Origin of the sequence: Bifidobacterium sp. N4G05, assembly GCF_002742445.1 — a bacterium.
Classification (GTDB): Bacteria; Actinomycetota; Actinomycetes; order Actinomycetales; family Bifidobacteriaceae; genus Bifidobacterium; species Bifidobacterium hominis.
In genome coordinates this window covers 57,672-115,342 of sequence record NZ_NJNQ01000005.1, presented here as the reverse complement: position 1 = coordinate 115,342, position 57,671 = coordinate 57,672, and the positions used below count along the sequence as shown (strand labels likewise).

Genomic DNA, 57,671 nt, shown 5'->3' with positions numbered 1-57,671 from the left:
CACCGACAAGCTGGAAGCCGACGGCGTCGCTTCCTTCATCAAGTCCTGGGATTCCGTCCTCACCGACGTCCAGGCCGGCATCGACCGTGTCAACGGCTGAGCTTCTTGCTTAGACGTTAGAGCGATTTAAGCTAAAGAAGTTCCCCCTGCCAGAACTCTGGCAGGGGGAACTTCTTTTATTGTTCTACATGTCTTTCATGTTTATTCCACACGAGGCGTAAAACCGGTAGCCTGCCGAATCACTTGAATCGCCTGCGCGTCGCACCCTCCAAGGGGGCAACAACATCACCGCTCATGCTCCCTACCTCCTCTCCGGAAGTGGTGCATGATTCAACTTCAATTCTGGATGCCACCCTAGCATAGGGTTGCACCGTCGCAAACACCCTAGCTTGGGCGGTATTTCAAGGTTCCTAGGCTTGGCTTTATCGTAGCCGAAGTAACCAAGGACGCTCTAGCCGCGTACCGAAATCGCGCAGACTTGCCGCCTTGTGTTGAGCTGCATATGCAGGTTTTCTTCAATCTCCCTTAAGTGCATATTTGGGTGCACTTTTTGTTCAAGGGAGAGCAATCATGCCAAAAACCAACATTCCAGTGGGGAAAGTCATGTCCAAGCCGCGTAGCCAATGGGGTACCGTCATTCCCCGATACGACGATTCCGGTAGCCTCAGCGCATGGCAGGTTCGTTATCCGAACCCCGTGGATCATGGCAAGAAGGTGCAGAAGCAATTCAAGCCACATCAGGAGCACGAGGCTCATGTGTGGTTGGAGAACGAGCATCATCTGGTCGATCTACATACCAAAGGCATCCAAACGTGGGTTCATCCCCGTGACCGCATGAGGCGGGAACGAGCCAACCAGATGATGTTCAAGGAGTATGTCGAGCAATGGGCCGTCGAATACACGCTGCCCAACGGCGAACGGATAGCCGGCGGAACCAGACGCAACCTGTACCTGGACATCGCCCATTTCATGCCCGCGTTCGAAGGACTGCGCCTGACGGAAATCAAGCCCAGACATATCAAAAACTGGTATGACGGCCCGCATCCCGAGGGGCAGTGGTCGTTCCGACGGGCCTGCATGCGGCTCAAGGCCGTGTTCCGCTCGGCCACAACCATGAGCATGGATGGGTCCCCGCCATTGCTTAAGGACAATCCGTTCATCTTTCCGATACCGCCGGAACCGGATTCCGTAAGGGAGGACATACCGCCGGTCACTCCCAAGCAACTGCGCGTGCTGGCCGAGAACATGCCGGATTACACGCGGCTGACGGTGTTTCTCTCCACGCTTGCCGGCGGGCTGCGATGCGGGGAACTCTGCGGCCTGCAAGTCGGTGACATTGACTTGGATAACAAGATTCTGCGTGTGCGCAGGTCGGTCAACCGGGGACATCTGGATCGAGGAGAGGCAAGGTTCGCCAAGACCAAGACCAAGCGCAGCGTCCGGGACCTTCCCATCCCGGACGCCTTGGTCGATATGATTCGCGAGCACCTGCATACGTTCTGCGATTTGGATGACCCCACTTCACCGGTGTTCGTGCCCAGAAGGGTCAAGGTCATGAGCCAGACCACGCTGGAGGCGCAGTTTGCCAGGGCGCGTAAGAAGGCGGGACGCTCCGATCTGATGTTGCATGACCTGCGCGCCAGCCACGCCACCCTCCTGATGCTCAAGGGCGGCACGTTGCGCGAGGTGATGAACCAGCTTGGCCATGCCAGCGAAAAGGTCGCCATCAAGCATTATCAGCGCGTCGTCGCGGAGCACCAACGCCAAATCGTCAACCTACTGGCCGACGAGTTCCTTCAGGAAGCCTATGCGGAGGGAACGCAGACGGACAGTTTGGAAGACATCGTCAACGTCACCGAGCAAAGGGTGCGCGAACTGACCCGGATGATCGCGGACTTCAAGCAAGTCATCGACGAGCTCAACCTGGCCAGCTGAAAGACGGACAGTACCCCGACAAGGCATCCCGCGATGACGGCACGCCTAATCGGGGAACTGTTCTTTGCTAGACTGAACTTTCTTTGCCTTTTTAACATTGGCTGATGATTGCGAGAGTTTGACGATGATTGATCTAGGTGAATGGAAGCCGCTGGCGATGGCGGCATTGCGAGAGGCGTTCGGCGAACGCTTGCTGTGCATGGGATTGCAGGGTAGTTATCTGCGTGGCGAGGTCCGGCCGGACAGCGACATCGACTTGCTGGTGGTGCTCGACCATGTGGATCTGACCGATCTTGACCACTTCCACGAGGCGATGCGCACGGTGCCGGAGGGAGACAAGGCCGTCGGCTTCACCTGCGGGCGCGACGAACTGGCCGCATGGCCCGCCTATGAGCTCGCGCAGTTCGAGCATGGCACCCAGGTCTGGCATGGCAACCTGTGCGCTTTGCTTCCCGCCTATGGTCCGGCCGATGTCCGGCTGGGCGCGAGGGTGAGCGTGGCGAACCTTTATCACATGACCAATCACACGTATCTGACGACGCGGGAGCTGTCTGCGGATGCCCGTCTGGACGCTTTACGCGCCATGCTCAAGGGGTTCTTCTTCTCCTTGCAGATCGTCCACGCAGTCCGTGCCGGCGTGTTCGTCCCGACCAAGTGTGAACTGCTTGCCGCTCTGGACGACCCATCGGAGCGCATGCTGCTCGCGCACAGCATCGACCCTAGCGAAGCCCGAGAAGAGGATTACTCGACATTGCAGCAATGGTGCTCAGCCGTTATGCGATCCCTATGATCGGATGAACCAATTCATCTGTCATTCGGTTTTCGGCTGATTGATGCGGGACTGATACAGCAACGCGGCTGCGGTCTGTCGAAAAGTTCCTAAACACTTGGCCCCGGCGACAATCGCCGGGACTTTTCCATATCTGCGTGCCATGCAACAACCATAGCGACATTGACGTTTGGCTGTGGTCGTCGGGTGACGCCCGCCGATTGCGGAGAGAATGCTTCAGACGGGGCTACGCGACATACTCTCCTCCATCGTCGGGCGGATCGCGGCCCTGGGCCATGCGCTTGCAGCGTATGACATTGCTCTTGGCCGCTCGCATGGCTCGCGGGCATGGGCCGCGTGGAAGCGGACTTGGGGGTTCGGACACCACGGAAAGGACCGATGGATATGACTGGCACCATTGCCCAAGTGCGTCCGGCCGACGAGCGGCTGGCGGAGCGACTGGCCGAGGAATACCGGCAGGCGCGCATCGATATGGGGCCGCGTGAGGCGGCGGCCGAATGGTTCACGCCCCTGCTGAGGAAGTGGCGCAGGCTGCTGGCTGGCAAAGGCGAGGGCTTCACGGCCCGCGAGCAATTGGCGTTGGCCGTGACGCTGGACGCCGACTTTCGTTCTCGCGACACGCTTATCGTGACCGCAATCAGCCCGGAGGTTTCCATGAAGCAACTGCGCGTCATGGTCGAGGAACGATATTCGCTGAAATCGACGGCGCTGCTGGAGCGCGTGTTGGAGGGTTGGTTCCACGCCGGCCAGAAGCCCGACACGTCACGCCTCGACCTCGCGGTGGACATCCTCGCCGGGTTCGTCGAGCGCGTGCCCCAGAGCAGGCGGGCCCAGTTGCTGACGGTGTGCGCCTACCTGTCGTGGTCGGCCGGCCATGTCGGCCGCGTGGCGGAATGGGGGCTCAAGGCCCTGCTGGCGGACGAGGAATGCTCGCTGGCCGCCCTCGTGGTCACGGCCTGCGAGCACGGAATGCTGCCTGATTGGGCGCTCTGAACAACGACATGATTCCGGCGGGCCGCCGGGCGCGGCCCGCCGCTTCCCACTTCAATCACTCAGACAACTCTTTTTCGAAAGGAAACCCATCATGGAAACCGCAAACACCATCGCCGCCATCAATGAAACCACCGGCCTTGCGCCAGCCGCCGGCGGAGTGGTCATGCTCGAAACGGCGCTTATCGACCCGAATCCGGCGAATCCCCGCCGCGACGTGGGCGATGTGGGCGAGCTGGCCGATTCCATCCGCGCCCAAGGCATCCGACAGAACCTGCTGGTCGTGCCCGCGCCGGAGGGACGGTTCACGCTGGTCATCGGCCATCGGCGGCTGGCGGCCGCGAAACTGGCGGGATTGGAACGGGTTCCGGCGGTCGTGGCCGAGCTGGACGAACGGGAACAGCGCGAGCTGATGCTGGTCGAGAACAGCCAGCGAACCGACCTGACCGTCGTCGAGGAAGCCGATGGCTACCAAGGATTGTTGGACTTGGGGTCGAGCGTCGAGGAGGCCGCGCGCAAGACCGGTCGTTCGGTGTCGCTGGTGCGCCGCCGTCTCAAGGTCGCGGCCATCGACGATGATGTGCGCTCACATGTGGGCGCGGCCCAGCTGTCCATCGAGGATTGGGAGACCATCGCCGACTACGAGGCTTGGCCGGACTTGCAGGAACGGCTCGCCACGATCTTCACGCCCAACTCGCGGTCGGACTCGATGCGCGTGGAATTACGCGCCAACTCCAAGGTAAACACCACCGCCAGAACCACCGAGGTCAACGGCTTGACCGCCACGTCATGCACGTTCACGGCCAACTGGTAAAGCGCCGGATTCCACGTCTCCGGCCCCTGCGACAGCATGCCAGTGGCTATCGAACCGGCGCCACCGCCCCCGATCATGTTGAGCATCGCAACGATGAAATCCTCCATGCCGGGATCCCCGATGCCTCAAACCGGCTCAGCCCAACGCCACGGCGCTGAAGATCTGCGCCGCCGCGATAATCATGCCGCCGCCCACGATCTGCCACAGGCCCGACTGCGTCTGCGGCCCGTTATGATCCTTCAAACCACCACCGAATGTCACCGCGCCCCACACCAGCCACAAGCCACCGCCAATCGTCGCGAACTTCACGAACAACTCCAGCACCTGGTTCATCAAATCCACAGCCGCACTCCTCCGCACAGGAACGGCACGGCCCACCGCCATGCCTACGCATACGGCCATCCTCGTGCAGTCCCGTGGAATCAGCGGCGGACAAATTCACACAGCATTCGTTCAGCATACTTACAGAAATAGGTAAATCAAGACGCTATAGTATTCGCCAAAAGATGCCCGGGAAAGGGGAAAGAATGCAAAATAACGACCAGCAGCAGAATGATCTTTGGATTAAGCAATCTCTCGGCGCTGCTTCAAACTGGGAAGAACTAGACGAAGCCGATCGAGTCTCCCTTCGGAAAGCAGCAGCATGGTACGCAATCATCGCCATCGGATTAGCTATTGGTGCGGGGATTCTCTCATTCACCATTCTGCAAGACGGCGCAAAGGCTACACTCGTGACTTCGTCGCTCGCCATCATTGGCGCGGTCTTTCCTGCGATAGAAAAAGTCGTGTCGGGATCGATGGAATACTTTGAATCAACAAACGAGAAACTTCATGTTGCAAAACTTAAATTGATGCGCAGTTATTTCAACCTATATGCATTGATTCTGGTCGGTGCTGCGCTTCTCGATTTCATTGCCGCAGCATTCCTCGGCCTGTGGCAATAACGTTTGGAGATGACGTGAAATGGCAGATGACATTTGCCGAATCTGCGGTAAAGAAGGGCCGCTGAGCTTTGAACACATCCCTCCTCAATCTGTGGGTAATGATCACACGGTGAAGCTCTATTCAGGCGTTGACGCCGTGAAGAGCAGCTTGACCGGGCAGGATGACATGGAAGGCCTGAAGTATCGGCAATTGCAAAGAGGACAAGGATTCAAGACGATTTGCAGCTCATGCAATAGTTATCTTGGTCAAAACTACGTCAAGCCATTCAGTGAGTTCTATCGTGCAACTGGACAGCAAATCCTTGTCTCTGACTTTCAGGAAGGGGATAAATCCATTCATTTCAAGACAGATAGGCTCATGCCTCTTGCATTTGTGAAGCAGGTGATGTCGAACTTCTGTGTATCAGCTGGTGATATGCATGACTGTAAGGACTATCTCTTGGATAGGGAGAGCACTGTTTTCCCCCAGCGATACAGACTCCATATGTTTATAGTCGATAACCTGCGTGAACAAAAGCTGTTCACCGGATGGATGGTTCCCATATTTGCGGATTACACGTGCTGCAAAATGGCATGTATCAGGATACCGCCATTCGCTTTCACTTTGTTTGATCTCAGTTCTAGTAATAAGGTGCCTGAATGGCCAGGCAACATAACCGATTTAGCTAGAGTGCCGTGGGGAGAGAAACCTGGCATCGAGTTTCACTTGCCAGTGCTTAAAGCAGCGAATCATAGTCCGCTGTCATGGGGGAACGTTGGCTAAAGCCGATGGGGAACAGACGAAATAGGCCCGCAGGACTACGCCTGCGGGCCTAGTATGCACTGCCCCGTTTTGCCGGGACAGTTGCATGGTATCACCGTCTAACTGCCAACTGGAATACGAAAGTTGGCTCTAAGCAGCAGATGGGTGGTTGTTATTAGTTCATGGGCGGCTCCTTGGAATTGATAGTGGTGACGAGTTGGGCGAAGTCCGGCTCGGGGCCATCTCCATTGGGACTGCCATCACGGCCAGCGCCATCATCATTCGCGTCGTTCTCGTGCCCGGTGTGGCGGCCGTTGGCGCGGGTGAGGCGGATCGCGGCGGTTGCACCGGTGCCGAGGAGCGCGAGGACGAGGATGACGGCGATGAGGCCGGCGATGTTGGTGCCGGTGGTCGCCAGATTGTCCTTGGGCTGGTAGCCGTTCCAGTCGTCGGTGTTGCTGGTCACGGTGGTGTCCGCGCACAGGGTTCGCCCGTCGATCTCCACCGCGTCCTCGGGCAGTTTCTCCTCGTCTTTGCCGTCGAAGGGGTCGGGGTCGGAGACGACGCATTGGACGAGCGGCACACCGGTGACGATGGCGCGGTCGGTGTGATGCTCGCTCACGCCACTGAGGGTGGCCTTGACCTCCGCGCTGTCTCCGGGCTTGAGGATCAGCGTCTGCCAGTCATCGGGATACTCGAACTCGCCGATCTGGCCGTCGCCGGCGACGAGCTGGTCGGTGAGGCTCAGCTCGCTCGCCTTGAACCAAGGGCCGTCTCCGGTGTCAGGGTCGGTGGGCGATGCGTTGGTGATGGTGAACACGATGCGAGTGTCGCTCCCGTTCATGTTCAGCGCCTCGTCAACGGTGTCACGGTCGCCGTCGGGCCAGCCGGATTGCTCGTCCCATTTCTCGATGGTGAGCCGGGGCGTCATGTCGGGCGTGTGCGTGGTGACGGTGTTCGAGGGCCGTTCGACCCCGTTGATGGTCTCGGTGAACTGGTTGGCCACGGGACCGCCCACGGCGATGCGCTGGCATTGGATGAACGCGGTCCACGCCTGCTCATGCTCGGTGTCGGCCGACACGAGTCCAAGCATCAGCTCCGTGGCACGCACGGTGACCACGCCGCGCTCGTCGGTGGCGAGCTCGAAGAGTTCTCCGCCGAAACGGCTGGCGTCGAAGTCGGAGCCGGCGATGCGTTCGCCCCGCTCGGCCAGGGTCTCGTCGTCCTTGATGAGGTCGCAGGCGGCGTAGACGGCCCATTGGCCGGTGAACTTGTCGTACCGGGTGTCGAGCGGGTCGCTGATGGACCAGTCGGAGATCTGCGGGTAGGCGCGGTCGGGCGGCAGCGTGGAGCTGTCGAGCCGGTAGAGGAACAGGCTGTTGAGATAGATGCTCTTGCCATCCACGTTCTGCCCGTCCACCTTGACCACGACATCCTTGGCCGGGTTGATCGGCTTCAAGGGGTTGGAAACCTGGTTGGTGTCCTTGCGCACGTCGTTGACCAGCTGGGTGGCCGTGTTCGTGACCACGTAATCGTCGGTGACCTTGATGACGGTCATCGGCAGCGTGACCTCATACGAGGTGCCCAGAAGCGACTGGTCGATGGCCGGGTCCTTCAACGGGTCGTGGTCCTTGTCGCCAAGTGCGGCGTAGATCTTGAGATCGGCTGGCTGGGGGTCGCCCTTGATGGTCTCTCCCGTCGCCGGAACCTCGGTGTCAACGGTTTTGGCGAACACGTATGCCACGCCGTCGATGGCCTGGATGTTGAACCGGTCGGTCACATCCCTGCCGTTGGCCTTGTCGGTCACGGTGATGTGGCTCTCGTCGAGTTCGAGGTATTCGTCGTCCCAGTCATCGACCATGCCCAGCCGCCACACCTTGTAGGCATGGTTCGTCTGCTTGGCATCGAGGTCGATCCGATAGTAGATGCGGTCTCCAAGCAACGCGGTCTTGCCGTCGATCGAAATGGACGGGTCGGCCTGGGTGTCCTCCTTGCCCGGCTGGAAGTCGGGCGGATCGTTCCACACCTTGTTGCTTGGTGTGACCGAGTTGTTCAAGGTCAACGCCCACTGGTTGTCAACCACGGTGTCGGCCGGAGCGTCCTCGGCCACGACGCCCTCGAATCTGATGATGATTCTGGGATTCGTGCCCGCCAGCCAGTTCGCCCGCACATAGTCGTCGGCGAACACGAGACGCACGGCATGGTTCGCGTCGTTCCACTCGCTGCGGTACTGGCTCTTGGGGATGAACTTGCCGGTGGTCAGGTCGGTGACCTCCAGGGTCTGCTTGTCCGGCTGGAAGTGCTCGTCATACGTGTCGGTGACCGCCACCTCGACAATGGTGTAGGCAAGACTGTCGGGCAAATGCGGCTGGGTCTCCAGACGGTATTCGAGACGCTGGCCGGGGAAGACGATCTTGCCGTCCACGCTGTCCTGGCCGCCGCCTTGGGAGGATTCCCCGACCACATCTTTGACCACGGGCGGCACGTAACCGCAGACCTTCGGCTCGTTGGTCTCGACCGTGTGGGTGTTGATGGTCTGCGAGCCGGCGTTGGTCAGCTCCGCGCCGTTCTTGCCGGCGGTGCAGAACGTGATCTCGTCGTCCGCTTCGATGCCGAAGTCATCGCGCACCTGGCCCGCCCCGGCCCCGTTGGCGTAGTTCGCGCGGCCGGGCACGAGCATCGTGATCTGCCTGGCCTTCTCCAAGTCCTTCAACCCGGTCAGGTAGGAGGCCTTGGTCGTGGCGGTGACTACGGTGCCATCGAACGTGATGTCCCACTGGTCGGTGATGTCACGGCCACGGTTGGCGATGTCGCTCACGCTGCTGGCACGATCGGTGCCCGCGTCCGCCTCGTACACTCGGACGTTCGCCGCTTCATCGGCGTCGAACAGGTAATCGGCGGCTGTCCAATCATCGACCAAGGTGAGCGTCTGCGGAGCCTGGATCAGGTTCGCCGGCACGGTGCCGTTGACCACGGAGGCCACGCGGTCTCCGTGGAGGAACACCTTGCCGTCGCCGCCGGTCTGGTTGGTGCGGTCGGGGTCGATCACGGCCTGCCACTTGCCATTAGTGTCGAGCATGATCCAGCTTTTGTCGGGATTGGGACGCCAGGTGTCGAACTCGCGTTCTCCCGCGTCGGCCTCGGGCAGCTGGTTCCACTTGCCCCACGCATGGTCGCTGATGTTCTGGTAATCGGATGGCAGGCTGACGGTCACATCGAAGCCGAACACATACTCGTGGTCGAACGGCATCATGCCCTTGTCGGCCGAACGGACCGCGCTGACCGTGTTCGATGCGCGGTCCCAACCGATCTCGAACTCGTTGGAGACATCGCGATTGTTGTCGGTGGCGTCCACGAGCGTGAAGCCGTCCACCGTGTAATCGACGCCGTTGGGTTCGATCACGTCCCTGAAACTCAGCTCGTAACCGCCCCGGCCGGTCCCATACGTGATGGTGGTGCGGTTGGTCATTCGGTCGGCGCTGACGCCTTCCTCGATGCTTTTGACCGGATCGGCCGGCGGCACGGCGCTGACCTTCCAGGTCTCCGCCGGATCCCGGTCCGTGGTGTCCACGGCCGCCTGCATGCTTCCCTGCCTGGGCACTTGGATGTCGATCCAATATGTGCCCTCGGCCCAGGAATCCATGCCGAAATCACCCGGCGAGGCCAGGTTGTCGATCACGGTGTCGCCGCTGTTGGCGAAGCTGATCGGCTTGCTCACGCTGCCCGTCGGCGTGTAGGGGCCGCCATCGTAGTGCACGATCGCGGTGCCGTGCAGGGTCTCCTTGATCGACGAGCCGCCGTTGTTCGCGTGGATGGTGTCGCCGACCGGCGTGGTCGAGCCGACCTGCATGTCGGTCTGCTGGCGGTGCGAGGTGGTGACGGTCAACGGATAATCGACGGGCGGCTGGTTCTTGGCCAGCACGACCACACGGAACGAGGCATCGGGATTGGCGTTGATGGAATCCTGCACCAGGCTATCCACCGAACGCACGCCAAGCCGATCGGTCCACGTGGTGCCGGTCGTGTACGACTGGCCTTGGTACTGGTAGGTGCCGCGCCCTTCGGCGGCCCATTGGGACTCCCAACGCTGACGCGCGTTCGAACTGACATAGGAACCGCTGAACACGCCGTTGCCGAGGCGCGCGTAGCCGACAGCGACCATCCGGCATTCCGCGTCACCCTCCCCGGTGTATGAGGCCTTGCACTCCGAGATCGCGTCGGCAAGGATGGCATTCATATCCACGAACTGATTCGACCCATCCTCCAAATCGGAAGACAGGGTGGTGCCCGAATCACGTATCGCCTGCTTCATGCCCTCCAGAGTGGCGGGCCAGGAATCCTTGTAGATCCAATGCGCGTCGGCGGTCTGCGATGGAACCTGCCCGCCGGAACCGCCACCACCGCCCTCGGCGAACGCGGCTGGCGCCAGATATCCCAAGGCCAACGCCCCTGCGGTCAGGGCAGCCATCAGCATCGTGCGCCTGCTCTTCTTCCCACCTGGCATACGTATCCGTCCTTTCAGTCGGAAGCGCCCCATGATGCGCTCCCTCCCGTTTCACACGGATACGGAAAATGCGGGCGACCATTCACGGCCGCCCGCATCCTTCCTTGTCCCTGGAAGAAGAACGCACCGGCGGGCCTTCCGCCGGGACGCCTTTCCCAGCTTCCCCCTGCCAGCCGTAGCCAGCGGCGGACAACTGCAATCGCATGAAACGGTTTAATGGGACTATCTGCCTTTCTTTTCTGATATGTGTGCCTTTTGATACGCTATTGGCTTAGTTACCGGCTGGAGGTTCGGGCTGAACCAGTAAATGAAGAGGGATGAATGGCGGGAATTGCATTTTTTGATATCGACGGAACGCTCACATACGGCATTAGCTCTGGCGCATTTATTGCGGACCGGTTGGGTACCGGCGACAGGATGCGAGATGCAGAGGATCGATACGCACGCGGTGAGATCGGAAATGACACGGTATGCGATATTGATGCTCGTGGATACACTGGCCATCGGGTAAGTGAAATTCACGGATGGTTGAACGATCTCCCGCTTGTGCAAGGAATCGCACAGTCCGTTGCGGAATGCAAGTCGAGGGGAATCAAGCCAGTCCTCGCATCCTGCGCTTGGACAGTCGTTTCCGAGAGCCTTGCGCAGAGATTTGGATTTGAAGCATGGTGCGGTCCAGAACTTGCTGTCAAGGATGGCGTGTTTATTGGTAAAACAGCGGCATATGCCGATGAACAAACCAAAGTAACATTCATGAGGCAGCAATGTGAATGCTTGGGAGTTGAAGCTTCGAATTGCATCGCTATTGGTGACAGTCGTTCTGACCTACCGCTGTTCAAAGCCGTCGGTGTCTCGCTTGCCTTCAACGCGGACAAGCAGACACGTGCTGCTGCGACTTTTGCTTTCGAAGGAGCGGATCTATCCACTGCGCTAGCCCGTCTCTTTGAACATTTGCCAGTTGAAAGCTGACTTCAGACTGACAGGCTGCACACTGAGGACAAGATTGGGAACGAGCCTCCCAAAAAGCTTTTCGAGGTCGTATCATTCGTGAGCTTCATGCGTGAACACCTGCGCGGTGGTGCGGTTCACGCCGACTACACGTTGCGTCATGTGGCACATTGCGAAAGCCTGCCCACATTCATCGAGGATGGATGGTGGTGCTGGCTCTTATCAAGAGCAAAGCCGAAAACATAATAAGGAATAGACTGCATCTGTATGTCAGATTGTTTGCTTGTATGAATGCGGGACTTGCAGCCGCACATATCACAGTGGGTGGCTTACGCACTGGCTCCATGCGGATGATGTGTGGAACACTGCCTCAATCCGCGAGAGCCACGCGCATGACCAGTTCACCGTCGTGTTCGCTAATGATGGTGAAGCCAAGCGACTCGTAGAGATGGAGGGCGTTGGCGTTGGTGCGCTGGACCGAGAGGCTGGCTGCGGCGTGACCATCGGTTCGCAGTCGGTCCAGTAACGCCGTCATCAGGCGGTGCCCTATGCCTCGGTTCCGCCAGTCGGGAAGCAAGGATATGGAGACTTCCGGCGTTGCCGTGTCGATGGTACCGTAGCCTGCGGAGTTGTTCGGGAAGATTCTGGCCCATGCGGCACCCACGATTTGCGGACCGTTCGGTAGTCCGGCGCGAGCAACCATGCAGGCATCGTCGGGCCGTCCGAATCCCTCGATATATCGCCGCAATTCCGGCAGCTCGACAACGCTCCTGTCCGGTGCCGGGGTTCCCGGCGATACATGAATCGCCTGATACAGGAACTCGACGAGCAACGGATATTCCTCCGGTCGCATCGCCGTGATTGCGATGGCCGAAGGAACATGAGCCATGTTCGCCTCCATGTGAAGTTTTTTGCCATGTGCTCGCGGCATAATCGGTCGTGTCATACTGGTGTCCTCTTGCTCGGTCATTGCCATCGATACAGCTTCATACGAAAAGGAATGCGTCTTGCCGATATCCAAGTCTTACGAAGGAACGTAAACTCATAGATAGCGTCATGACGCGCATCGCCATCGAATCGATGTGACGGCATTCAGAAACCATTCGTCATGGCTGACTGCGACCAATGCGCCCGCATAGGAGGATAGCGTATTAGCAAGTGCCTGTTTGGAGTGCAGGTCGAGGTGGTTGGTCGGCTCATCCATGATGATGAGCTGTGGCTGTTCAATCATGCCGAGGCACAACAGAAGTTTGCGTAGTTCGCCTGGCGAGGGATTGCCGCCGGCGAGCAGTCTGTCGGGGTCGGCGTTAAGTTGGGCGTAGGCGCTGAGCACAATGGCGCGTTGCTCGTCCGTCAAAGCATGCAAGCGGTTCATTGCGTTGGCGATATCCATGTCGCTGGAATTTTGGGGAATATAGAGATATGGCATTCTCTCCGAATGCCGCTGCGCTTCATCACGCTCCAGCGCTTCGATCAATCGTCGTATCAATGCGGTTTTACCGCTGCCATTTGGACCGCTGATGCCGATGCGGTCGCGCGGGCCGATGCTCAGCATATCGGGTTGGTCCGCGATGGCGTGGTCGTTGGGGATGCGCGTCAATTCCCTGCGTGAGCTCGGCATGACGTTCATCCAGATGGTGCCGTCGTAGCGTTTGGCCGCTTCGCTGAGGTGAGCAAGTCTGTCGGTGGCGGCGGCGATACGCCCGTCGAATTGCGCGCTTGTCTGTGCGACAGTGGTGCCGATAGCCGGTTTCAGATTTTTCAGGGCTTTGCGAGCGTCGATGTCCTTGATATCGATGCGCATTCCCTGATTCTTCCGCATATCCAGTTCGCGCGCACGCTGCGCCCGCTCCCGCTTGATGCGCTGCATGCGTTGCAGCTCCTTTCGAGTGGACTGTATGGCGGCCGTATCGGCACGTTGATTGTCGCGCATCTGCTGCGCGGCCTGGGTATATCCACCCTGATAGGTGTTCGCCGCCGTGATGTTACGCCCACGCGCATGTCGGCGCTCCAGCATCACGCAGCGCGAACACGTCGCGTCGATCAGTTCGACATCATGGGAGATCACGATGCCTATGCCATCGAACCGACGCATCGCCTGCGTGATGGCTTGGCGCGTCCTGCCGTCCACATGATTGGTTGGCTCGTCCAACACCAGCACGTCGGGATCGCCGGCCAGCGCACAAGCGATTTGCAGCCGCTTGGCTTCGCCTCCAGAGAGAGTCTCGTATCGGTATGCCCAATCGTCGCCGATGTTCAGCGCGTCGCGGATGGCGATGGTCTCGCCCGTCCAATCCGCCGCGAAATCATCCAGATTCGTAGGCGTTTCATCAGTACGTTGCGGACAGTAGGCGACTGCCATCTTGCACGGGTTCGGCGAGACTGTCCCCGAATCGGGGGAAAGCATGCCGCAGGCGAGTTTGGCCAGTGTGGTCTTGCCAATGCCATTGTCTCCCAGCACTGCGGCCCAGCCGGCCGCGAATGTCGCGGACAGATGTTCGAACAATGGTTCCGGCGCGCCCGGATAGCAGTAGGAAATATCGGTTAGTGTCAATATCTGACTCATGGAAGCCTCTTTCGATAAGGTGCACTAATCAAACTGTGACTATCGAAAAGTGGCGGACTGTGCCATTTATTGCCAAGCTGCATTCAGAAAGCAGTCCTCGTGACGGCACCGAAAGTCGCTATGCTAACGAGAACTTCATCGAATCAGGCATTGCGATTGGTACAATGGCAGATACGCGCGATAATGCGCAGAACACGCGGAATCTCTCCTCATGCAATCCGCCACTGCTCAAATCACCAATACTCTAAGGCCTTCCTGCTTCGGAACCACCTTGGCATGTCAGGTGTTCCATCAAATTTAGTTGGATTTTACCATAGCAACTATCAATTCCTCAATCCTCGCATCTCGGCATGTACGGTGTCCCTTATTCAGTCGTTGCTGGCGAGTCGGTCGAGTTCGTGTTCGATGGCGTGGCGCAGGATCTGTTGCATGGCGTGCCGTGTTCGGCGGCGGCGATTTTGAGGCGGTTCTTCAGCCGGACGGGCAGGCGCAGGGAGAGCATGACCAGCGGTTCGCCGGCGTTGTTCTTCCCGGTGGGTTGTTTGTCTTCGGCCTGTTGGTCGAGGACTTTGTCGAAGGGCACGGGTCGGGGCAGTGGCTGGTAGTTGCCTTTCATGCCAGTTCCTCCTTGGCGATGCGCGTCAGTTCGTCGGCCAGTTCCCGGTATTCGTACAGTTGTTTGGGGTTCATGCCGAGCGAGGTCTTGATCGGTTGTCGTTTGGCGATGAAGGTGTCGAAGCGCGCGGTGTCGGTTTGCTCCAACGTGGCTAGGGTCTGGGCCCAGGCGTTGGTGTTCGCCTCGACGCGCACCGGCAGCAGGGCCGCCCTGGTGGCATGTCGGGCGCGGTCGAGCGTGTCCCATGCCTGCTGGAGATCCATCGGCGAGTCCGAGGTGGGTAGGATGACGAAATCGGCCACGGCCAGCGTCTTGTCGAGCAGCGGGCCTTGCGGAGGGGCGTCGATGATCGACCATTCCTTTGTGGCCGGGGCGCCGCCCAGGTGGGCGAGGGTGGCCATGTTGGCCGGCAGCACGTCGAATGGTAGCGGGTCTCCCGCCTGTTCGGCGGCGGCCGCCCATAGGCTGGCGCTGGACTGCGGGTCCGCGTCGTAGACTGCCACCTCGATGCCGCGCCGGGCCAGCACGGCGGCCAGATAGATGCAGCTGGTGGTTTTGGCCGCCCCGCCCTTTGCGTTCGCCAACGCTACTCGCATGATGCTTCCTCCTTGGATTCGGGACCATTCGCCGGATCATCGGCATGGTTGATTGTTTGATTGCTTGGTTGTCGGATTGTTTGATTGTCTGCTTGCATGATGGTTTGACGGTCATGTGGCCCGTCTCCGGGCTGGGCGCGGCCTGCGGCGCGCCATCGGCGTTGCCCGCATTCCATGCTGGCCTTGTCCCGGGCCGTGTCGAAGACCTCGGGATGGGCTTGGATCCAGTCGGCGAACAGGCCCCAGCGGCGGGCCCAGGGCACCGTGCGGTCGCGGCAGGGCACGCCGTCGGCCTTCGCCAGGCGGGCGATCTGACGGCGGTCGGTGCACGAGCGGCCGCCGTACAAGCCCCATTCCAAGCCGGCGGCACCGGCGTAGGCTAGGCATTCGGCCCTCACCGGGCAGTCATGCTCGCATACCGATGCGCCCGCCTGCCGGAACACGCGGGCCAAGGGATGCGTGTCCTCGAACTCCAGACCCCACATCAGGTCGGCCCACGGCTGCGGGAAATCCGCGCAGCATCCCATGCTCTTCCACGCCTCCGGCGAACGGGGCATGGCTTCCGTCATGCCGGTCATGACTTGGCCTCCTCGTGGGATTCCTCGGCGTGCTCGGCCTGGTCCAGACCGATGGCGTGGGTGGCTTGGTTGCGCCGGTCATAGGCGCACACCGGGCACTCGGCCTGTCCGGCTTCGCCGTCGAGGTGCGCTTGGCATAACGCGACCGACAGGATGCCGCCGCCGTAGACCGGCACCCGCCAGGCCAGCCCCGAGCTGACCGCCACCGGCCGGTCGGGATCATGGACCGGCGTGAGCTCGGCAGCGGTGGTATGACTACCGGAACGCTGTGGCCCTCGTGCCTGCTTGGCGCGCATGTCGAGGCTGACCTGTGCGCCAAGCAGCGTTCGACCATCGTGCCGTCCACCAGCCATGAGATCCAGCGCGGGTTGCCATACGCCCAGTCAAGGATCGTCTCGACCTCCGCCAGAGAGCGTTCCGTCAGCAGTTCGTGGACCTTGCGCCGGTCGCGCATCGACGCTGGCCTGGCGGACTTCGGGTCGATGGCTGCCACACGGTCATGGATCAGCGTTAGCACGCGAACCTCCTGCAGGGCCCGGGAACGTACCCGCTCGTCCGCATCCTCCGCCCCTGGCGTCCACAGCGGATCGCGTACGCCCTTGGGAGGCAGCGCCAGACGCCAATCCGGTGCATCACGCTCGCTTCGCTCCTCCTCGGGTTGTTCCCCGGCGAGGGGAATGTCCCCGTAGGGGACAAGGGGAGCATTGGTTATCACTTGTCTATTGGGTGACACCATGTCACCTCTCTTCGGACAGGATGTCACCTCACCGGCTGGATCGCCTCGGGGTGACATTGTGTCAGGTGACACTGTGTCAGGTGACGCCATGTCACCCCGCGCGCACTCCTTGCTCCGCGATGGTTCGGCTGTACTGGGTTTCGCTGGAACGTCCTTGCCTGCGTCGGTCTCGCCGGGATCGGTGATATCCTCCGGCTCGGTCTGCGCGCCCTTCATCACCACGTCCCACACCTTGGAACGATGCCCCCTGGGGATGGGCTCGTGGCTGCGGGGATTGCGCGCGGCCAGCTCCTGGTCACCCTCGCGCAAGTAGCCCAGCTCCTGCAAGCGTTTCAACGCGCGCAGCACGGAACGGCGCGTGCAATGGCAATGTGCCGCGATGGTGTTGACCGACGGCCACGCGCCGCACCCGTCGTCGTAATACGCCCTTCGCGCCAGATACACCAACACGAACTTCTCCGACAGGCTCAGCCGCTCGTCCTGCAACTGCCACGCCCACTGCTCCGCCGGCCCGCTCATCGCGCATCCTCCTCGCGACCCCTGGCATCATGGAGCCGTTCGCCGATGCGGTCGCCCAACGCGGCCGCGCGGCACAACGCCCACACCGCCAGCAGACACACGACGATTGCGACGACGGCCACCGCCGCCACAGCCCGGCCCATCTCAGGCGCTCCGGCGACGACGGCGCGACGAGCGCGCGGGATGCAGCAGCACCGCCAGCAGGTGCGCGCGGGCGATCCGCACACGCAGCGACGGGATGGTTTTCATGGCTCCCGCCGCACGCGGGGCGGAAGCGATGGTAGGATTGGTCATTGCGATAACTCTCTTTCAATGGAGGGCGAATCCCGGGACTCTTGTCACTTGAATCGCTCGGAATCCCGCCCAAGGTTGTCGATCAGTCCCGCACCAAGCGCCAACACGGTGCGGAGCGCTTTCGTTTCCCATGTTTTTCCTGGCCCAGTTCGACCAGACCGAACCGGGGAGGCGGTCGTATTGCACAACCAAGCGCGCCGCCCATAGCATGGTGCGCACAAACCCCCAAGGGCACGCAAACGAAAGGAACGGACATGACCGGCAACACCACGGCAAGGACACAGGCAATCGAATTGGGAGAACGCCTGCGGGAAGTCGCCGCGTGGAACGTGCGCCTGCACCTGGCCAAGGAAGAACTCGAACAGCAGGCCCTGTGCGAGGCGACCGGCGTGACCAAGGCCACCATATCGGCCAGAATGAACCTCGACGCCGCATGGGATCTCAACGCCATCGCGGCCGCGGCCGTCACCCTGGGCATGCCGCCGGCCGAACTGCTCGACGACACGCTGTACGACATCGTCAACAACGACGACACGAACACGAACGAGGGCAAAGGTGCATCGTTGGTGGCAGCGCTGACCTCGATGCTCCAGGCACGCCACATCGCCGGCAGGTGCAACCCGTTGAAAACAAAAGGCTCCTGCCGAATCACAATGATGGCGACAGGAGCAAATCGGTACCCCCAGAGAGGGTATGATCGTTGCGAATTCACGACGGAACGATTGCTCGACCCTAAGGCCAGAGCCATCGTAACCCCATTTATGGTCAATGTGACTATAAATATTTTGGGGTGGAGCGTCGCGATACTGCGCGCGCTTCACCCCATGAATGTCCTTCAAACAACCAAGGTCATCATGCCTGATGATATGTACTCAAGAAATCAGCGATCTCACCTATGGTTTCCTTCAACATCGTGATACGCGGCAGATATACTACCCTGAAATGATCTGGATTCTGCCAGTTGAACGCACCGCCATGACTGATTAGAATATGCTTGTCATGCAGCAGGTCCAACGCGAACTGCTCGTCAGAGTGAATATTGAACTTTTTGACGTCTAGCTTCGGGAAGATATAGAACGCCGCCTTCGGCTTAACTGCGGTAACGCCGGGAATTTCATTGAGCATCCGATAGACCAGTTCGCGCTGCTCGTACACGCGGCCACCTGGCTTGATGTAGTCTTTGACACTCTGATGCCCACCCAAAGCGGTCTGCACCACCGACTGAGCAGGAACATTCGAACACATACGCATGTTCGCCAGCATGTTTAGGCCCTCGATGTAATCCTTTGCAATACGCTTGTTGCCGGAAAGTATCATCCATCCAATGCGGTATCCGGCAATCATATGCGACTTTGACAGACCGGAGAACGTCACGCAGAACAGGTCCGGAGCCAGCGATGCGATGGAAATATGCTCCAACCCATCCATGACTAGGCGATCATAAATCTCATCGGAGAAAATAATGAGCTGATGTTCCCGGGCAATGTCGACAATCTGCTGCAACAGTTCCTTCGGATAAAGCGCTCCGGTCGGATTATTTGGATTGATGATGACAATTGCTTTGGTCTTATCCGTGATTTTAGAGCGGATATCGTCGATATCGGGATACCATTCGGATCCCTCGTCACAGATATAATGCACGGCGGTGCCGCCGGCCAAATTCACGCAGGCGGTCCACAGAGGATAGTCCGGCGAAGGCACTAGCACTTCGTCGCCGTTGTCCAACAATGCGGACAGCGACAGGTTGATGAGCTCGCTGACGCCATTGCCAGTAAAGATATCATCGATGGAGACATTCGGAATATTCTTGAGCTGTGCATACTGCATGATGGCTTTGCGTGCCGAGAACAGGCCCTTGGACGGTGAATATCCTTCGGTCTCAGGCAGCTGTTGCGCCATGTCATACACAACTTCATCCGGAGTCCGGAATCCGAATGGCGCAGGATTGCCGATATTGAGTTTCAGAATATGCGTTCCCGCTGCTTCCATGCGTGCCGCCTCGTCCGCCACCGGACCACGAACGTCGTAGAGCACATTGTCGAGCTTATGGGATTTCGCAAAGGTGCGCATAGTCTTTCCTTCTTTTGATTGCGCTGATGCAGGATTGCTATCATGTCGGGTTTCATCAGACTCGATTGCAGGCAAGGCGGCGGGGTTCTGCTCCATGGGAACGTCCTTTCCCATCAGCCAATCCTCATTGACCTGCAGAAAAGCCGCAAGAAAATGGGCGATATCGGCACGTGGCACGGTTTTGCCGCTCACGTACTGACTCATATGACTTTTACCAAGTTTGATATTGAACTTCTCAGCCGCATGCACAAAGTCAATTTGTTTGACATTGCGGAACGCCATTGCGGCGTTCAACCGGCTGGAGAATGATTCTGTCATACCAGTCCTCCCAGTTCAATTCTCGTCAAATACTAGTTCAAATCCTAGCACAAGCCGCCTATTGAAATCACGGAAGTTCAATATCGAAATGTAACTATTTCGCATCCCTTTGCAAAAAAAGTTCAATTCATGAAGTTCAACTCATGTAACTCTTGAACATTGCGAGACGTCACAATAGATTATCTTCAATCCACTGTGCCACACCGTCATCGTTGTTGGATGGGCAGATTTCATCTGCGATGTTCAACACATCCGGATTGGCGTTCGCTACCGCCACTCCCCTGCCGGATTTACATAGCATGGCAATGTCGACCAAATCATCGCCGAATGAGACGGTTTTGCTTATTGGCGTCTCAAAATGCTCTGCAAGCAGATCCAATGCATGTTCCTTGTTGGCTTGAGGATTCATTAACATCCACAGCGATCCCTCAGAGATGTGAACATCAAAGTCGCTGGGCACAAGAGAACCGACCTGATTCCACTGCTCATCGTTAGGGAAGATAATGAGCTTATCGGCAATACCTTCAGGAACATCGTCGAAGTCAGTGTATCGCCAAGTCTGTGTTTTCCAGTATTTCGTAACGTCGAAATTGGTGTATCTCACATCATCCATGACAATGCCGACTTCCATGCCGGGCAGTTCAGTCAACAGATTCTTGCAGACTTCGCATGCTCGCTGTGAGGAGAACCCGATTTTCTTAAGATGGCCATCTTCCGGCAGTATCGGCGAAGTAAGCATTTCATAATTTGATGAAGATGGATTGAAATCGATCAATGCTCCATTGAGATAGGCGACGGCATCAACCGGCAGTTTTTCCACGAACGAAAAGCCTGTGCTGACCGGACGTGCCGTTTCCACAGCGAAAGTCACGCCATTATCGTGCATGCGGTTAATCACATCGATGGAACGTTGTGTGAGAAAACGTTCCTCGAATGTTTCACCATCATGCAGCAAGGTACCGTCCAAATCCGCGACAACCATCGTGGTTTCTTGGGTTTTCTCGATTTTCAAAGACGTCAAATCAATCCTTCGCTCGTATGTTGCAGCCAATACTACGATAGAAACACTTCGGCCCATGGCTGGATTACAGTCATGGGCCGAAGCAAAAAGCCAATCAGATGAGGTTGAATTTCGTCATCAGACCGAGGGCGATAATGATGGCGACCCACAGTATTGCGATGATGACAGTCCAACGATTCAGGTTCTTTTCGGCGACGCCAGAGGAACCCGCATTCTGGGTGAGGCCGCCGCCGAACATATCGGACAGACCGCCACCCTTACCCTTGTGCATAAGAATCAACAGGGTGAGCAAGAGGCTGAAAATAACAAGAATAATCTGCAGCACAAGCTTGACGATGGCCATAGCGGACACGAGTGAACCTCCAGTTCGTAAACACTGTCGTTAACAATAGCGCAAGGTATTGAGAAAATCGAATAATGACCGTACCTTGAAAGATCAACTCGATAAAAACATTATTCCGCGAACATCATACCGTCGCATTCATGGTGAGCTGGCAGATTCTGGTGAGCTCATCCACATTCAGCGCGGCGCCGCCGATAAGGAATCCGTCCACATCGGGCTCGCCAATCAATTCTTCGGCATTCTTTGAAGATACGGAGCCTCCATACAGAATGCGCACAGCCTCTCCCACATGTATTCCGAAAGTCGCAGACAGATCATCCCGAATCGCTTTGGCCGCGTCCTGAGCGGATTGTGGAGTGGCCACCATTCCGGTGCCGATGGCCCATACCGGCTCATACGCTACTATCAGACGCGATGCCTCCTCGTCGGAAAGATCGCGCGTGACGTCATGCACCTGCCCCACGGCGAAATCAAGCTCAATGCCTTTGCGACGTTCCTCATAGCTTTCGCCAACGCAAAGAATCGGTTGCATGCCGGCCGCCAAAACAGCGCGTACCTGGTCCACGATGTTCGCGTCATCTTCCGGATGGTATTTACGGCGTTCAGAATGGCCGACAATTACATACGAACAGCCAAGGTGAGCGATCATATCGGCAGACACATCTCCGGTGAACGCGCCCTGCGATGTTACGGAAACAGCCTGTGCGCCGTAGCGAACCTTCAAATTGTCAGATTCGACCAACACCTGCACGCTGCGCAACGATGTGAAGGACGGCATCAATGCGATTTCACAATGGCGGTAGTCAAAATGGATGTCACGAAGTTTCCATGCGAGCTGTTGAACGAAATAGGTGGCTTCAAGATGATCGAAGTTCATCTTCCAATTGCCGGCGACCAGTGGAATTCGTTGCGATGCCATGTGTTTGCCCGTCTCCGTTCTTATTTCATTCAGTGTTAGTACGCCGTAATTTCGGTTTAGTGAAAACAAGAGGTGCTCCCCCACCTTTGTCGATAAGGGAGCACCTCCAGATTATGCGTTAAGCAATTAGTCGAGCACCTTCAGGCCCGGCAGTTCCTTGCCCTCAAGGAACTCGAGGGAAGCGCCGCCACCGGTAGAGATGTGCGAGAAGCCATCCTCCGGGAAGCCGAGGTTGCGCACTGCGGAAGCGGAGTCACCGCCACCGACAATGGTGAACGCGCCAGCTGCGGTTGCGTCGACCAAGCCCTGAGCCACGGCCTTGGTACCGGCTGCGAATGCCGGAACCTCGAACACGCCCATCGGGCCGTTCCACACGACGGTCTTGGAATCCACAATCTTGTCGTGGAAGAGCTTCTGGGAATCCGGACCGATGTCCAGACCCATCTTGTCGGCCGGAATGGCATCGGCTGCCACGACTTCCGGAGCGATGTCCTCATCGGACTTCGGGAAAACCGGGTTCACCACGATGTCGGTCGGCAGTACGAGCTCAACGCCGTTCTGCTCGGCACGATCGATGTAGCCCTTGACTGTTTCGACCTGATCCTCTTCCAGCAGGGAAGTGCCGACCTCGAGGCCCTTAGCCTTGAGGAAGGTGTAGACCATACCACCGCCGATGACCAGACGGTTGGCCTTGTCAAGCAGGTTCTCGATCACGCCGAGCTTGTCGGAAACCTTGGAACCGCCAAGCACGACGGTCAGCGGACGCTCCGGCTCGACGGTGGCGCGGGACAGAGCCTTGACTTCCTTCTCGACCAGCAGGCCGGCGGCTGCCGGCAGATCAGCTGCAACGTCGTAGTTGGAGCCCTGCGCACGGTGAACGACGCCGAAACCGTCGGACACGAACGCTTCACCGAGAGCTGCGATCTTCTTGGCGTAAGCGGAACGCTCCTCCGGATCCTTGCTGGTTTCTTCCGGGTTGTAGCGCACGTTCTGCAGCAGCACGACATCGCCATCGTTCATTGCGGCGACCTTGGCCTGAGCGTCTTCGCCGTAGGTGTCTTCAGCCAGCGGAACCTCAATACCGAGCAGCTCGCCAAGACGAGCGGCGACCGGAGCGAGGGACAGTTCCGGAACGACCTTGCCCTTCGGGCGGCCGAGGTGGGCCATCAGAATGACCTTTGCGCCTTCTTCGCGCAGAGCCTTGATGGTCGGCAGAGCGGCCTTGATGCGACCGTCATCGGTAATCGTGGTGCCGTCCAGCGGAACGTTGAAATCAGCGCGAACGAGAACGCGCTTGCCCTTGAGATCTCCAAGATCCTTGAGTGTCTTCATGTATATCCTTTCCTAGCCGCTTGTAAGCGTGGAATGGCCATATTGCCATTTACGAATAATACAAGCTCAAACGAACAAAAACACCATGCTGTTCGAAAACAGGCATGGTGTTTCGTGCAAAAACTCAATCAGACCGACTGTCGGCGCGCCTTCTCGGTTTTTTCGGCGAGCTGCAGCAGTCGGCGAATGCGACCGGCGATGGCATCCTTGGTAATCGGAGGATCGGCCAAACGTCCCAGCTGTTCCAACGACGCATCCGCATGATCGAGACGGAGCTGGCCCGCAGACTTGAGGTTATCGGGAATATCGTCGCCGAGGATTTCAAATGCCTGATGCACCTTATCACATGCTTCCGCGGCCGCCTTGGCGCTGCGGCGCATGTTGGCGTCATCGAAGTTGGCCAAACGGTTCGCCTTGCCTCGCGCTTCGCCGTCGGAACGCTTTCCAGTCCATTCGCGTGCTGAACGCGGGGCACCCATAAGGATGAGCATGCGTTCGATGGCATCAGGGTCACGCAGGGTCACGCGCTCGGAGCTGCGCAGCTTACGTGGCTTGGCGGTGATGCCCAAGCGTCGTGCAGTGGAAACTAGCGCCAGAGCGGCCTCATGGTTCGGGCATACGATCTCGAGATAGCTGGCCTTGCCCGGGTCGGACAGGCGGCCGTTCGCAAGGAACGCGCCACGCCATGCAGCTTTGATCTGCGCGATCTTGCCGTTGACGATATCGCTCGGCAGGCCAAGCACCATGTTCTTCGTGTAGCGACTGTATAGACCGGTCTGCAGCACAAGTGCCGCACTGCCCTTCGGCACGCGGATCACATAACGCTGCACCGTACCGGTCGGCGTTTGCCTAGAGACAGGAGTGAGCGTGGCTTCGTGGCCATACAGGTTCTTGATGGTGTCTTGCAGCCAAGTGGCCGCATCTTGGGAGTCGAGCTGCACCTGCACAAGAATGTGGTGATCCACCGAGTGCAAACCATTGCCGAACCGAATCATTGCCGTAGCCTGTGCCTTTTTGGCGATTGGCAATTCATTGTCGATTGCGGACAGCTCGCTTTTGACGTCATCCAGAAGAGCCAAGAGCCAACCTCCTACCTTGCTGTTCTTCCCTAAATTTCAGGCGAGTCGCGGAATCACTCCGCACCGCCACGGCTTACTGTGATACCGAATATCTTGGACAATCACAGCTTGATTTCTTTATATATGGACACTATTTTCTCATAATACGATCATTTTTCCGCTGACCGCTTATCAAGCTCACGTGCGGAAACGGAAACCGATAGCCCCCTCGCACGCAGTCGCTTGGCCAAGGCCTCGCTCATCGCAACGGAACGATGCTGTCCTCCGGTGCAACCGATTGCAATCGTCACATAATGCTTGTCTTCCTGCGCATACCCTTCGATCGCAATCGCAATCGCTTTTTCGTATGCGTCAAGGAAATCGGCGGCACCTTCGCTGGAAAGCACGTAATCGCTGACTGCCTTGTCTCGTCCGGTGAGCGAACGCAACTCCGGAACCCAGAATGGGTTCGGCAGGAATCTCACGTCGGCGACAAAATCGGCGTCGATGGGAATACCATATTTGAAACCGAAACTGAAGATGTGTACGGAAACCGTGGTCGGCCCAGATCCAAGCATGGCCTCATATAGTTTCGTGGACAGCTGATGGATGCTCAACGACGACGTGTCAATGACGATGTCCGCACGCTCCTTGAGATTCTCAAGAAGGTCACGCTCCTCGAGAATGCCGTCGATCAGCCGGTTGCCCTGTTGCAACGGATGCGGCCTGCGTACGGATTCGTATCGTTTGATCAACACCTCGTTGCTGGCGTCGAGGAACAGGATGCGTGTTTTCACACCAAGATCATCCAAATGGCTGAGCACTGCGGACAGATCGGCGAAATAATCGCGGGAACGCACATCCACGACTGCCGCAAGCTTATGGATGTTGGATCCGGTGGTCATCATCATGTCGACCAGCGGCACCAACAGTTTGGGAGGCATGTTATCGACCACATACCAGCCCATATCCTCAATACTGTTGGCCGCATGTGATCGCCCCGCACCACTCATGCCGGTGATTAGCAATACTTCAAAACCTTCGGCAGGCGAAGGAGCGCTGGCATGCGTGCCATTCGCTTGTGCGTCGATATCTTCCTGTGTCATCACAGAGCCTCCTCAAGTGCGATGCGCATGGCTTGTTCCAACCGCGCGGTGCGGTCCTGATTAATCATGCCACTCGGCGGATCATTATTCCAGATTCCCGTCATCAGGCAAACCTGCACCATTGCTTGGTACAATAGCATTTCCTCGCCGCCGATGGCGGTTCCTCCCCTTTGACGCCAAGCTTGCACCAGTTTGGTAGGACGTGGATCGTACACGACATCAAGCAATGTTCCACCCATGTTCGCATTTGACGTTTCCAAAGCTTCGGCGATACTGTCCGCAGCCAGACCAGGGATGGTGTTTACCGCCATATCTGCATGGCGTAACGCCTCAACAGCATGATCCATTCCGACAATGGTTATCGGGCGTTCCGACGGCAAATATCGTTCGGCAAGAGGTTTGAGAGCGGTATTCTTTTCGGGATGGCGAGCTACGACGATGACATGTCCGATTGCGGGGGATTCAACGCACGCGGCCAACGCTGACGTCGCCGTGTTGCCGTTGCCGATGATTACGGCCGTTCCCGAACGGTCCGTCTTCGGTTTCGTCCTGCGCGCCTGATACGAGTGTTCGAAAGCGAGCTCGATGCCTCGCACATCCGTGTTATACAGCTTGATGGCGGGAAGATTCGGATTGCCGTTGACGCAGGTCCCGTTCCAATCGAACACCGCGGTGTTGACTACCATAAGTTCCTTCGCCCACATATTGCAGGGCGTACCATACGGTTGGATTGTTTTCTTCAATGGCATGGTCAGACTGAGACCAGCCCAAGTCGGGTCAAGCGATTCGAGAAAACCTTCAAGATCGGGCTCTCCTACTTCATGCTTGTCGTACGCCCAATCATCAAGTCCTAACGCCTGATAAGCGGCATTGTGCAGCACTGGAGACAACGAATGCGCGATCGGCTTGCCCAAAACCGCGCACCGATGATTGACCTCAGTCATATTCCCTCCCTTAATACTCACCGTCATCATGCTAGCAATTCGATTATCTTTTTCCGCTACTCAATCCTAATCCATTCCATCCTTCGGGCTATTCGACGAAACTGCATCTTCCGTCGGTCGCTGCCCGTCATGGGCGTGCAACGCCTGATAAATGGCTTCGGCTTTGGCTTTCCCAACGCCTTTGACCTGCTCGAAATCCTCGACATTCGCCTCTCGCATGGCACGAACCGAACCAAAATGGTTCAGCAGACGCTTCTGATACGCCTCTCCGACGCCGGGAATATCGTCCAATGCGGAACGCAATGCACCTTTCCTTCGTGTCTGGCGATGGTAGGTAATGGCGAAACGATGCGACTCGTCACGAACACGTTGCAGCAGATACATGCCTTCGGACTGACGTTTGAGGATGATTGGATAATCGTCGTCCGGAACCCATACCTCTTCCAAACGTTTCGCCAATCCACAGACGGCCACATCATCCACGCCGCAATCCTCAAGTGCTTTCGCTGCCGCCATGACCTGCGGTTTGCCACCGTCAACTACCACGAGATTCGGCTTATAGGCGAAATGATGACGGTTGACGTTCTGCTGCACCGACGGCTCCTCGCCCTGTTCGGATGCTCGTCGTTCGTTGTCCATGCTTTCGCCGGAATCGCCTGCGATATTGCCATGCCGGAATCGACGTGTCAGCGTCTCATACAATGCGCTCAAATCGTCAAGCGCGCCTTGCCCGTCCGCGCCGCGAATGGCGAAACGACGATATTCCGACTTCTTGGCGATCGCATCCTCGAACACTACCATGGAAGCGACCTGGAACGCGCCACCAACGGTATTGGAAATGTCGTAGCATTCGATACGTAACGGTGCCTGTTCAAGCCCAAGCGCCTTGGCGACATCATTCATGGCCGTAGTGCGGGCACCCATATCGCTGATACGGCTCATTTTGCTGCGCTGCATCGACTGCTTGGCATTGTCGTTGGCACGGTCCAGGAGTTGCTTTTTATCTCCCCTGCTGACCACGCGAATGCTCACGGCACCGCCGCGCAGTCCGCTGAGCCACGATTCCAACTCCTCACGCCGGGCTGGCTCGATGGGAACGATCACCTCACGCGGCACCGGAGAGATAGGAGCGAGCAAATCCGCACGACCAGTCTGCCCCTGACGTTCATTGCGTTCTCGTGTTGCCTGTGCGCGCGCCAAAGCATTGGTCGCAGTCACGGTTTGCGTTGATCCGATGGCATTACGTTGTTCGGTGACGACAGTTGACTGGGGGGCATTGGATGTATCCCCCGCGGTTTCCGAATACACTTGTACGATGAGGTCGGCGATCAGCTCCTCGTCTGTCACATCCTCAACCCGTTCCACGCTCCAATTGCGTTCTCCGCGAATGGAACCGGCACGCACGTAAAACGCATGCACGGATGCTTCCAGCTCATCCGATTCGACGCCGAAAAAGTCGGCATCGACATCGGAATCGAACACTACGGCATTCTGCTCGACCACCGTGGACAGCATTTGGATTTGATCACGCAATCGTGCTGCCTTTTCAAACTCAAGTTCAGCACTTGCTTCTTTCATTTCGCGAGTGAGCTGTGCGATATACGATTTGCCGATGCGACCGGTCAGCACGCCGACGAGCTGCTCGCACATTTTCCGGTGTTCCGCTGCACTGATGCGCCCGACACAAGGTGCCGAACACTTGCCGATCGAAGCCAACAGGCATGGGCGCCGGGTAACTTCCGCCTTGTGATAGACGTTTTGCGAACAGGTGCGCACGGGGAAGGTTTTCAGCAGACGATCAAGACTATGCCGCAAATCCCATACCTTGGCATAGGGGCCGAAATATCTGGTATCACGACGTTTGCGGCTTCTGGTCACCCACACCCTCGGCACGCGCTCTGAGGATGAAATCGCCAAATACGGGTAGGTTTTGTCGTCTCGGAACACGACGTTGAATCGTGGATCAAACTCTTTGATCCACGTGTATTCCAATGTCAATGACTCAAGTTCGGTACCTACGACCGTCCATTCCAGGCTGCGTGCCGTAAGCACCATGGTCTGGGTACGCGGATGCAGCTGATACAACGGCTGGAAGTAGTTGGTCAAACGGTTGCGCAGGTTTTTGGCCTTGCCCACATAAATGACCCTGCCTTCGCCGTCTCGCCACTTATAGACGCCCGGCTGTGCCGGAATATCGGATGTTTTCGGACGAAACAGGTCGCGCGAATCCCCCAGCAGAGGCGCGCCATTCTTGTTAACTCTTCCGCAGGAAGGCGCATTTCCGTCAGAAAGGGCACTCCTTACGGTATCGCTGCTGTCAACGTTCATCTGCTCGGCGGTTTTGCGCCAAACTTCCGGACTGTGACGTTCAATGGGTGTGCTCACAGCATGTCCTTAAGGAATTTGCCGGTCCAGGACCGCTCGCACTGCGCCACCTGTTCCGGCGTGCCTTCAGTAACGATAGTGCCGCCTCCATCTCCGCCCTCTGGGCCAAGATCAATAAGCCAGTCAGCCGATTTGACCACATCGAGATTGTGTTCAATAACGATGACGGTATTGCCTTTGTCTACCAATCCCTGCAGGACAAGCAGTAGTTTGCGCACATCTTCAAAATGTAAGCCTGTGGTAGGTTCATCAAGAATATATACGGTTTTACCCGTAGACCTTCGTTGCAATTCCGTGGCAAGTTTCACTCGCTGCGATTCGCCTCCGGAAAGCGTTGGAGCTGGCTGTCCGAGTCGGATATATCCCAGGCCCACCTGAACGAGCGTGTCGAGATAGCGAGAAATGGAAGGATAGGCCTTGAAGAACTGGGCAGCCTCTTCGATTGGCATGTCAAGCACATCGGCAACGGATTTGCCGTTGTATTTCACTTCCAGCGTTTCGCGATTGTAACGTTTGCCATGGCATTCCTCGCAGTCCACGTACACGTCCGGCAGGAAGTTCATTTCGATTTTCAGCGTGCCGTCGCCGTGGCAGGCTTCGCACCGTCCGCCCTTGACATTGAACGAAAAACGTCCTGGACCATATCCGCGTACCTGAGCTTCGGGAGTCTTAGCAAACAACGTGCGGATTTTGTCCCATACTCCGGTATAGGTGGCCGGATTGGAACGAGGGGTACGCCCAATCGGGTTCTGATCGACGTGGATCACTTTGTCGCACTGGTCCACGCCTTCCACCCGGGTATGCTTGCCGGGCACGATGCGTGCGCCGTTAAGTTTGTCGGCAAGCACCGGATACAGAATCTGATTGACCAAAGTGGACTTGCCGGAACCGGAAACACCCGTCACGCAGGTGAAGACTCCCAGTGGGAAATTAACCGTCAGATCCTTCAGATTGTTTTCACGGGCTCCGACCACGCGCAGTTGTTTGGTTTTGCGTACTTTGCGTCGGGACTGTGGCACTTCGATCTTTCTACGACCGGCGATATAGTCTCCTGTAACCGAGCGTGGAGCGTCAATGAGCTTTTTTGCGGGGCCAGAATAGATGACCTCGCCACCATGCTCGCCAGCTCCCGGTCCGATGTCGATGACCCAGTCGGCATTCTTGATGGTGTCCTCATCATGCTCCACGACAATCAGCGTATTGCCGAGATCGCGTAGGTGATGCAACGTGGTGATCAGGCGTTCGTTGTCTCGCTGATGCAAGCCGATGGACGGTTCGTCAAGTACATACATCACGCCCACCAGTCCGGAACCGATCTGCGTCGCCAAACGGATACGCTGTGCCTCGCCGCCAGACAAGGTCTTGGCCGCACGGGACAACGTCAGGTAGTTGAGTCCGACGTCGTTGAGGAATCCAAGGCGGGCACGAATCTCCTTCAGAACTTCGCCTGCGATTTGGGCGGCCGATCCTTCAAGTTGCAAGCCGTTCGCCCATGCGAGGCTTGTCTCGGCGGACATGTCACACACGTCGGCGATGGACTCGCCGCCAACGGTCACTGCCAATACCTCAGGGCGAAGTCTACGTCCCTGGCATGCCTGGCATGGCACTTCGCGCATGTACGATTCGTAGTACTGTTTCATCTGGTCGGAATCGGTCTCGTCGTGCCTGCGCATCAGTGTGCGCACTACACCTTCAAAACCGGTGGAGTATTCGCGCATGCGACCCCAACGATTACGATATGAGACTTGAACCTTGAAATCGCGCCCATACATGATGGCCTGACGAGCCTCCTCCGGAAGATCTTTCCAAGGAGTGTCAAGATCGAATCCCATCTCATCGCCGAGCCCCTCAAGCACATGACGGTAATATTCGCCAGTGCCTTTGGTCATGCCCCACGGTTCGATGGCATTCTCGTTCAGGGTTTTGCTGGGATCGGGAATCACTAGTTCCGGATCAATCTCCAGCTTGTATCCGATGCCGGTGCACACGGGGCAGGCGCCGTACGGCGCATTGAATGAGAATGTACGAGGCTCGATCTCGTCAAGCTCAAGCTGATGGCCGTTCGGACATGCTCGTTTCTCGGAAAACGGTTTGCGGCGGCCGGGATCCTTCTCATCCAAATCCACAAAATCAGCTACAACGATACCCTTGGCGAGTTTCAACGCGGTTTCAATGGAATCGGTCAAACGCTGACGAATGCCGTCTTTGACCACCAGTCGGTCCACCACCACTTCGATGGTGTGCTTCTTCTGCTTGGCAAGTTTGATATCGTCAGACAGCTGCTTCTTCTCGCCGTCGATCAGCACGCGCGCGTAGCCGTCGCCTCGTAACAGATTAAGTAAGTCCTCGAACTCTCCTTTACGCCCGCGAACGACCGGTGCGAGTATCTGGAATCGTGTACGTTCCGGATACTGCAGCAGCGCATCCACCATTTGCTGTGGCGTCTGCGCACTTACCAACGCGCCGCATTCCGGGCAATGTGGAACGCCCGTACGTGCGAACAGCAGTCGCAGGTAATCGTAAATCTCCGTAATCGTACCGACTGTCGAACGCGGATTACGATTCGTGGTCTTCTGATCAATCGACACGGCCGGGCTCAAGCCTTCGATGAAATCGACATCCGGCTTGTCCATCTGCCCCAGGAACTGCCTCGCGTACGCCGACAGTGACTCCACATACCTGCGTTGGCCTTCGGCGAACAGCGTGTCGAACGCAAGCGAGGATTTGCCGGAGCCAGACAACCCTGTGAACACCACCATGCGATTGCGTGGAAACTCAAGGTCCACGTTCTTCAGATTATGCTCACGAGCGCCCTGGATGATGATTTTGAGGTCGTTGGGTAGGTGTTTGAGGTCGGCTGTGAGTGATCCGTTTTTTGGTTTGAGGGGGGCTTTTTTGATTTCTTTTGTGAGGAATGCGTCGCTGGTGAGTATGCGTTCGATTATGGTTTCGCCGTTTGTCGTGTTGTTGTGTTTGGTTGTCACGGCTTGCCTCCGCTGTGGGTGTTTTGGGTTCTGGTTGTTTAGGATACCTTATTTTTTATTGTGATTTCGAACGGGTGTTCTATTTGTGGTGTGTTGTTTTCCATTGGTATTGGGTGTGGAGTATTGCTATTGCGTCGTTGATGGGGATGCGTTCTTGTTCAATTCGTAGGTAGGTTGTGTTTTTTCCGGTGCAGAGTTGTTCGTATAGGTTTCTTTCGTTTGATGTGAGTTTTGGTGTTGGTTTGGGGGTGCGTGTTTTGAGGGGTTTGTTTTTGGTGTCGAGTTTGGTGCCGTATGGTTCGTATGTTTTGTATGCGTTGGTGTCCATGAGTATGGAGTCGCAGGTGATGCCGGTTTCGCGTAGTTCGGAGAGTATTTCGAGGCCGTCGGCGTCCATGTCTCCCCAGTAGATGATGTTGGGTGTGGTTGTGAGCCATGGTAGTAGTGTTTTGATTCGGGTTGCTGCGTGTCCGCTGCCGAATATGCAGATGGCGTGTTCTGTTGTGGGTATGGCTTGGTAGGTGTCTTTGTTTTCCACGATGATGATGTGGGTGATGTCGTGTGGTGTGTTGTTTGTCCATGGTTGTGTCACGATGAGGTCTGGTTGGTTGTGGTGTTGTGTGTCGAGGTATCGGAGTCGGATTTCGCCGGGTCGTTCGTTGAGAGCCAGTTGTTCTCGGTTGAGGAGTTTGCATATTGCTTTGCGGCGGTTTGATGTTGCGTTGCCTAGCCATTTTGCGCTGAATCCGGGGATGGGGATCATGCGTGGGGTCATGTTTTCGGTGTTGTGGTCGGCGAAGTAGTGTGCGGCTCGTGTGATGAGGTTGAAGTCGGTGTCGTCATGGTCTTTGAGGATTTTGGCGATGCTTATGGAGGTGTTTTCGTCGAGGTTGAATTGGTTGGCGATGGCGTGCGCGCGTTGGTGTTCGCGTTGGTAGAGTTTGCATGTTTGTGGTGTGGCGATGTTGAGGGCCGTGTCGAGGTCGGGTATGGTGACTGAGTCGATGAGCTGGCTGGTTTGTCGGACGATTCCGTTGGAGATGATTTTGGTTTTCTCGCTGGTTTCGCAGTGGTAGTGCTGTGCCCAGTTGCGGATGGCGTCGTCTTGGGTGCGGATGTGTGCGTAGTGTGTTTCGAGTTCGGCTTGTCTGGGTAGTCGGATGATTTTGCGCAATGGCCAGGGGGTGTTGGCGTCATACATGTGCTTGGTGAGATAGTCGGTGACGTATCTGTTGAGTTGGCTGTAGATGTCGCTGTTGGTGCTTCTGGCCGTTGTCATGGTTATGCCTCTGTTGCGGGGTTTGTCTGTTCGCTGGTGATGGGTTGCGTTTCGTTTTGCGCGATGGTCGCGCTGTCGAGTTCCTGCAGGTATGAGTTGCCGGTGGTTGGGTCCTTGTATGCCACGTATGCTCTGTTGGAGACGTTGAGGATTTCCGCGGTTTTGCTTTCCGGGGCGGAGACGATGATTTGGAAGCCGAGTCGTGGCAGTACGGTGAGCGCGCGTTTGGTGTAGCGGCCGTCGGCTTTGATGAGTGCTTCGTCGAGGAAGAGCGTGGTGTAGGTGGGGTGTGCGGTGAGGTCTCCGCCGAGTAGGTAGATGAGGGCTGCACCGTAGACGAATGAGGTGAGTTCTTGCAGGGCTCCGCCGGATTTTCCTCCGGTGGAGCTGATGCGTTCGTCGGGGGCGTTGTTGTGGTGCACGATTGCGTAGAACGAGCTGCGTACGCGTGGGTCGAGGTTGCGTGCGCCGTATTCTTTGATGCCGTTGGCGTCGTGTATTTTTTCGAGTTCGTTGTTCAGTCTGTTGATGAATGTTTCGCAGTTGTTGAATGCTTTGCGTGTTTCTGTGGGGTTGTTGGTTGCGTTGCGTGTCCAGTCTTCGAGTTTTGACAGGATGCGGCTGAGGGAGGTTTCGAATTGGCGGTCGGTGGGGCTAAAGGTCACGTCGAGTGATAGTCTGCCGCCTCGTGGGCCGAATTGTTGCTCTTTGAGCATGCTGTTGATGCGGTTGAGCTGTTCTTTGATGTTTTCTTCGTCGGTGCGTAGCGCGCGGTTGAGCTGTTGGAAGCTCATGTAGAGTTTTTTGACGCTGTTGGCGTATTCTTCGTCGGTTGCTGCGCGGGTGACGAGCATGTTGAGTTCGTTGAGTTCGTCGAGGAAGTATCGGTAGTCTTCCACGCTTGCCATGACGGTGTTGTCGTCTGTGGAGTGGTTTTTGAGGTAGTCGTCCATGATGCGTTCCGTGTCAGCGCGCAGTTGGTTGGCTCTGGCGTTGATTTCTTGGATTCGAGTGCGTGCGATGCGTGATATGTTGCGTAGCACGCGCGTGTGGAATGGTGTTTCGTTTTCATGGTCGAAGAGGCCTGCGATGAGTTTCGGCCGGTCTTGCGCGTGCACGGATGCGCCGAAGCAGCTGTCGTATGCGTCGGCGAGTAGGTTCGACACCATGCTGGATAGTGTGGAGTCATCGAAATCGGTGTTGCCATGGGCGTCGAGCCATGATTGTTCGGCTTGGACGGCGTGTTGGGCGTTGTCAAGGTCGTTTTCGGCTTGATACTGGTTTTTGTTTTCGGCGGTGGCTTGTTGGCTGAGCTGTTTCAGTTCGGCTTGTAGTTGGCCGAGTTCCGGGTTGCCTTCGATGCGTTCGATCTGCTTGCGGATTCGTGTTTCCTGTTCCTGCAGTCCGTCCACGTCGATTTTGTTCCATGGCATGTCGGCTATGATTCGTGCGAGCTCATGCTCGTCTTGCAGCAGGCTGATGGCGTTGGACATTTGTTCGATTTGACGGTCGGCGTCGTTCAACGCCCGTTCGGCCTTGTCGAGCTGGTTTTTCAGTTCGGCCAAGTATTGTTCGTTCATGAAGCCGATGACTTGGTGCAGTCCTTTGCTGCCGTGGAATCCACGGTCGCCGGATTTGATCTGACCATCGGCCTGCACCTGTCGTTCAATGCGGTTCGAATCGTCGATGGCATGAACGCAACGCGCGTCGAAGTGCGGTGACGTCGTCTGCGTTTTCAGCCATCCGACGAACGGCGAATCCTCCCGATACTGCAGTTTCGACGACATCCAGCCCTCACTGCTGGAGGAATCGTATCGCATGCCGGTATCGACGAACCGCCAGGTGCGGCGCGTCATGAGGTTCGGGTCGATGGCGCTGATCTTCGCCGCGAATCCTTGTTCGTGGCGTTTGTCGACGAGAATGGTTTGCGCGATGGGCGCGTAGGCGACGTTCATTGCCAAGCGCCACTGTTCATTCTGTTCGTTCACGTCCATCAGTTCGGCCACATACGGCAGTTCAGACGCGTCCAGTCCGGTCGCCCGCATGATGAGCGTGCGCGCGTCGTCCATATCGTCGCTGATGCGTGTTTTGTGCGCGAGCTTGCGCTGGTAGTCCCGTCGTAGGATGTCACGGTCGCGCTGCCGGTCGTGACGCTCCCCCACCAATTGTCGGAATTTGACGTTCGCATCCCGCAGTCGTTCCTCATACGTGTCAAACGTTTCGGCAAGTATGGCGCGTTTGGCGTCCCATGCTTGCTCGCTATCGGGAAGCCTGTATTCGACCTGTTCGAATCGTTCGGCTATGGCATGTCGTTGCCTGCGCGCCTCGTCAATGTCCTGGCGCACGCGTTGCAGATCTTTGCCGAGCTGCTGCAGGCTGCCGCCGTCGATGCCGCGGATGCGTTCCTTAATGGCGTCGACTCGCGTGTTGAGCTCGCCGACGCGTTGTTTCGCCCGGTCGATGGTCTCCTGCGATTCCCTGACCTTGCGTTGCATGGCCGGCAGCCCCGCGCGCACTTCGCCGGCCATGCGCGAGCACGCCCATACGGACAGCGTCTCGCCGCCATGCTCGCTGTCAGGATTGATGAGCTCGTATTCGCGTCGTTCGCTGGTTTGCTTCGCGTATTCGCCGTAACGTGTCTGAATGTTCTGCAGGATGGCGACGCGGGCCATTTTGTCTTCCATGCTGCGGAAGTTCTCGTTGAACCGGTTGTAGTCGTTGACGGTTTCGCGGGCGAGAGGGATGGATTCCGGTATGTCGAGCACGCCCTGTTTGAAAATGTCGTCGAGTTTCGAGGGTGCGTCCGCCGATTGGATTTTATGCAGGAGACGGCAGGCGTCGGCGCTCAATCCCGTGTCTTGCCAGACGGAGGCGTGGAAAGCCGCGGCGTTGGCATGCGTGGTGCATTCCGGATAGGTTTTTTCGAACATGGACCGGGTGAATGGCGTGTCGCGGTACTGGTCCATGAGCCGTGGGTCGATGGTTCGATTCCACGTGACATACCGGCGGCGCAGGCCGTCCTGCCCGTCTCCGGCGCTCAGATAGAGGAATTTGCCGCAGGAAAGCAGGCCTCCGTCGGTTTTGTTCACGTATGTGTCGACGATCGCTCCCCAAATGTTCTGCGGAACGCCGTCCGCGTCCCTGCCACGCAGGAAGATCGGCGTTTCGCCGTTCTCACTGTCGCTCACGCCGATCATGCCACGCAGATAGGTGTAGTCGTTACGTTCCGAACGACCGGAATTCGACGCCTTATTGTAGGGGGTTCCGGATGGGTAAAGCAGCGAGATCTGCGCGTCGACGAGAGTGGATTTGCCTGATTCGCTGGCGCCGGCGAGCAGCGTCACAGGCATGGTGTCGTCCATGGATGGGCGGAATTCATGCCAGCCTCCATATGAGCCCCAGTTGACGATCTGTCGGCTTTGCAGCATCCACCTGTCGGAAACGATCTTCATGCCGTCTGCCATCAGTGCTCCTCCTCATTGAAACGGTCGTCGTCGATGTTGAAATCGAATGCGTCTTGTTCCATACCGGCCGTCATCCTGTCGTCCGTACCGGCAATGTCGTTGTCGTCGGCGGGTACGCTCCCGTCCGCGGCTCCGGATCCGAGCCACTGGTCGGCAAGATTCCTGTCAAGCACCATGGGCACCAGGGGCGTGAGAACGTACATGTCGTCGTCCTCGGTCGGCGCGAGATACCCGTAGGTGCGCATGCGCGAGACGATGGACGTGATCTTCCTCGCCGTGCCCTCCTCGTCGTTGCTGGCGGTGAGGAATCCCGCGCCGGTGGCGAGCAGCGCGCGGATGTCGTCGAAACTGATGAGCCAATCGCACGGTTCGGCGTTCTGGTTCTCGTATTCCAACACCTTGATGCGAAGCGCGGCAAGCGTGGCGGCCTCCTCGCGGGTCAGGCTCATGCGTGTTTTCAACGAACGGATGCTTGTTTCCGAATCGGTGACCGGCGACGCGTACATGATGTGATATTTCGTATTGTCGACCAGTCTGAGCATGTCGTTGTTGAGCGAACGTTCCACAGCCTCGCGGTGCTCGCAGGCATGGTCGTACAGGCTTCCATCGATGTAACGTTCGCGTTTGAGCGCGATCGCTGCCATGCGCGCCTCGATGGGCATGTCGCCGGTATCGCCGTTGAACAGCGCGGGCATGGCCTGCGGACTGTCCGATCCTTCGAACGACGGTTCGTTTCCCGTCGGTGTCTCTTCTTCGATGCTGGTTTCGATGTCGTCCGTCATGCTTATTTCTCCTCGATGATGTCGTCGAGCGTTGCTTCGGTGGTGAGAATGGGTTTGGTGCGCCATACGCGTTCGCTGCCGTCGATCGATACGCAGTGCCATGTCACGTATGACGAGTCGTCCTGCGTGCGCAGGGCGCTGAGGAAGCCGACCAGTTCGCTCTCCCTCCGTTCGTTTTTCGGCAGCCGGTTGAAGCTTTCCGCAAGATCCACGAACATGCCGTCCGATGTCGTCGCCGGATTGCGGCGAATAAGCCTGATCATGCGTGTCAGACGCGGCCCGCATATTTCGACCATGTTCTTGAGGTCGGGCGCTTCGACGGTCGCCGTTGGAGCGTCGTTCAGACTGGACGATATGGCTCGCGCCATTGACTTGGCCGGCCGTGACGGCAATGCTTGGAACTGCGCCTGCCCCGCGCCCGTATGGTAGGGGCGTGACGGATCGTTGGGATTGGCTTTGGCTTCGGCGCTGGTCTTCGCGAACAGCTGGTTGAGTTTGACGAGCATGGTCCGGTAGCTGGTGTCCGTCTGCTGGCGTACAAGACGGCTGACCGCCTCATCGGACGTGCGGATCTGCCGGCGCACGTCTTCGATACCCTCGTAGATGCGTTTGAGTTCGGAACGCACCTGATTGAGCAGCACGCTCGGCTCGCCATCCAAATACGGGTTTCTGGCGATGTCTCGCACTGCATCGTCGATTTCGCGCCTGCCCTCGTCGGTGACGATGACCTGGAACGCGTCTTCGAAACGGCGTCCGCTATCGGATTCGCGGAACGCTCGTCGATATTCGTCATGGTATGCGGTGAGGATGCTTTCCACGCTCAGAGCGCCGGCCTGCATGCGCCGGCGTAGCGCGTCGCCGTTGTCCCGTTCGGACAGGGCAAGCTCACGCAGATCGATGGGCACGCCACGCAGGGTGTTGTGAATCACGCCGATGATGTCGCCGACCTGTTCGGACGTGAGCTTCTCCAGAGCCTCGCTATGCTCCAGTTCGTCGATCTCCTTCTGCCGTTCCTCGATGTCTTTCTTCAGCAGGCGGATGCGTTCACGCGGATCAGCGGTCAACTGCATGCGCGCGTTTTCGATTTCCATGATGATGCTGTTGGCCTGCGCGCCGGACAACGCTTTCGTGGTGTCTTCAAGCCTATCGAGCGCTTCGATGGCGCGGTGCGCTCGCGCGGTGAGCCGGTACAGGTAGCGATGCGAGGCCACGTCCATGGAATTGGCGAGCCAGGCGTAGTCGCTCTCCCCCTCGCGGGTAAGGTCAAGCAGGATCGAATGTGCGGCGTCGCGTGCGGTTTGCCCGTCTTTCAACGTGTGGCCGCCGGTTTCGATAAGCCTGTTGAGGCTGCGTACGAACCGCTCTTCTACGATTTCGCGCGGCAGTTCACCGGTCAACGGGTCAAACGTGGATCGCAACAGTGCGACATACAGCATGGAATTGGCGCGCAGCAGCAACCGTAGCACGCCGGTTTCGTATACGGATCGGAGTCGCTCCATCTCCCGTCTGATTTCAGCCAACAATACGCCTTTCCACGTGTTCCGATGCCTTGACGCAAGTTTTCATTGTAAACGAAAACATGAAAAAGACGCCGCATTTACAGTACGAATGCGACGTCTTTTCCATGTCTACGAAAGAGGGAAACCTACCTCCGTCCAGTTTCAGGCTAGATGCTCATGCTCATGAGCTGGGCCGCGTACTCCTCCACTAGTTCGCTGTCCCGTTCCGTCCACTCGTGGCTGGCGGAATCGTCCGGCACGAAAATAATGTCGCTGTTCTCATTCATTTGTTTTTACCTCCGTCCGTTCCGCTCTCCCCCGGCATCGTTGCCTGCTGGGCGGAACCGCTTCAAGTTTCCCGCATGGATTGTCCCTTTTCAAGAGAACGTTCACATTGTGGTCAAACGTTTTTTCAGCGAAGAAGGATCCGGCTCGGATTCGGGACGTGCGATCCGTTGGCCGGATACTTGGCTCTGCAATCCCGCGGTCTTTACCAGGGTATGAAAAAAGCTTCCTTTCGGAAGCTTTTTGATGGAGCGGACAACGGGACTCGAACCCGCGGTCTCAACCTTGGCAAGGTTGCGCTTTACCAACTAAGCTATGTCCGCAAGTGTTTTCCACCGTGGTGGGCAACGAGTAGAAAATATACATGAAGCATGCCAACTCTGCAAATTACGGCGTGTCGCGCTATTTTCCAACGATAAAGCCGATATTGCGTCATGGTCCGAGGAGCCGGCGCCAACGATGCGGCCGGCGTTCCGACCGACCTTGTCCCCCAGTGCGTCCTGCTGCCGAATGCCTTGCCGTTCCGCCATCTGCGCCCCATCGTTCTTCGCGTTATGGCAGACACCCATTATCCAACCGCGGCGGATAAGGCAGATGGCGTTGGGGAAAGCCGAACATAAGCTGTTGACGCGGATCGAAGGCGACTAGGCGTCCCACAGGCAACGGGCGAGATCGACGCGCAGTCCGGAAGCCCCGGCGTTCGAGTCTTTCATCTCGCCCGACTCGCTGAGTTCGGACATGCCTTTCGGGAGTATGAAGGCAACGCCTTCCTCTTCGAGCAGAAGCCGCTGTCTTTCCGGACCGCCGAACGCGAATCCGGGTGCCAACGAACCGTCTCGAAACACCACACGATGACACGGAATCACGCCCGGTTCAGGGTTCGAATGCAGGGCATAGCCGACGAAACGCGCGTTGCGCGGCGCTCCAGCCAAAACCGCAACCTGCCCATAGGTGGCGACTTTGCCCTTTGGAATGCGCCGCACCACCTCATAAACACGCTTATTGAACAGCCCTTTCTCCATCATCGCCCCTTTCCTGGTCAATAAATCCACCATGACTGACCTTACTATGCCCATTATGGTCTTGTTTTTCATGATGGAAGAGGCATGATGAACGTTCCGGTCATTTATGGTTGCGGGCGTTCGGTATGATGTTCGATTGGCGTTTGGCTTTATGAAAACGATGGGCAGGCCGTTATGTGCGGCACGGCCAGTTTGGAACGACAGTAACGAAAGTGCAGAGGTGTTGAGGCATGGCAATTGAAGCGCAGGAGCTTGAGATTCAGATCGGCGCGCGCACGTTGCTGCATCCCACGAATTTCCACGTCGCCAAGGGCGACAAGATCGGTCTGGTCGGACGTAACGGTGCCGGCAAGACCACGCTCACCCGCGTGATCACCGGCGACATGCTGCCCACCGCCGGCAAAGTGCGTGTATCGGGCAAGCTCGGCTATCTGCCACAGGACACGCATGCCGCCGATCCGGAACAGACCGCGCTCGACCGCATGATGAGCGCGCGAGACATCGCATCGATCATCAGTCGTATCCGCAAGGCCGAAAAGGAGATGACCGATCCGGATCCGGACGTCATGACCCGCGCGATGAACCGTTACGACAAGGCCATGCAGGATTTCGAAAAGGCCGGAGGCTATGCGGCGCAATCCGAGGCGACCGCGATGGCCGCAAGCCTCGGTCTGCCGCAGGAAGTCATGGGCCAGCAATTGGGCACGCTTTCCGGCGGCCAGCGTCGTCGTATCGAACTGGCCCGCATCCTGTTCTCCGACGCGGACACGCTGATCCTCGACGAGCCGACCAACCATTTGGACGCCGACTCCATCGAATGGTTGCGCGGCTACCTGAAGAAATACGAGGGTGGATTCCTGGTCATCTCCCACTCCACCGAACTGCTCGACGAAGTGGTCAACAAGGTCTGGCATCTGGACGCGCAGCTCGGCCAGATCGACATGTATTCCCTCGGTTGGAAAGCCTACCTGCACCAGCGTGCTGTGGACGAGGAACGTCGCCGTCGCGAACGTGAAGTGGCAGAGAAGAAGGCGGAACGCCTCATGCAGCAGGGTATCCGCTTGCATGCGAAGGCAACCAAGGCCGTGGCCGCGCAGAACATGATGCGTCGTGCGGAGAAACTTCTCGAGAACACATCCGAGGCACAAAAGCAGGAGAAAGTGGCGGATATTCGGTTCCCGGAGCCGGCTCCGTGCGGTCGCACGCCGATCATGGCGAAGGACGTTTCGAAAGCGTACGGTTCGAACATCGTGTTCGCCGGCGTGAACTTGGCCATTGATAAGGGTTCGCGTGTGGTGATTTTGGGATACAACGGTGCTGGTAAGACCACCACCCTTCGTCTGCTCGCGCATTTGGAAGAGCCGGACACCGGTTCCGTGGATTACGGTCACGGCTGTAAGATCGGCTATTTTGCACAGGAACATGACACGCTTGATTTGAACGCCACGGTGCTCGAAAACCTCATTCACGTGGCCCCGGAACTGAACGATACGCAGGCGCGTTCGATTCTTGGCTCGTTCCTGTTTTCGGGCGATGATGCGTTGAAGCCGGCCCGTGTGCTTTCCGGTGGTGAAAAGACCCGCTTGGCGTTGGCGACATTGGTGACGAGCCGTGCGAACGTGCTGCTGCTTGACGAACCGACCAACAATCTTGATCCGGCTTCACGCGATGAGATCCTCAAGGCCATCGCCAAGTATGAAGGCGCCATTGTGCTCGTCACCCACGATGAGGGTGCAGTGCAGGCATTGAACCCTGAACGTGTGCTGCTCATGCCTGACGGCGACGAAGACCTATGGAACGACTCCTATCTGGAACTGGTCGCCGAAGAGTAAACCGAGTAATTCGAGTTTTATTGGGATTGAAAATGCCGGACGCGAGAAACGTCCGGCATTTTCTTTTCGCATGCGCTTCACAAGTATTCGACGATCCACAAACTTGCCTTGGGACCTGCGAACAATCCATGGCTTGCAAGCGGTCCCGACTCATGAATCGCATGTTGATTGCCAATTGTCGGCTTGAGCCGATTTGTTTGTCTGGAAGTCGCCATGCCAATCGTCTGAATCATTTTCGGATTTCGCCACGCATCCCCTAGCCTCCGCGCTCCTCTTGCGAAGGCAACGTGTGGAACAGGCCAGAGGGACGCGACCTGTGCACAAGCCTTCATCGGCTTCGATTGGTGAGCGGCTCCCAAGGTTCAAGCTCAACCGGCTGATCGTCCAGTATTTCGCGCGTGGCCTCGTCAAGATACTCTTTGCGAATGATCAGTTCGGTAACATAACGGTCGAACCAAGCATCGGACGCCACATAATAGCCATCCTGACCATTATCCTTACCCCAACTGTTCTCCACCTTCCAACGATTCGGGCGACCATCCTCATCTAAATTCACGCCGGTCAAAGTCATGGCATGATTGCTTGGGCAATCGCCATACTCCAACCCCCTAGCCTTGTCGAACGTGAATTCCGTACCGAAAAGCTGGTCAACGCGCACGGTATCGCAATCAAAGAAGCCATCGCCACGCAGCGAAAACTGCATGCAATCACAAGCGAACCAAATCGGATGACCACCACTGATCTGGTCCACGGCAGCCTTCTTGAACACGTCAAGAGGCACGTTCACGAACTCCATATCACCCGCCTCAGCCACATTGGCTGAAAAACGAATACGATACCGCTTGCCAAACGGACGGCTTTCCACCGGCACATTGCACAACGTAACCAGATCGTTCACGTCCACCGGCACGTACTTCTTGTAAAACTCCATCGGAGTGATGCCGAACTCACGAATCTGCGGACGCTCATCCTTACCGGTCTTCGCAGCCTTTTCAGACGAACCATCCCCCGCGGTTTTCTTCTTGGCATCATCCTTGTCATCGCTCATACGCGCAAGAAAATCAAAACGCTCCGGAGGCTCCCCCAGCGCGATCGCACACATGCGATACACCGTGGCCATATCCTCATTCTTCAACGCACGCAATTCATCCAGCGACGTTCCAGCCGTATGACGATCACGCAAATCGGACGCGAACTCACGCAGCTTCGTATTCAAATACTGCTTGAACGCATCCGAATTCCTCGAATTAGCCGACTCCGGATAAGCGCTCTTCGGCACCAAACCATACTTGTTCACCAAATCGGCGAACATCTGCCACCAACCACCATCATCGGCCGGACCATAATTAATCGCCTCGAACACACGACTATCCAACGGCTCATCCAACGTGGCAAGCACATTCTCCAAATACGTGTTCGACTTCTCCATCGCATCCCAGAAAAATAGGTAGGTTTCCGAAAACTCGAAGTCCTCCAAATTCCAACGATGCATCAACTCATAACGCAACGTATTAAGCGCCGCAAACATCCAACAACGCCCCGAACTACGCTGATTGGTGATACTCCCCTGCTTCAGTTCAATGGAGAAATCATTCTGCAGTACGCGCTCGCCCTTGTAGTCGGTAGCTGCGGCAAGTACGCCGGACGATACTGCCGCATTGGCGGCCACCAGATTGGCTCGGTCAGCGTTGAAGTCCACGGAATACTGTTTGAGCAGCGCTGGGTCGAGTGCTTTGACATCACTCATGGTTTATGGTCCTTTCGATGTGTTTGATTTCGGATTCTATGCCGCGTAAACGGCAACGCAGGTCGGATTCCACGTCCACGCCGTCGCGTTGCGCCTTGCGTATGATGGCGATGATTTCGTCGGCATAAGGATGACTGACATCATGCTGTTCGCCCGTCCGTCCTGCGTTTGGATTGAATGCGGTTTCGAGCTGGTCACGATACTGCGATTTGTGCACTCTCGATACGATTTTCGTGGCACGTGGCAGTGCGCCTTGTGCGTGGGAGATGCCTTCGAGCACGGACTTGCGATGCTTCTCTTTCTGCTTCATCGCTTCCCACAGTTTCAGCGTATCTTGTGCGCTTTCCGGTGCCGGTACGGAATCGTCGGCAGCATCGTCTGTTTGGAAGACGTGCGGATGGCGGGTGATGAGCTTGTTGACGAGACGATTGCACACTTCATCGATATTGAACGGATCCTGCGCATCCACGGCACATACTTGCGCTTGGAAGACGGATTGTAGCAGCATGTCGCCGAGCTCCTCGCGCATATTGTCTCGATCGTTCGTTTCCACGGCGTCGATGTATTCGTAGGTTTCTTCCAACAGTGGTTTAAGCAGGCTTGTATTGGTCTGTTCGCCGTCCCAAGGGCATCCGCCTGGTTCGTGCAGAATGCGTACGACTTGCTTGACACGGTCTAACGCGCTAGGTGCATCGCGTACAGGGTCAAGTTTCGAACAATGCTCGAATCCTTCGGGCAACTGGTAATCATCATGTGCAGCTTCAGTCATGCCACCGATTGTTCTCGCATGTGCCGACCATGCAGCTGCAGCCGACAGCGGGCAGATTCCTCCAGTCGGTGGAGGAATCGGTACGTTCACGGTCGCCTCGATGCGGTCGCCGAGGAGCCCAACGACAGGCCACGGATCGGATGCCGGAGAAGATACGTGCGCACAAGCTCAAGGAGACACCTAATAAGAAAGCGTGCGAAAAGGAGGAGCTGGCACTCCGAATTCGTCGGAATGCCAGCTCCTCATGAAAAGCCCGTATCGTCGTTTCACCCTCTACGGTTCATGACCGTAGGCACATTGCACGCCGCTACGAAACGATTTTGTGGTCGGTGCGGTAAAGGTCGGGCTCTACGTAGATTTCGAAACGGAACCATGGCAGTGCGGCACGCACGCTTCGTTCGATCTTGTTCACGGTTTCAACGTCGTAGTCGCGGTCGAGCTTGCTGGTCTGCACTTTGACGCACAACAAAATATCGTCTTCGGACATGTGCACGGTCTGCATATTCAGCAACCGCTCCACACCAGACGTCGAAATAACGGCCTGCTCAATCTTCTTTCGAGTATCCGAATCGACGGCCTCGCCAATCAGCAACGAACCCGATTTGAACATCAGCAGCAGCGATCCAGTAATCAACACAAGACCAACCATCAAACCGCCGAGCGCATCAAATATCTCATTATCGAGCAGAATCGCAAGACCGATGCCCGCCCCTGCGAATGCCAAACCGATCAGAGCAAGCGTATCTTCCATGATGACGGACGCGAGCTCCGCTGACTTGGTGCGCCTCCAGAAACGGAACACACCCATATGGGCCACACCCGTGCGCTCCATACGCTCGTTGGCTTCCTTGATGCTTTGATACAGGCCGTAGCCTTCCAGACAAGCGCTGACAACCACCACGATGAACGCCACCAGCAGTTCCATCTGGTTGACGTCACGCAAAGCGGGATTTTCGGCAATGGCGAACAGTTTCTTCACCGCCTCGGAAGTGGAGAAGAAACCGCCGACGAAGAACAGTAGCGTCGCCACTACGAACGAAGCGAGATATTTAGCGCGATACAGGCCGAACGGGTGATCACCGTCCGTTTTGTGCTTGGAGAAACGCCCGCCTGCCATGAGCACGATTTCGTTGGAGCAGTCGGCGATGGAATGCACCGATTCGGAAAGCATTGCGGACGATCCGGTGAAGAACGCCGCGGCGAGTTTGGCGATGGCCACGCCGATATTGGCTCCAAGTGCCGCTTTTACGGCCGCTCCTTGATGCTCTGCCTCTTGTTGACGAATGTCGTTCGTATTGTTCGCGCTACTGTCGTTGGAATCTTGCGATTCGTTCATTGCCTTTCCATTTCTTTCTGGGGTTAATACAAGACATGTTCAATCATACATAGGGCGTTGCCATAGGGTGCCATTGGGATTGATACGTTCGCAGATTCAGCGGAAAATCACTTTCTTGCACAGCGGATATCCCCATGCGAACTGGCATGCCATGGTCATGAACTTCACCAACACCGCGTTCCATCCGAATGCGGAAGGCAGCCATGCCAGCATGGTGGAACCAAACAAGTAATTCCAAATCCACAGCAGAATGAACAATGCCACACTGCGTCCGAAATTGCTGGACGATTTGAACGTGACATTGCGGTTCATCAGAAAGTTATACGAAGCCGATAGCGTGATGGCCACGCCGTTCGCGACAGAAGACGGCACGGTAGCAGATGCAATAGGATGAACGATCCGAATTCCACAATGGTTTGCGTTGCGGAAACCAGCAGATACTTGCCTAAGGTTTTCGGCTTTTTCGTTTTGCCCCGTACCGTCGATTCGTCTGGCCCGTTTGCCTCATTCCGTTTGATGCCGCCCATACATATAACCTCTTGCTTTGATTTGATGGAGAACACTATAACGTCCCGTCTCACATTCTCGTCTTTTTGATGCATTGCTTCGGGAAACTGACTAATCTTCGTTAGGTATTTTTAACTGTCAGCAAAAGGAGCATCCAATGACGTATTCCCAGAACGCGCCGTTCCGCGCCGACGTGGTCGGCTCATACCTACGTCCGGCAGAGCTCAAGAAGGCCCGCGCCGATTTCGCAGCAGGCAAGATTGACAAGGCCGCCCTCAAGGCCGTGGAAGATAAGGCCATTATCGAACTGGTCGCCAAGCAGAAGGCTGCCGGCCTGCATGTCATCACCGACGGTGAGTTCCGTCGTGGCTGGTGGCATCTCGACTGTATGTGGGGCTTCGCCGGCGTGGAAAAGGTGTCGATGGACAAAGGCTATTTCTTCCACGATGAGGAGACCCGCGCCGAATCCGCACGCCTGACTGGCAAGATCGCGTTCGACCAGAATCACCCGTTCATCGAGCATTTCAAGTTCATCAAGCAGTTCGAAGACGACACTGTCGTCTCACGCCAGACCGTTCCGGCCCCGGCACAGCTGTATGCGGAGCTGTTCCGCCCGGAAAACATCGCTTCCGTGCACGAGTTCTACGGCGACACCCAGAAGGATTACGACGAGCTTGCCGATGACACCGCCAAGGCCTTCCATGGTCTGATCATGGCGCTGTATGAGGCCGGTTGCCGCAACGTTCAGCTGGACGACTGCACGTGGGGCATGTTCTGTGATCCGAACTTCAACCAGCATTACACCGCCGACGAGTTCGCCGCCATGCAGGAACAGTATGCCGCCATGAACAATGCCGCCATCGAGGATCTGCCGGAGGATCTGGTAATCACCACGCACGACTGCCGTGGCAATTACCACTCCACGTGGGCTTCCGCCGGCGGATACGCCACTGTGGCCGACGTGCTTTTCGGCAAGGAAAACGTCGCCGCCTACTACTTGGAGTTCGATGACGACCGTTCCGGTGACTTCGAACCGCTCGCCAAGGTTTCCGGCGACAAGCAGGTCGTGCTCGGCCTGATTACCTCCAAAAAGCCGGAACTTGAAGATCCGGAAACGATCAAGGCCCGCATTGCCGAAGCGGCCCAGTATGTGCCGCTCGACCGTCTGTGCCTGTCCACCCAGTGCGGTTTCGCCTCCACTGAGGAAGGCAACAAGCTCACCGAGGAACAGCAGTGGGCTAAGATCGCGCTCGTACAGTCCATCGCCAAGGATGTGTGGGGCGAGTGACGCCCGCACACGAGTAGCAATATACATAGAGGGACCGTTTGCCAATCTAATCATGACTGGCAAACGGTCCCTTCCATATCGGAGCGAGCATCAAGCAAGGATCGAAGCAAGCTATCCAGGCATCGGTTGATGTAAAACCTTACTGCAATCAGCCCTGCATCTGATTCGCGGCATCATTAATGCAACGAATCGCATTCAGCGTACGCGGATACCCGATATACGGCATGCACTGCGAAATGACGGCAATCAGAAAAGCCTTCTCATTGCCGATGCCCATATTGGCCTTCGCATGAGACGTCAGCTGCGGCTCGCAACCGCCCTGCGCGGCAAGGAAGCACAACGTGATTATCTCGCGTTCGCGATTGTTCAATCCTCCGCGCGTGTAATAGTCACCGAAGCAGTTGTCGGCAAGCCACTTGTTGATGTGTTGTGTCTCTTCGGGGCCGGATTGCGCGAATCCACGCATATGCTCGCCGAAGAGTTCGATCTGCTTGTCTTCGCCCGCCTTGGCGCGTGTTTCCGGCGTGGTGGTGCCTTGCGATTCGAGTGGTAGATGCACGTTGGCCGCGCCGAGGAAGTTGTTGAGCTTCTTCAGGAACGGCAGGGTTTTGCCGAAACCGCAGTAGGCGGTCGCCTGATACACCATTTCCTTGATGGCGATGGAGGACAGTCCAGTTTCGTAGGCCACCGGCAGCATCATTTCGAAAGCGTCCAGTCCCTGAACTCCTACCAGCACGGCGAGGATGGCCAGAGAACGGGTTTTGTCATCCAGATCAGGATGGTTCGCTCCCGGTTCGTTCACCACTTCGTCATAAGCGAAATTCGAGAAGAATTCGATGAATTCCGGATCGGTTTGTGACAACGTCCTGTCATTATTCCAAAACGAATTCATCCGTTTATGCAGCTCTTCGAACAAGACTTGCTTCCTTTCGTTTGATTTGCGCTTATTCTATCGTCGGCATGTTGCTCAGACTTCGCCGATGCGCAGCAGCGACTTTACGGTTCGGCGCTCGTCCATGGCCGCGTACGCTTCCTGAATATCGTCGAGCGTGTATTCGGAGGTGTAGACGATGCCCGGATTGATGTTGCCGTCGAGCACTTCCTTGAGCAGTCGATGCATATCGTACGTGCGCACTGGTGCCGGACCGCCGCGCAGACCGACGTTGCGGTAGAACAGTCCCGGAATGTCGGCTTCCACACCGTGCGGCAGGCCGACGCGGCCGACCACTGCGCCTGCTCGCGCCACCTTCATGGCGGTGTCGTTCGACAGCGCGGATCCCACGCATTCAAGCACTGCGTCGGCACCGTAGCCGTCGGTCATTCCCAGCACCTTGTCCACGGCCTCGTCGCCACGTTCCTCCACGAAATCGGTGGCGCCGAATTCGCGTGCGATACGCTGGCGGTCAGCATGGCGGCTCATGGAAATGATGCGCGTGGCGCCCATCAGCTTGGCGGACAGCACGCCGCACAGGCCGACCGCACCGTCGCCGAACACGACCGCGGTGTCCCCCAGCTTGATTTCGGCGGAAGCGGCCGCATGATAACCGGTCGACATCACGTCAGAGAGGGTGAGCAGCGATGCGAGCATGTCGTCGGAGAAGCTCTTCGCGTCGCCCGGAACGACCACCAGCGTGCCATTAGCTTCTGGCACGCGCAGGTATTCCGCCTGACAGCCCAGTCCCTCATCGCCGAAATATCCGCCATGGGGGCAGCTGGATTCGAAGCCGGCCTTGCATACCGGGCACTTGCCGCAGCTGAATGGGAACGGCACGATCACGAAATCGCCCGGCTTGGCCACGGTCACATCATCGCCGACCTGCTCGACCACGCCGATGGCTTCATGACCGGCCTGGGTGTTGGGTTCCTTGCTGCCGTCGCGGTAGAACCACAGGTCGGATCCGCATACGCATGCGCGTACCACGCGGATGATGGCGTCTCCCCCATCGATGATGGTCGGTTCGACATGTTCCTCACATGCCATCTGCTTGACTCCCTTGAAGATCGCTGCCTTCATGAGTTGCTCCTTTGTTGTACGAATTGAATTAAGGTAACGTCTGCGATGACGCCTCGACTTATGCGTCAGCCTTGCTACGAATCTGTTTTTTCACTGTTTCGATGACATCGTGGTTTTCTTCCAGAAGTCGTTGCGCTTCGTCGTCATGGCCTTCCGCCACGGCACGCCAATACAATGTTTTGAGGGAAACATAGGCTTGCTGCATGCGGATGCTTTCGGCTTTTGCGGCCAAACGCAACGCCTGCGCGTCCAGTAGCGCCATTTGCCTGCGCGCACCTTCGGTTCCGTCGAAACGGTTTTTCAGATACTCGCGCATGGCATCAAGCGGCATGCCAGTCGCAGACAAGCAGGAAATAGTAACCAACGATTGAATGTCTTCGTCGGTGTAGGCACGATGGCCAGAACTTGGGTCACGTGCGATCGGGGCAATGATGCCGATCTGCTCGTAGTAGCGCAAAGTGGATTCGGGAAGTCCGGAAATCATGGATGCCTCACGAATCGTATGCCATGTTGTGGTACTCATACCCTGCACTGTAAAAACTTAAAGTGCTTGAAGTCTACTTGGCGTGTCGCATGCTATCGGATAGCAAAAGAACCTGTAATCCTAGAAATTAGCTAAGTTGCGTCTGCAAAGAGTAACTGACGTGTTCATCGCAAGGAACATAGGACCATGATGTTTTGGCCGACTGCCGTCTCACGACAAGAAGCTCTTATGCTGCTGAGTTTAATGAAATCGTGCGGATCAGGTGTGCTGGACTGGGCCGTACGCCTGGATTTGGCGTACTTGTAACGGTATTTTGAACACAGGGAGATCCATGATGCATGTTCGGCAAGCAGCATGTCGTATAATGCCTTTCGTCGTTCCTGCCCGAGCCGCGCAGGTCGAGGAACGGCCCACGGCGACTGCCGCGATCTCCGACTCACGGTGCGCGGCATCGACCAACGCAAGGATTCATTATCATTATGGCGAAGCCATTCTCTGAAATTCATAATACGGACGCGAAGCTGTCGAAGCAGGTAAGGCAGTCTTTGAAAACAACCCAAGGAACACGCAAGACCCTCACGTGGCGTGTGGTCGATATCGTGGTCGGCGCGGCAGTAGGCGTGATGTCGGGAGTGATGTTCTGGGTGTTCGACGGCCTCTCGTATGGTCTTTTTCCGTTGCTGACTTTGATTCTTCCTGGTTCGGCGGCGCTGCTTCATGCTTTGTTCTACTTCCCCGCCACGCTGGGTTCCCTGATCGTGCGCAAGCCGGGAGCTTCGGCCTATGTGCTTTTAGTCGCATCGTTCGTCGAGGTGGTGCTCGGCACGAAATACAACGTGAGCCTGATTGTGATCGCGTTGGTGCAGGCGGCAGCCGCGGAAGCGGTATTTGCGTTGTTCCGCTACCGTCGTTGGACGCTCGGCGTCACCATTCTGTCTGCTTTGTCGGTTGGAATCGTCTACAACTTCTATCTGCTGTTCTTCTACTATCAGGCATTCTCGTTCTTCAGCCCGCGAGGCATCATCGGCACCATTTGCGAGCTGCTCAGCGCGGTGGCATTCGCCGGTTTCGGCTCCTGGGGAATGTATTGCGCTTTACGCAAGTCAGGTGTTCTGTCGCGATTCGCTTCCTCGCGTAAGGAACATAACGAGGAAAACGTCTGAAAGCACGTTTGAAAGCATTCCTCGACCATTTTTAAATTATTTTTCCAAATAAATCTCATTAGTTTTACTGATCAAAAGGGCACAACGCCGGTTGCGACGTTGTGCCCTTTTATACTGTCCGCAGTGCTATCACTGCGGAATCTTCGGAACTGGAATCTTCGAACTCGAAATTCCCGGAATCAATCGGCGGTGATCAGCTCGCTCGAATCCATGTCGAAGTCGGACATGGCAAACGAGCGGATCGCCGGATCCTCATACGTGTTCATGTAATACGTGTTGGTCTTTCCGGAATAACCGCTGGTGAACAGCGTACGCTCGAACTGGCCGTTGCCCATCTTGGACATGCCGTCAGCCATCTGTACGGAAGCCAGCGTGTGGAACAGACGAGACACATTGGCGGACTCATTGTTCTGCTGTGGATAGTGCGTGTTGGTGTAGGCGACGCGTACGAAACGCGACGGCGAACTCACGTCACCGGGAATGCCATGCATGCTCACGCCGGCACCCCATGCGCTCAGTTCCGCCTTGCCCCAAGTGGTCGGTTCCGCCATTTCGTTGCTCACGCACATGTAGTTGCGCAGGTTTTCCATATGGAAGTCGAAGGTCGGCTGGTTGGTGAGCACGTCCACATCGTCATGATGAACGTGCATGCCGTCAGACATCTGCTCGATGACGATGCTTCGGGTACCGTCACCAATGAACCAGTGCAGCAGGGATTCCTGCTGGCCGGGCACGACCTGCGAAACGAGCGTCACGTTCTTCAACGCTTCTTCGACTTCGTCGACACTGTCGAAATTGCGCGCCACCCACAGCGGGAATTCGAAGGTAGCGACGTTTTCGGTTCCTTCGACCGGCTCGTGCACAAAGGAGGCGTATCCGGGGAAGTTCAGTCCGGCAATGGCCAGGCCATGCTCGTTGGCGCAGTCGAAATACATGGGGCGGTCGGCCAAGACCACGCCCACGCCGATCACCGCATTCGGTTCGTTCTTGCCTTCGGCCCCATAGACATAGTCGTACTGGTAGCCTCGCGGAGTGACCAGAATGGTCTCGCCGTAGGAGAAGCTCCAGTCGAGATTACGGCCGAAATACATGTTTCCCTCATCGTCGGAGAAACGAACACCAGTGCACATATGGACTCCCTTCCATGATTTGCCGTGGTTTTCTTGCTTGCGTGTTCATGGTAAACGCCGCTTGCTGGGAAAATCTTAAGTTTTGCTCGTGGAAGAACCTGCTTTGGCTACCTCATCCATAGTATCGTTCTCCTCAATCATGAATTTCGTGTAAAACGTGCCTGCCGCAATATCCGGGTTATTGGCCAAAAGTTCCTATAAGCCGAGAACCTCGGCATCTTCGTTGATTCCTCGAATATGACGATGAATATGACAAAAGCCCTTGGTTTCCAAGGGCTTTCAAATGGCTCCTGCGACTGGGCTTGAACCAGTGACCGTCCGATTAACAGTCGGATGCTCTGCCAACTGAGCTACGCAGGAATGCGCTGTGCACAAGACAAAAATGTTACACCAAAACTTGTGGATTGCAAATCTTCAGCGTGTCACATGCGTGTTTCGGCTTGCAAAACGTTTCCATTCGATGCCTTCAGCCCAATCTCACATGGAGATCTTCGTTAATGGCATAGCCGAATCGATTGCGAAATCAGGGCTTGACGGGGCCACTCCAGCCTCTACCAGATTGACTCCCAGCATGGCCACCATGGCGCCATTGTCGGTGCACAGTTTAAGCTGCGGCACGCGTACCTCGACACCATATTCCGCTCCAACCTCCAACAGTTTGGCGCGAAGCTGCGAATTCGCGGAGAAGCCGCCTCCCACAATCAACGTCTTCGAATCGTACTGCTCACAGCCGCGCATCGCCTTCTTGGCGAGCACGGTCGCCACGGAATCCGCCAATGACGCGCACACGTCATCCACGGGAATCTCATTGCCTTGCGCCTGCTGTTCCTCGATCCAACGCGCGACGGCCGTCTTCACGCCGGAGAAGCTGAAATCGTACGGATGCTGCTGGCCCGCTTTGCCTTGGGTGAGTCCTTGCGGCACCTTGATGGCGTGCGGATCACCCAATTGCGCATGACGGTCGATATGAGGACCGCCCGGATATGGGAAGCCCAGCAGGCGGGCGACCTTGTCGAAGCATTCGCCGGCCGCATCATCAAGCGTTGTGCCGACCACGTCGATATGGCGTGCGACATCCTCGACATGCAGCAGAGACGTGTGCCCGCCGGAAACGATCAACGCGAGCGTGTCTTTGGGGAACGGACCGAACTGCAGTTGTGTGACTGCGATATGCCCAATCACATGGTTGATGCCGTAAATCGGCTTGTTCGCCGCCCAGGCAAGCGATTTCGCACCGGACACGCCAACGGCGAGGCAGCCAGCAAGGCCGGGACCCGCGGACACGGCGATCGCATCGACGTCAGACAATATCATGTTCGCGTCAGCCAACGCCTTGGAAACGCATGGCACGAACGCTTCGGCGTGGGCGCGTGACGCGATTTCAGGAATCACACCCCCGTAACGTGCGTGTTCATCCATGGAGGACGCGACGACGTTGGAGATCAGGGTGCGCCCCTGCACTACCGCGGCCGCGGTCTCGTCGCAGGTGGATTCGATGCCGAGTACGATTGGTTCGCTCATTGCTACTCCGTTTGCTGCTTTGCTTGCTGTTCCGTTTGGTTGTTCTGTTTTATTGTTCCGCTGCTGCGAAGCCGACGATCCTCGGCTCAAGATCAAGGCTCATGGTGTATGCGTCGATGCCTTCGGGCTGGTAGTAGCGTTTGCGCAAGCCCATTCTGGCAAAACCGAACCGTTCATACAGTGCCAAGGCCGGAATATTGTCGACGCGCACTTCAAGCAACATGCGTTGCGCCCCCTGCTCGCGCGCCCGCGCAATCAACGCTTCCATCAATGAAGCCGCGATTCCCCGCCGTTGGAACTGCTTGCCGACGCCGATCGTCATGATTTCCGCATCATCACCGTCATACCAGAAACCGGCATAGCCGCGCACGACAGGCTGTTTTTCGGCAGTATCGGCCGCAGCCGATTCATCGACAACTGGCCCGTCTGCTGCAGCGCAATCCACAATACCGAAATCATTAATATCGAACAGATACGTGCGTGCCGGCGCGTGGAATTCCTGACGGATTGACTGCTCGCTCCACGCTCCCCTGCCGAACAGGTCCGCTTCCAGAGCGGCCATCTGCGGCACAACGATTTCCTCGTCGATATTCGTATGGTCAACGATCATGGGCCTGCCGTCACTCCGTACGTTCCGCACCGGCATGGTTGAGCACATGCTTCAACGGGTTCGGCACCGACACGTCCGGCCTGCGCAGATACAACGGTTCGATCGGCTCCGGATTCGCCAAAGCCTGTTGCGAAGTGGCGAAGGCCGCGAAACGTTCCAGTCCAGACGTGCCCTCGTCGAGCAGCGCATGGTCGCTCACCATGCCGCCTTCGGGAAGACTTGCCCACGATTGCGCGTATTTCGCCGCTCCATGGCCGATGACATCGACCACATATTCCACGTTTGTATCTGACTGGCGAAGCTGTTCCACTACCTCGTTGACACGTCTTGCGATCGATTCGGGATAGTCGATATCCATGTCGATCAGGGTTTTCACATAGCCGCTTTCAACGTTTGCGTCACGGTCTTCGCCTGCGCTGCCGCCGACCTCATAGCCGTTGCCGTCCAGCAATGTGAAATACAGCTGCTTGCGTCGCGCATCGTTCACGGCGAGCGTCAGATGATGGCGGCCGTCACGCTCCGCGTCGCGCACAAGCACCTGCGGGGAAAGCACATTCTGCCCGATAAGCTGCGCACCGGTGGCGAAGGCGAGCGCTTTGGCTGCGACGATTCCTGCGCGTAGTCCGGTGAAGGGTGCTGGTCCGATGCCGACGATGATGCGGTCGATGTTTTTCGGTGTGAGGCCGGCTTGTTCCACGGTTGCGGCGATGTTCGCCTGTAGTTTTTCGACGTGGGTGCGTGAGTCGGTTTCGATGATGGGGTCGTGTCCGACCATGCCGACGGTTGAGCCGTATGAAGTGTCGATCACCAGTGTCTGCATTTTGTGGAAACTCCTTATGCCAAGCTGGGAACTACTGTACAACCGATGCTGGAATCGTGGTTGCTGGCTGTGTTTTAGCGGATTTTAGCGGATGTTGCGTGTGATGTTGAAGGTTTGCCAGGATTTGCCGACGGGAATGAAGGTTACGGTGCGTACGCCGTTGCTGGTGAGTTCGTTGCTGGCCGTATTGGTCGTTGTGTCTGTGCCGTCGGTGTTGAGTGGCCGGTCGATGTGGATTTCGAGGCGTTCCGGTGCGAGTGCGGCAGCCATTTGTTCGCCCCATTCCATGAGGATGATGGTGTTGTCGCTGGGGTCTTCGAGTTCTTCGTCGAGTCCGAGTGATTCGAGTTCGTCGAGTAGTCGTTCGACGGCGTTTTGGCCTGGGGCGTAGGCGTTGCCGCCGAGTCGGTAGGCGTCGACGTGTATGAGGTGGGCGGAGTTGCCGTTGGGGAATTGGCCTTCGAGTTCGCGCGCGATGGTGAAGGTTGGTGAGACGATGGGTTCGCTGATGTTGAGTCCTGCGCCGAAGCCTTGTGCGAAGGTGGTTTTTCCTGCGCCGAGTGGCCCGGAGAGGAGTATGATGTCTCCTCCGCGGGTGAGGCGTGCGACGTGTTTGCCGAGTTCGCGCATGGCTTCGCCGGTTGCCGCTTCAATGGTGACGGTTTTGGTGGTGTCGCTGGTTGCGTTGGTGATGCTGGTGGTGGCCTCGCTCATGTTAGTTGGTTCGTCCTTTGTTGCTGATCAGTTCGATGGATCGTTCCAGCGCGTAGACCGGGTCCGATCCGTTGGTTTTGCTTTGTTCGTCGGCCCATGCGAGCATTTGGATGCATCGGCTCATGCCGTCGGATGTCCATCCGGGAAGCTGCCTGGTGGCGTTTTTCAGCACCCATGAATTGGTTTTCGCTTCCGCCTCGCTGATGGTGCCGGAGCGTACGGCTGACGCCTTGGCCATGGTGCGTAGTTTCATGGCGAGCGCTCCGATGAGTGCGATTGGCGCGGTGCCTTGTTCGACCGAGGCGCGCATGGCGATGATGGCGTCGGCTGTCCGCCCGGAGAGTGCGAGGTCTGCCACGCGGAAGCCGTCTACTTGGGGGTTGGCGGTGAGGTATTGGTTGACGCGTTCCAATGTTATGGGATTGTCGTCGAAGTCGAAGCAGAGTTGGCTTGCCATGGCTGCGAGTTCGCCGGTTTTGTCGCCGAGTACGGCTACGAGTTGTTGTGCGGCCATGGGTTCGATGCGTCGGTTGCGTCGCTCGAAGCATTGTATGGTGAAGTTGAGTTTCGCTTCGGCTTTTTTGAGGTCTGCAACGGTTTCTTTGACGGCTCCGGCTTTGGTGAGTTGGTCGATGAGTCGTTTGCCTTTGATGCCGCCTTCATGCTGGCAGATGACGATGCTGGTTTCGGTTGGATTGTTGACGGCTTGCTTGCAGTAGGAGACCATGGTTTCGCCGAGTTTGTCGTCGGCGTTTTGCAGGTTGGATACGATGACGATTGACTGTTCGGAGAGCAGTGATGGGCTTACCGCTTCGTCGAAGGCGTAATGGTCGGCGTTGGTTGCATCGAGTTCGATGGTTTCCGCGTCGGGATGTTTGCGTTGCGCTTGGTGGCGCAGGTCGCGTACGGCTTGCTCGTTGAGGTACGGGTCGCCTCCATAGATGAGGTGGAAGGTCGCTGCGGATGGTTTCGGCATAGTATTCAATCTCGCTGTATCGGTGGACAAGATTCATTTGTTCCATTTCATGGTTTTGAGCGTGTTGTGGGTTCGTTCGCCCCATGCTTTCACGCGTTCGACGGGATTGTGTATGAGTCGTCGGCCTGGCAGGTTTGGTTCTGGTGTTGCGATGCGGAAGAAGAGTGTGCCGGCGAGTCGTGCGACCATGTATCCGACGGCTTCGACGAGGATGATCAGCAGAGCGCCGCCCGCGCCTCCGGTCCATGGAATGGTGGCTTGCTCTCCCGATCCGAGGTTGAGGGCCATGAGTTCCATGACGGCGGTACCCCAGGACGCCAGGTTGGCGAACATGGATCCCATGTTTGGCAGTATCCATGAGATGGCGAGGCTGGCGA

Annotated in this window: 49 protein-coding genes, 2 tRNA genes and 4 pseudogenes (2 of these 55 cut by a window edge); 13 read left to right on the top strand and 42 right to left on the bottom strand. The window is 57.1% G+C overall.

The window, feature by feature from the left end; genetic code table 11:
• The 5 genes and pseudogenes from tal to CE153_RS06480 form a co-directional block, all read left to right on the top strand.
• A protein-coding gene (gene tal, locus CE153_RS06500) for a transaldolase (RefSeq protein ID WP_003834796.1) crosses the window boundary here: on the top strand, positions 1 to 100 show its final stretch. It extends 1,004 nt beyond the left edge of the window; the window shows 100 of its 1,104 coding nt (coding positions 1,005-1,104); its start codon lies off the left edge, out of view; its stop codon occupies positions 98 to 100.
• Positions 101 to 570: 470 nt separating this feature from the next.
• Complete coding sequence (locus CE153_RS06495; RefSeq protein WP_099595610.1) at positions 571 to 1,935, top strand: tyrosine-type recombinase/integrase; 1,365 nt, start codon at positions 571 to 573, stop codon at positions 1,933 to 1,935.
• Positions 1,936 to 2,059: 124 nt separating this feature from the next.
• Complete coding sequence (locus tag CE153_RS06490; RefSeq protein WP_099595609.1) at positions 2,060 to 2,725, top strand: nucleotidyltransferase family protein; 666 nt, start codon at positions 2,060 to 2,062, stop codon at positions 2,723 to 2,725.
• Between the two features lie 384 nt (positions 2,726 to 3,109).
• Positions 3,110 to 3,718: a hypothetical protein gene (locus CE153_RS06485; RefSeq protein WP_236824487.1), complete on the top strand. Its 609-nt coding sequence runs from the start codon at positions 3,110 to 3,112 to the stop codon at positions 3,716 to 3,718.
• A pseudogene (locus tag CE153_RS06480) lies at positions 3,600 to 4,331 on the top strand (ParB/RepB/Spo0J family partition protein); the annotation flags it as partial. The gene CE153_RS06485 and the pseudogene CE153_RS06480, both read left to right, overlap by 119 nt.
• 56 nt (positions 4,332 to 4,387) lie before the next feature.
• Here the strand turns inward: CE153_RS06480 and CE153_RS09135 are convergent.
• Together CE153_RS09135 and CE153_RS06470 are read right to left on the bottom strand one after the other, a co-directional pair.
• Positions 4,388 to 4,636, bottom strand: a pseudogene (locus CE153_RS09135) (hypothetical protein); the annotation flags it as partial.
• Positions 4,637 to 4,664: 28 nt separating this feature from the next.
• Entirely contained in the window at positions 4,665 to 4,871 is a 207-nt protein-coding gene (locus CE153_RS06470; protein ID WP_016462535.1) for a hypothetical protein, read from the bottom strand.
• Between the two features lie 185 nt (positions 4,872 to 5,056).
• On the opposite strand from CE153_RS06470, the gene CE153_RS06465 reads away from it, so the two are divergent.
• Together CE153_RS06465 and CE153_RS06460 are read left to right on the top strand one after the other, a co-directional pair.
• Entirely contained in the window at positions 5,057 to 5,473 is a 417-nt protein-coding gene (locus CE153_RS06465; RefSeq protein WP_236824486.1) for a hypothetical protein, read from the top strand.
• A 19-nt stretch (positions 5,474 to 5,492) separates the two neighbouring features.
• The gene (locus tag CE153_RS06460; protein ID WP_052787362.1) at positions 5,493 to 6,236 is read left to right on the top strand and encodes a hypothetical protein; all 744 of its coding nucleotides are present in this window, start codon (positions 5,493 to 5,495) and stop codon (positions 6,234 to 6,236) included.
• Between the two features lie 154 nt (positions 6,237 to 6,390).
• Here CE153_RS06460 and CE153_RS06455 read toward each other — a convergent pair whose 3' ends face one another.
• Positions 6,391 to 10,719: an LPXTG cell wall anchor domain-containing protein gene (locus tag CE153_RS06455; protein ID WP_099595606.1), complete on the bottom strand. Its 4,329-nt coding sequence runs from the start codon at positions 10,717 to 10,719 to the stop codon at positions 6,391 to 6,393.
• A 321-nt stretch (positions 10,720 to 11,040) separates the two neighbouring features.
• Between CE153_RS06455 and CE153_RS06450 the strand changes: the two genes are divergently transcribed.
• Positions 11,041 to 11,688: an HAD family hydrolase gene (locus tag CE153_RS06450; RefSeq protein ID WP_003832791.1), complete on the top strand. Its 648-nt coding sequence runs from the start codon at positions 11,041 to 11,043 to the stop codon at positions 11,686 to 11,688.
• A 349-nt stretch (positions 11,689 to 12,037) separates the two neighbouring features.
• Here the strand turns inward: CE153_RS06450 and CE153_RS06445 are convergent, their stop codons facing one another.
• Positions 12,038 to 12,556 carry a GNAT family N-acetyltransferase gene (locus tag CE153_RS06445; protein WP_012577972.1) on the bottom strand — a complete coding sequence of 173 codons (519 nt, stop codon included), beginning with the start codon at positions 12,554 to 12,556 and terminating at the stop codon, positions 12,038 to 12,040.
• A 165-nt stretch (positions 12,557 to 12,721) separates the two neighbouring features.
• Positions 12,722 to 14,233: an ATP-binding cassette domain-containing protein gene (locus tag CE153_RS06440; RefSeq protein WP_099595605.1), complete on the bottom strand. Its 1,512-nt coding sequence runs from the start codon at positions 14,231 to 14,233 to the stop codon at positions 12,722 to 12,724.
• Positions 14,234 to 14,268: 35 nt separating this feature from the next.
• Here CE153_RS06440 and CE153_RS08785 point away from each other — a divergent pair, with 35 nt between their 5' ends.
• Entirely contained in the window at positions 14,269 to 14,481 is a 213-nt protein-coding gene (locus CE153_RS08785) for a hypothetical protein (protein ID WP_143433102.1), read from the top strand.
• A 116-nt stretch (positions 14,482 to 14,597) separates the two neighbouring features.
• On the opposite strand, the gene CE153_RS06435 is transcribed toward CE153_RS08785, so the two are convergent.
• From CE153_RS06435 to CE153_RS08870, 6 genes and pseudogenes are all read right to left on the bottom strand, one after another.
• Entirely contained in the window at positions 14,598 to 14,849 is a 252-nt protein-coding gene (locus CE153_RS06435; protein ID WP_015439131.1) for a hypothetical protein, read from the bottom strand.
• The gene (locus tag CE153_RS06430) at positions 14,846 to 15,445 is read right to left on the bottom strand and encodes a ParA family protein (protein ID WP_099595604.1); all 600 of its coding nucleotides are present in this window, start codon (positions 15,443 to 15,445) and stop codon (positions 14,846 to 14,848) included. The genes CE153_RS06435 and CE153_RS06430 overlap by 4 nt, the downstream gene beginning before the upstream one ends.
• Positions 15,436 to 16,023: a WhiB family transcriptional regulator gene (locus CE153_RS06425; RefSeq protein ID WP_099595603.1), complete on the bottom strand. Its 588-nt coding sequence runs from the start codon at positions 16,021 to 16,023 to the stop codon at positions 15,436 to 15,438. Before CE153_RS06425 ends, CE153_RS06430 begins: the two co-directional genes overlap by 10 nt.
• A complete protein-coding gene (locus tag CE153_RS09030; protein ID WP_236824495.1) occupies positions 16,020 to 16,376 on the bottom strand; it encodes a hypothetical protein in 357 nt (118 codons plus the stop codon). The genes CE153_RS06425 and CE153_RS09030 overlap by 4 nt, the downstream gene beginning before the upstream one ends.
• A gap of 749 nt (positions 16,377 to 17,125) precedes the next feature.
• Positions 17,126 to 17,278 (bottom strand): annotated as a pseudogene (locus tag CE153_RS09025) (helix-turn-helix domain-containing protein); the annotation flags it as partial.
• A gap of 144 nt (positions 17,279 to 17,422) precedes the next feature.
• Positions 17,423 to 17,572 (bottom strand): hypothetical protein, encoded by a 150-nt coding sequence (locus CE153_RS08870; protein ID WP_014484172.1) that lies wholly within the window; start codon positions 17,570 to 17,572, stop codon positions 17,423 to 17,425.
• Positions 17,573 to 17,826: 254 nt separating this feature from the next.
• Between CE153_RS08870 and CE153_RS06415 the strand changes: the two genes are divergently transcribed.
• On the top strand, positions 17,827 to 18,489 hold the full coding sequence (locus CE153_RS06415) for a hypothetical protein (RefSeq protein WP_099595602.1): 663 nt from the start codon (positions 17,827 to 17,829) through the stop codon (positions 18,487 to 18,489).
• Here the strand turns inward: CE153_RS06415 and CE153_RS06410 are convergent.
• The 16 genes from CE153_RS06410 to CE153_RS06335 form a co-directional block, all read right to left on the bottom strand.
• Positions 18,425 to 19,960 (bottom strand): aminotransferase class I/II-fold pyridoxal phosphate-dependent enzyme, encoded by a 1,536-nt coding sequence (locus CE153_RS06410; RefSeq protein WP_099595601.1) that lies wholly within the window; start codon positions 19,958 to 19,960, stop codon positions 18,425 to 18,427. The genes CE153_RS06415 and CE153_RS06410 overlap by 65 nt on opposite strands.
• A gap of 169 nt (positions 19,961 to 20,129) precedes the next feature.
• The gene (locus CE153_RS06405) at positions 20,130 to 20,942 is read right to left on the bottom strand and encodes an HAD family hydrolase (RefSeq protein WP_099595600.1); all 813 of its coding nucleotides are present in this window, start codon (positions 20,940 to 20,942) and stop codon (positions 20,130 to 20,132) included.
• A gap of 133 nt (positions 20,943 to 21,075) precedes the next feature.
• Complete coding sequence (gene secG, locus CE153_RS06400) at positions 21,076 to 21,324, bottom strand: preprotein translocase subunit SecG (protein ID WP_099571845.1); 249 nt, start codon at positions 21,322 to 21,324, stop codon at positions 21,076 to 21,078.
• 124 nt (positions 21,325 to 21,448) lie between these two features.
• Entirely contained in the window at positions 21,449 to 22,243 is a 795-nt protein-coding gene (tpiA, locus tag CE153_RS06395) for a triose-phosphate isomerase (protein WP_099595599.1), read from the bottom strand.
• 126 nt (positions 22,244 to 22,369) lie between these two features.
• On the bottom strand, positions 22,370 to 23,575 hold the full coding sequence (locus tag CE153_RS06390; RefSeq protein WP_099571843.1) for a phosphoglycerate kinase: 1,206 nt from the start codon (positions 23,573 to 23,575) through the stop codon (positions 22,370 to 22,372).
• Between the two features lie 128 nt (positions 23,576 to 23,703).
• Positions 23,704 to 24,654 (bottom strand): DNA-binding protein WhiA, encoded by a 951-nt coding sequence (gene whiA / locus CE153_RS06385; protein ID WP_099571842.1) that lies wholly within the window; start codon positions 24,652 to 24,654, stop codon positions 23,704 to 23,706.
• Positions 24,655 to 24,803: 149 nt separating this feature from the next.
• Positions 24,804 to 25,739, bottom strand: a complete 936-nt coding sequence (rapZ, locus tag CE153_RS06380; protein WP_099595598.1) for an RNase adapter RapZ — start codon at positions 25,737 to 25,739, stop codon at positions 24,804 to 24,806.
• Positions 25,739 to 26,683, bottom strand: coding sequence for a shikimate dehydrogenase family protein (locus CE153_RS06375; protein ID WP_099595597.1), 945 nt, complete (start codon positions 26,681 to 26,683; stop codon positions 25,739 to 25,741). Before CE153_RS06375 ends, rapZ begins: the two co-directional genes overlap by 1 nt.
• 66 nt (positions 26,684 to 26,749) lie before the next feature.
• Complete coding sequence (gene uvrC, locus CE153_RS06370; protein WP_099595596.1) at positions 26,750 to 29,068, bottom strand: excinuclease ABC subunit UvrC; 2,319 nt, start codon at positions 29,066 to 29,068, stop codon at positions 26,750 to 26,752.
• Entirely contained in the window at positions 29,065 to 32,052 is a 2,988-nt protein-coding gene (uvrA, locus tag CE153_RS06365) for an excinuclease ABC subunit UvrA (protein WP_180753429.1), read from the bottom strand. Before uvrA ends, uvrC begins: the two co-directional genes overlap by 4 nt.
• A 79-nt stretch (positions 32,053 to 32,131) precedes the next feature.
• A complete protein-coding gene (locus tag CE153_RS06360) occupies positions 32,132 to 33,253 on the bottom strand; it encodes a DUF3322 and DUF2220 domain-containing protein (protein ID WP_236824485.1) in 1,122 nt (373 codons plus the stop codon).
• A gap of 80 nt (positions 33,254 to 33,333) precedes the next feature.
• Entirely contained in the window at positions 33,334 to 36,795 is a 3,462-nt protein-coding gene (locus CE153_RS06355; protein ID WP_099595594.1) for an ATP-binding protein, read from the bottom strand.
• Entirely contained in the window at positions 36,795 to 37,490 is a 696-nt protein-coding gene (locus CE153_RS06350; RefSeq protein ID WP_442861972.1) for a DUF4194 domain-containing protein, read from the bottom strand. Before CE153_RS06350 ends, CE153_RS06355 begins: the two co-directional genes overlap by 1 nt.
• Before the next feature lie 89 nt (positions 37,491 to 37,579).
• Positions 37,580 to 39,076 carry a DUF3375 domain-containing protein gene (locus tag CE153_RS06345; protein WP_099595592.1) on the bottom strand — a complete coding sequence of 499 codons (1,497 nt, stop codon included), beginning with the start codon at positions 39,074 to 39,076 and terminating at the stop codon, positions 37,580 to 37,582.
• A gap of 532 nt (positions 39,077 to 39,608) precedes the next feature.
• Positions 39,609 to 39,684 (bottom strand) — tRNA-Gly (locus CE153_RS06340).
• Positions 39,685 to 40,005: 321 nt separating this feature from the next.
• Positions 40,006 to 40,416: an MGMT family protein gene (locus CE153_RS06335; RefSeq protein ID WP_374110527.1), complete on the bottom strand. Its 411-nt coding sequence runs from the start codon at positions 40,414 to 40,416 to the stop codon at positions 40,006 to 40,008.
• Between the two features lie 197 nt (positions 40,417 to 40,613).
• Between CE153_RS06335 and CE153_RS06330 the strand changes: the two genes are divergently transcribed.
• The gene (locus tag CE153_RS06330; RefSeq protein WP_099571835.1) at positions 40,614 to 42,215 is read left to right on the top strand and encodes an ABC-F family ATP-binding cassette domain-containing protein; all 1,602 of its coding nucleotides are present in this window, start codon (positions 40,614 to 40,616) and stop codon (positions 42,213 to 42,215) included.
• A 328-nt stretch (positions 42,216 to 42,543) separates the two neighbouring features.
• Here the strand turns inward: CE153_RS06330 and CE153_RS06325 are convergent, their stop codons facing one another.
• From CE153_RS06325 to CE153_RS06310, 4 genes and pseudogenes are all read right to left on the bottom strand, one after another.
• Complete coding sequence (locus CE153_RS06325; protein ID WP_099595591.1) at positions 42,544 to 43,962, bottom strand: aminopeptidase C; 1,419 nt, start codon at positions 43,960 to 43,962, stop codon at positions 42,544 to 42,546.
• Entirely contained in the window at positions 43,955 to 44,731 is a 777-nt protein-coding gene (locus CE153_RS06320) for a MazG nucleotide pyrophosphohydrolase domain-containing protein (RefSeq protein ID WP_099595590.1), read from the bottom strand. Before CE153_RS06320 ends, CE153_RS06325 begins: the two co-directional genes overlap by 8 nt.
• Positions 44,732 to 45,038: 307 nt before the next feature.
• Positions 45,039 to 46,067 (bottom strand): cation diffusion facilitator family transporter, encoded by a 1,029-nt coding sequence (locus tag CE153_RS06315; RefSeq protein ID WP_099595589.1) that lies wholly within the window; start codon positions 46,065 to 46,067, stop codon positions 45,039 to 45,041.
• 96 nt (positions 46,068 to 46,163) lie between these two features.
• A pseudogene (locus CE153_RS06310) lies at positions 46,164 to 46,594 on the bottom strand (GtrA family protein).
• A gap of 137 nt (positions 46,595 to 46,731) precedes the next feature.
• Here CE153_RS06310 and CE153_RS06305 point away from each other — a divergent pair.
• Positions 46,732 to 47,862: a 5-methyltetrahydropteroyltriglutamate--homocysteine S-methyltransferase gene (locus CE153_RS06305; RefSeq protein ID WP_099595588.1), complete on the top strand. Its 1,131-nt coding sequence runs from the start codon at positions 46,732 to 46,734 to the stop codon at positions 47,860 to 47,862.
• Positions 47,863 to 48,010: 148 nt separating this feature from the next.
• Here CE153_RS06305 and CE153_RS06300 read toward each other — a convergent pair whose 3' ends face one another.
• From CE153_RS06300 to CE153_RS06290, 3 genes are read right to left on the bottom strand one after another with little or no spacing between them, the layout of a single operon-like run.
• Positions 48,011 to 48,778 carry a carboxymuconolactone decarboxylase family protein gene (locus CE153_RS06300; RefSeq protein ID WP_099571829.1) on the bottom strand — a complete coding sequence of 256 codons (768 nt, stop codon included), beginning with the start codon at positions 48,776 to 48,778 and terminating at the stop codon, positions 48,011 to 48,013.
• A gap of 51 nt (positions 48,779 to 48,829) precedes the next feature.
• Positions 48,830 to 49,876: a zinc-dependent alcohol dehydrogenase family protein gene (locus CE153_RS06295; protein ID WP_099595587.1), complete on the bottom strand. Its 1,047-nt coding sequence runs from the start codon at positions 49,874 to 49,876 to the stop codon at positions 48,830 to 48,832.
• Positions 49,877 to 49,934: 58 nt separating this feature from the next.
• Positions 49,935 to 50,399: a MerR family transcriptional regulator gene (locus tag CE153_RS06290; RefSeq protein WP_072043408.1), complete on the bottom strand. Its 465-nt coding sequence runs from the start codon at positions 50,397 to 50,399 to the stop codon at positions 49,935 to 49,937.
• 440 nt (positions 50,400 to 50,839) lie between these two features.
• On the opposite strand from CE153_RS06290, the gene CE153_RS06285 reads away from it, so the two are divergent.
• The gene (locus CE153_RS06285) at positions 50,840 to 51,523 is read left to right on the top strand and encodes an ECF transporter S component (protein ID WP_099595586.1); all 684 of its coding nucleotides are present in this window, start codon (positions 50,840 to 50,842) and stop codon (positions 51,521 to 51,523) included.
• Between the two features lie 179 nt (positions 51,524 to 51,702).
• Here the strand turns inward: CE153_RS06285 and bsh are convergent, their stop codons facing one another.
• The 8 genes from bsh to CE153_RS06245 form a co-directional block, all read right to left on the bottom strand.
• Positions 51,703 to 52,653 (bottom strand): choloylglycine hydrolase, encoded by a 951-nt coding sequence (gene bsh, locus CE153_RS06280; RefSeq protein ID WP_099595585.1) that lies wholly within the window; start codon positions 52,651 to 52,653, stop codon positions 51,703 to 51,705.
• Positions 52,654 to 52,937: 284 nt separating this feature from the next.
• Positions 52,938 to 53,013, bottom strand: a tRNA-Asn gene (locus CE153_RS06275).
• A 117-nt stretch (positions 53,014 to 53,130) separates the two neighbouring features.
• Positions 53,131 to 54,174 (bottom strand): tRNA (adenosine(37)-N6)-threonylcarbamoyltransferase complex transferase subunit TsaD, encoded by a 1,044-nt coding sequence (gene tsaD / locus CE153_RS06270; protein WP_099595584.1) that lies wholly within the window; start codon positions 54,172 to 54,174, stop codon positions 53,131 to 53,133.
• 49 nt (positions 54,175 to 54,223) lie between these two features.
• Positions 54,224 to 54,784: a ribosomal protein S18-alanine N-acetyltransferase gene (gene rimI / locus CE153_RS06265; RefSeq protein WP_099595583.1), complete on the bottom strand. Its 561-nt coding sequence runs from the start codon at positions 54,782 to 54,784 to the stop codon at positions 54,224 to 54,226.
• A 10-nt stretch (positions 54,785 to 54,794) separates the two neighbouring features.
• Positions 54,795 to 55,604 carry a tRNA (adenosine(37)-N6)-threonylcarbamoyltransferase complex dimerization subunit type 1 TsaB gene (gene tsaB, locus CE153_RS06260; protein ID WP_099595582.1) on the bottom strand — a complete coding sequence of 270 codons (810 nt, stop codon included), beginning with the start codon at positions 55,602 to 55,604 and terminating at the stop codon, positions 54,795 to 54,797.
• An 84-nt stretch (positions 55,605 to 55,688) separates the two neighbouring features.
• Positions 55,689 to 56,318: a tRNA (adenosine(37)-N6)-threonylcarbamoyltransferase complex ATPase subunit type 1 TsaE gene (gene tsaE, locus CE153_RS06255; protein ID WP_099571821.1), complete on the bottom strand. Its 630-nt coding sequence runs from the start codon at positions 56,316 to 56,318 to the stop codon at positions 55,689 to 55,691.
• Between the two features lies 1 nt (position 56,319).
• A complete protein-coding gene (holA, locus tag CE153_RS06250) occupies positions 56,320 to 57,294 on the bottom strand; it encodes a DNA polymerase III subunit delta (RefSeq protein WP_099595581.1) in 975 nt (324 codons plus the stop codon).
• Positions 57,295 to 57,327: 33 nt separating this feature from the next.
• Positions 57,328 to 57,671, bottom strand: the final stretch of a protein-coding gene (locus CE153_RS06245; RefSeq protein ID WP_099595658.1) for a ComEC/Rec2 family competence protein. The gene runs 1,408 nt beyond the window's last position; the window shows 344 of its 1,752 coding nt (coding positions 1,409-1,752); its start codon lies beyond the right edge, outside the window; its stop codon occupies positions 57,328 to 57,330.

Excerpts from the sequence above, each read along its gene's own strand:
- CE153_RS06495 (WP_099595610.1), top strand. The coding sequence starts at position 571 with ATGCCAAAAACCAACATTCCAGTGGGGAAAGTCATGTCCAAGCCGCGT.
- CE153_RS06490 (WP_099595609.1), top strand. The coding sequence starts at position 2,060 with ATGATTGATCTAGGTGAATGGAAGCCGCTGGCGATGGCGGCATTGCGA.
- CE153_RS06485 (WP_236824487.1), top strand. The coding sequence starts at position 3,110 with ATGACTGGCACCATTGCCCAAGTGCGTCCGGCCGACGAGCGGCTGGCG.
- CE153_RS06465 (WP_236824486.1), top strand. The coding sequence starts at position 5,057 with ATGCAAAATAACGACCAGCAGCAGAATGATCTTTGGATTAAGCAATCT.
- CE153_RS06460 (WP_052787362.1), top strand. The coding sequence starts at position 5,493 with ATGGCAGATGACATTTGCCGAATCTGCGGTAAAGAAGGGCCGCTGAGC.
- CE153_RS06455 (WP_099595606.1), bottom strand. The coding sequence starts at position 10,719 with ATGCCAGGTGGGAAGAAGAGCAGGCGCACGATGCTGATGGCTGCCCTG.
- CE153_RS06450 (WP_003832791.1), top strand. The coding sequence starts at position 11,041 with ATGGCGGGAATTGCATTTTTTGATATCGACGGAACGCTCACATACGGC.
- CE153_RS06445 (WP_012577972.1), bottom strand. The coding sequence starts at position 12,556 with ATGGCTCATGTTCCTTCGGCCATCGCAATCACGGCGATGCGACCGGAG.
- CE153_RS06440 (WP_099595605.1), bottom strand. The coding sequence starts at position 14,233 with ATGAGTCAGATATTGACACTAACCGATATTTCCTACTGCTATCCGGGC.
- CE153_RS06435 (WP_015439131.1), bottom strand. The coding sequence starts at position 14,849 with ATGAAAGGCAACTACCAGCCACTGCCCCGACCCGTGCCCTTCGACAAA.
- CE153_RS06430 (WP_099595604.1), bottom strand. The coding sequence starts at position 15,445 with ATGCGAGTAGCGTTGGCGAACGCAAAGGGCGGGGCGGCCAAAACCACC.
- CE153_RS06425 (WP_099595603.1), bottom strand. The coding sequence starts at position 16,023 with ATGACCGGCATGACGGAAGCCATGCCCCGTTCGCCGGAGGCGTGGAAG.
- CE153_RS09030 (WP_236824495.1), bottom strand. The coding sequence starts at position 16,376 with ATGGCTGGTGGACGGCACGATGGTCGAACGCTGCTTGGCGCACAGGTC.
- CE153_RS08870 (WP_014484172.1), bottom strand. The coding sequence starts at position 17,572 with ATGACCAATCCTACCATCGCTTCCGCCCCGCGTGCGGCGGGAGCCATG.
- CE153_RS06415 (WP_099595602.1), top strand. The coding sequence starts at position 17,827 with ATGACCGGCAACACCACGGCAAGGACACAGGCAATCGAATTGGGAGAA.
- CE153_RS06410 (WP_099595601.1), bottom strand. The coding sequence starts at position 19,960 with ATGACAGAATCATTCTCCAGCCGGTTGAACGCCGCAATGGCGTTCCGC.
- CE153_RS06405 (WP_099595600.1), bottom strand. The coding sequence starts at position 20,942 with ATGGTTGTCGCGGATTTGGACGGTACCTTGCTGCATGATGGTGAAACA.
- secG (WP_099571845.1), bottom strand. The coding sequence starts at position 21,324 with ATGGCCATCGTCAAGCTTGTGCTGCAGATTATTCTTGTTATTTTCAGC.
- tpiA (WP_099595599.1), bottom strand. The coding sequence starts at position 22,243 with ATGGCATCGCAACGAATTCCACTGGTCGCCGGCAATTGGAAGATGAAC.
- CE153_RS06390 (WP_099571843.1), bottom strand. The coding sequence starts at position 23,575 with ATGAAGACACTCAAGGATCTTGGAGATCTCAAGGGCAAGCGCGTTCTC.
- rapZ (WP_099595598.1), bottom strand. The coding sequence starts at position 25,739 with ATGACACAGGAAGATATCGACGCACAAGCGAATGGCACGCATGCCAGC.
- CE153_RS06375 (WP_099595597.1), bottom strand. The coding sequence starts at position 26,683 with ATGACTGAGGTCAATCATCGGTGCGCGGTTTTGGGCAAGCCGATCGCG.
- CE153_RS06360 (WP_236824485.1), bottom strand. The coding sequence starts at position 33,253 with ATGTATGACGCCAACACCCCCTGGCCATTGCGCAAAATCATCCGACTA.
- CE153_RS06355 (WP_099595594.1), bottom strand. The coding sequence starts at position 36,795 with ATGGCAGACGGCATGAAGATCGTTTCCGACAGGTGGATGCTGCAAAGC.
- CE153_RS06350 (WP_442861972.1), bottom strand. The coding sequence starts at position 37,490 with ATGCCCGCGCTGTTCAACGGCGATACCGGCGACATGCCCATCGAGGCG.
- CE153_RS06345 (WP_099595592.1), bottom strand. The coding sequence starts at position 39,076 with ATGGAGCGACTCCGATCCGTATACGAAACCGGCGTGCTACGGTTGCTG.
- CE153_RS06335 (WP_374110527.1), bottom strand. The coding sequence starts at position 40,416 with ATGGTGGATTTATTGACCAGGAAAGGGGCGATGATGGAGAAAGGGCTG.
- CE153_RS06330 (WP_099571835.1), top strand. The coding sequence starts at position 40,614 with ATGGCAATTGAAGCGCAGGAGCTTGAGATTCAGATCGGCGCGCGCACG.
- CE153_RS06325 (WP_099595591.1), bottom strand. The coding sequence starts at position 43,962 with ATGAGTGATGTCAAAGCACTCGACCCAGCGCTGCTCAAACAGTATTCC.
- CE153_RS06320 (WP_099595590.1), bottom strand. The coding sequence starts at position 44,731 with ATGACTGAAGCTGCACATGATGATTACCAGTTGCCCGAAGGATTCGAG.
- CE153_RS06315 (WP_099595589.1), bottom strand. The coding sequence starts at position 46,067 with ATGAACGAATCGCAAGATTCCAACGACAGTAGCGCGAACAATACGAAC.
- CE153_RS06305 (WP_099595588.1), top strand. The coding sequence starts at position 46,732 with ATGACGTATTCCCAGAACGCGCCGTTCCGCGCCGACGTGGTCGGCTCA.
- CE153_RS06295 (WP_099595587.1), bottom strand. The coding sequence starts at position 49,876 with ATGAAGGCAGCGATCTTCAAGGGAGTCAAGCAGATGGCATGTGAGGAA.
- CE153_RS06290 (WP_072043408.1), bottom strand. The coding sequence starts at position 50,399 with ATGAGTACCACAACATGGCATACGATTCGTGAGGCATCCATGATTTCC.
- CE153_RS06285 (WP_099595586.1), top strand. The coding sequence starts at position 50,840 with ATGGCGAAGCCATTCTCTGAAATTCATAATACGGACGCGAAGCTGTCG.
- bsh (WP_099595585.1), bottom strand. The coding sequence starts at position 52,653 with ATGTGCACTGGTGTTCGTTTCTCCGACGATGAGGGAAACATGTATTTC.
- tsaD (WP_099595584.1), bottom strand. The coding sequence starts at position 54,174 with ATGAGCGAACCAATCGTACTCGGCATCGAATCCACCTGCGACGAGACC.
- rimI (WP_099595583.1), bottom strand. The coding sequence starts at position 54,784 with ATGATCGTTGACCATACGAATATCGACGAGGAAATCGTTGTGCCGCAG.
- tsaB (WP_099595582.1), bottom strand. The coding sequence starts at position 55,604 with ATGCAGACACTGGTGATCGACACTTCATACGGCTCAACCGTCGGCATG.
- tsaE (WP_099571821.1), bottom strand. The coding sequence starts at position 56,318 with ATGAGCGAGGCCACCACCAGCATCACCAACGCAACCAGCGACACCACC.
- holA (WP_099595581.1), bottom strand. The coding sequence starts at position 57,294 with ATGCCGAAACCATCCGCAGCGACCTTCCACCTCATCTATGGAGGCGAC.